General features: G+C 47.0%; 81 protein-coding genes and 1 rRNA gene (1 of these 82 only partly in view). 80 read left to right on the top strand and 2 right to left on the bottom strand.

Annotated features, from left to right (window positions below; genetic code table 11):
* Nucleotides 1-76 (top strand): 5S ribosomal RNA (rrf, locus tag G9G53_RS26945); the annotation flags it as partial.
* A 321-nt stretch (nt 77-397) separates the two neighbouring features.
* On the opposite strand, the gene G9G53_RS22480 is transcribed toward rrf, so the two are convergent.
* Both G9G53_RS22480 and G9G53_RS22485 read right to left on the bottom strand, forming a co-directional pair.
* Nucleotides 398-1,654, bottom strand: coding sequence for a tyrosine-type recombinase/integrase (locus tag G9G53_RS22480; RefSeq protein ID WP_165150359.1), 1,257 nt, complete (start codon nt 1,652-1,654; stop codon nt 398-400).
* A gap of 34 nt (nt 1,655-1,688) precedes the next feature.
* A complete protein-coding gene (locus G9G53_RS22485; RefSeq protein ID WP_165150361.1) occupies nt 1,689-2,033 on the bottom strand; it encodes a helix-turn-helix domain-containing protein in 345 nt (114 codons plus the stop codon).
* 158 nt (nt 2,034-2,191) lie between these two features.
* Between G9G53_RS22485 and G9G53_RS22490 the strand changes: the two genes are divergently transcribed.
* From G9G53_RS22490 to G9G53_RS22875, 79 genes are all read left to right on the top strand, one after another.
* The gene (locus tag G9G53_RS22490; RefSeq protein WP_165150363.1) at nt 2,192-2,410 is read left to right on the top strand and encodes a helix-turn-helix domain-containing protein; all 219 of its coding nucleotides are present in this window, start codon (nt 2,192-2,194) and stop codon (nt 2,408-2,410) included.
* 45 nt (nt 2,411-2,455) lie between these two features.
* Entirely contained in the window at nt 2,456-2,668 is a 213-nt protein-coding gene (locus G9G53_RS22495) for a helix-turn-helix domain-containing protein (RefSeq protein ID WP_165150365.1), read from the top strand.
* Nucleotides 2,669-2,771: 103 nt separating this feature from the next.
* Nucleotides 2,772-3,008 carry a hypothetical protein gene (locus G9G53_RS22500; RefSeq protein ID WP_165150367.1) on the top strand — a complete coding sequence of 79 codons (237 nt, stop codon included), beginning with the start codon at nt 2,772-2,774 and terminating at the stop codon, nt 3,006-3,008.
* Nucleotides 3,005-3,253 carry a hypothetical protein gene (locus tag G9G53_RS22505; RefSeq protein ID WP_165150369.1) on the top strand — a complete coding sequence of 83 codons (249 nt, stop codon included), beginning with the start codon at nt 3,005-3,007 and terminating at the stop codon, nt 3,251-3,253. The genes G9G53_RS22500 and G9G53_RS22505 overlap by 4 nt, the downstream gene beginning before the upstream one ends.
* 319 nt (nt 3,254-3,572) lie before the next feature.
* Nucleotides 3,573-3,797 (top strand): hypothetical protein, encoded by a 225-nt coding sequence (locus G9G53_RS22510; protein WP_165150371.1) that lies wholly within the window; start codon nt 3,573-3,575, stop codon nt 3,795-3,797.
* Entirely contained in the window at nt 3,788-4,027 is a 240-nt protein-coding gene (locus G9G53_RS22515) for a hypothetical protein (RefSeq protein ID WP_165150373.1), read from the top strand. Before G9G53_RS22510 ends, G9G53_RS22515 begins: the two co-directional genes overlap by 10 nt.
* Nucleotides 4,028-4,120: 93 nt before the next feature.
* A complete protein-coding gene (locus tag G9G53_RS22520) occupies nt 4,121-4,327 on the top strand; it encodes a hypothetical protein (protein ID WP_165150375.1) in 207 nt (68 codons plus the stop codon).
* Nucleotides 4,324-6,402: an AAA family ATPase gene (locus G9G53_RS22525; protein ID WP_165150377.1), complete on the top strand. Its 2,079-nt coding sequence runs from the start codon at nt 4,324-4,326 to the stop codon at nt 6,400-6,402. The genes G9G53_RS22520 and G9G53_RS22525 overlap by 4 nt, the downstream gene beginning before the upstream one ends.
* On the top strand, nt 6,403-7,461 hold the full coding sequence (locus G9G53_RS22530; protein ID WP_165150379.1) for a recombinational DNA repair protein (RecE pathway): 1,059 nt from the start codon (nt 6,403-6,405) through the stop codon (nt 7,459-7,461).
* Entirely contained in the window at nt 7,458-8,165 is a 708-nt protein-coding gene (locus tag G9G53_RS22535) for an MBL fold metallo-hydrolase (protein WP_165150381.1), read from the top strand. The genes G9G53_RS22530 and G9G53_RS22535 overlap by 4 nt, the downstream gene beginning before the upstream one ends.
* A 4-nt stretch (nt 8,166-8,169) precedes the next feature.
* Nucleotides 8,170-8,364, top strand: a complete 195-nt coding sequence (locus G9G53_RS22540) for a hypothetical protein (RefSeq protein ID WP_165150383.1) — start codon at nt 8,170-8,172, stop codon at nt 8,362-8,364.
* 14 nt (nt 8,365-8,378) lie between these two features.
* Nucleotides 8,379-8,579 carry a hypothetical protein gene (locus G9G53_RS22545; RefSeq protein WP_165150385.1) on the top strand — a complete coding sequence of 67 codons (201 nt, stop codon included), beginning with the start codon at nt 8,379-8,381 and terminating at the stop codon, nt 8,577-8,579.
* Nucleotides 8,576-8,767, top strand: a complete 192-nt coding sequence (locus tag G9G53_RS22550) for a hypothetical protein (RefSeq protein WP_165150387.1) — start codon at nt 8,576-8,578, stop codon at nt 8,765-8,767. The genes G9G53_RS22545 and G9G53_RS22550 overlap by 4 nt, the downstream gene beginning before the upstream one ends.
* Entirely contained in the window at nt 8,764-9,045 is a 282-nt protein-coding gene (locus tag G9G53_RS22555; RefSeq protein ID WP_165150389.1) for a hypothetical protein, read from the top strand. The genes G9G53_RS22550 and G9G53_RS22555 overlap by 4 nt, the downstream gene beginning before the upstream one ends.
* A gap of 32 nt (nt 9,046-9,077) precedes the next feature.
* Entirely contained in the window at nt 9,078-9,965 is an 888-nt protein-coding gene (locus G9G53_RS22560; protein WP_165150391.1) for a DnaD domain protein, read from the top strand.
* On the top strand, nt 9,925-10,260 hold the full coding sequence (locus G9G53_RS22565; RefSeq protein WP_165150393.1) for a hypothetical protein: 336 nt from the start codon (nt 9,925-9,927) through the stop codon (nt 10,258-10,260). Before G9G53_RS22560 ends, G9G53_RS22565 begins: the two co-directional genes overlap by 41 nt.
* Nucleotides 10,238-11,638, top strand: coding sequence for a replicative DNA helicase (gene dnaB / locus G9G53_RS22570; protein ID WP_238796284.1), 1,401 nt, complete (start codon nt 10,238-10,240; stop codon nt 11,636-11,638). Before G9G53_RS22565 ends, dnaB begins: the two co-directional genes overlap by 23 nt.
* Before the next feature lie 13 nt (nt 11,639-11,651).
* The gene (locus G9G53_RS22575; RefSeq protein ID WP_165150395.1) at nt 11,652-11,927 is read left to right on the top strand and encodes a hypothetical protein; all 276 of its coding nucleotides are present in this window, start codon (nt 11,652-11,654) and stop codon (nt 11,925-11,927) included.
* The gene (locus G9G53_RS22580) at nt 11,890-12,057 is read left to right on the top strand and encodes a DUF6906 family protein (RefSeq protein ID WP_165150397.1); all 168 of its coding nucleotides are present in this window, start codon (nt 11,890-11,892) and stop codon (nt 12,055-12,057) included. The genes G9G53_RS22575 and G9G53_RS22580 overlap by 38 nt, the downstream gene beginning before the upstream one ends.
* The gene (locus G9G53_RS22585) at nt 12,057-12,260 is read left to right on the top strand and encodes a hypothetical protein (protein WP_165150355.1); all 204 of its coding nucleotides are present in this window, start codon (nt 12,057-12,059) and stop codon (nt 12,258-12,260) included. Before G9G53_RS22580 ends, G9G53_RS22585 begins: the two co-directional genes overlap by 1 nt.
* Nucleotides 12,242-12,406, top strand: a complete 165-nt coding sequence (locus G9G53_RS22590; RefSeq protein WP_165150399.1) for a hypothetical protein — start codon at nt 12,242-12,244, stop codon at nt 12,404-12,406. Before G9G53_RS22585 ends, G9G53_RS22590 begins: the two co-directional genes overlap by 19 nt.
* Nucleotides 12,406-12,825: a RusA family crossover junction endodeoxyribonuclease gene (locus tag G9G53_RS22595; RefSeq protein ID WP_165150562.1), complete on the top strand. Its 420-nt coding sequence runs from the start codon at nt 12,406-12,408 to the stop codon at nt 12,823-12,825. The genes G9G53_RS22590 and G9G53_RS22595 overlap by 1 nt, the downstream gene beginning before the upstream one ends.
* Nucleotides 12,826-12,849: 24 nt before the next feature.
* Nucleotides 12,850-13,707 (top strand): hypothetical protein, encoded by an 858-nt coding sequence (locus G9G53_RS22600; RefSeq protein WP_165150401.1) that lies wholly within the window; start codon nt 12,850-12,852, stop codon nt 13,705-13,707.
* A gap of 28 nt (nt 13,708-13,735) precedes the next feature.
* Nucleotides 13,736-14,749: a sigma-70 family RNA polymerase sigma factor gene (locus G9G53_RS22605; RefSeq protein ID WP_165150402.1), complete on the top strand. Its 1,014-nt coding sequence runs from the start codon at nt 13,736-13,738 to the stop codon at nt 14,747-14,749.
* A 55-nt stretch (nt 14,750-14,804) separates the two neighbouring features.
* The gene (locus tag G9G53_RS22610) at nt 14,805-15,035 is read left to right on the top strand and encodes a hypothetical protein (RefSeq protein WP_165150404.1); all 231 of its coding nucleotides are present in this window, start codon (nt 14,805-14,807) and stop codon (nt 15,033-15,035) included.
* A gap of 3 nt (nt 15,036-15,038) precedes the next feature.
* On the top strand, nt 15,039-15,632 hold the full coding sequence (locus tag G9G53_RS22615; protein WP_165150406.1) for an HNH endonuclease signature motif containing protein: 594 nt from the start codon (nt 15,039-15,041) through the stop codon (nt 15,630-15,632).
* 25 nt (nt 15,633-15,657) lie between these two features.
* Nucleotides 15,658-15,858: a zinc-finger domain-containing protein gene (locus tag G9G53_RS26950; RefSeq protein WP_165150409.1), complete on the top strand. Its 201-nt coding sequence runs from the start codon at nt 15,658-15,660 to the stop codon at nt 15,856-15,858.
* A 36-nt stretch (nt 15,859-15,894) separates the two neighbouring features.
* Complete coding sequence (locus G9G53_RS22625; protein WP_165150411.1) at nt 15,895-16,131, top strand: hypothetical protein; 237 nt, start codon at nt 15,895-15,897, stop codon at nt 16,129-16,131.
* A gap of 35 nt (nt 16,132-16,166) precedes the next feature.
* Entirely contained in the window at nt 16,167-16,457 is a 291-nt protein-coding gene (locus tag G9G53_RS22630; protein ID WP_165150413.1) for a hypothetical protein, read from the top strand.
* 6 nt (nt 16,458-16,463) lie between these two features.
* Nucleotides 16,464-16,769, top strand: coding sequence for a hypothetical protein (locus tag G9G53_RS22635; protein WP_165150415.1), 306 nt, complete (start codon nt 16,464-16,466; stop codon nt 16,767-16,769).
* Nucleotides 16,762-17,109 carry a hypothetical protein gene (locus tag G9G53_RS22640; RefSeq protein WP_165150357.1) on the top strand — a complete coding sequence of 116 codons (348 nt, stop codon included), beginning with the start codon at nt 16,762-16,764 and terminating at the stop codon, nt 17,107-17,109. The genes G9G53_RS22635 and G9G53_RS22640 overlap by 8 nt, the downstream gene beginning before the upstream one ends.
* 42 nt (nt 17,110-17,151) lie before the next feature.
* Nucleotides 17,152-17,538 carry a hypothetical protein gene (locus tag G9G53_RS22645; RefSeq protein ID WP_238796286.1) on the top strand — a complete coding sequence of 129 codons (387 nt, stop codon included), beginning with the start codon at nt 17,152-17,154 and terminating at the stop codon, nt 17,536-17,538.
* Between the two features lie 25 nt (nt 17,539-17,563).
* Complete coding sequence (locus G9G53_RS22650) at nt 17,564-17,863, top strand: hypothetical protein (RefSeq protein WP_165150417.1); 300 nt, start codon at nt 17,564-17,566, stop codon at nt 17,861-17,863.
* Nucleotides 17,860-17,985: a hypothetical protein gene (locus tag G9G53_RS26765; protein WP_269451078.1), complete on the top strand. Its 126-nt coding sequence runs from the start codon at nt 17,860-17,862 to the stop codon at nt 17,983-17,985. The genes G9G53_RS22650 and G9G53_RS26765 overlap by 4 nt, the downstream gene beginning before the upstream one ends.
* A gap of 92 nt (nt 17,986-18,077) precedes the next feature.
* Complete coding sequence (locus tag G9G53_RS22655; protein WP_165150419.1) at nt 18,078-18,563, top strand: ArpU family phage packaging/lysis transcriptional regulator; 486 nt, start codon at nt 18,078-18,080, stop codon at nt 18,561-18,563.
* A 186-nt stretch (nt 18,564-18,749) separates the two neighbouring features.
* On the top strand, nt 18,750-19,007 hold the full coding sequence (locus G9G53_RS22660) for a hypothetical protein (RefSeq protein WP_043921413.1): 258 nt from the start codon (nt 18,750-18,752) through the stop codon (nt 19,005-19,007).
* A 406-nt stretch (nt 19,008-19,413) separates the two neighbouring features.
* Nucleotides 19,414-19,596, top strand: coding sequence for a hypothetical protein (locus tag G9G53_RS22665; protein WP_165150421.1), 183 nt, complete (start codon nt 19,414-19,416; stop codon nt 19,594-19,596).
* A 502-nt stretch (nt 19,597-20,098) separates the two neighbouring features.
* Nucleotides 20,099-20,461 carry a protein kinase gene (locus G9G53_RS22670; protein ID WP_165150423.1) on the top strand — a complete coding sequence of 121 codons (363 nt, stop codon included), beginning with the start codon at nt 20,099-20,101 and terminating at the stop codon, nt 20,459-20,461.
* A 250-nt stretch (nt 20,462-20,711) separates the two neighbouring features.
* Nucleotides 20,712-21,335, top strand: coding sequence for a LysE family translocator (locus tag G9G53_RS22675; protein ID WP_165150425.1), 624 nt, complete (start codon nt 20,712-20,714; stop codon nt 21,333-21,335).
* Between the two features lie 85 nt (nt 21,336-21,420).
* A complete protein-coding gene (locus G9G53_RS22680; protein WP_165150427.1) occupies nt 21,421-22,725 on the top strand; it encodes a site-specific DNA-methyltransferase in 1,305 nt (434 codons plus the stop codon).
* 139 nt (nt 22,726-22,864) lie between these two features.
* Complete coding sequence (locus G9G53_RS22685) at nt 22,865-23,083, top strand: hypothetical protein (RefSeq protein ID WP_165150429.1); 219 nt, start codon at nt 22,865-22,867, stop codon at nt 23,081-23,083.
* 145 nt (nt 23,084-23,228) lie between these two features.
* A complete protein-coding gene (locus tag G9G53_RS22690; protein WP_165150431.1) occupies nt 23,229-23,738 on the top strand; it encodes a hypothetical protein in 510 nt (169 codons plus the stop codon).
* Between the two features lie 93 nt (nt 23,739-23,831).
* Complete coding sequence (locus G9G53_RS22695) at nt 23,832-24,230, top strand: hypothetical protein (RefSeq protein WP_165150433.1); 399 nt, start codon at nt 23,832-23,834, stop codon at nt 24,228-24,230.
* Nucleotides 24,231-24,321: 91 nt separating this feature from the next.
* On the top strand, nt 24,322-24,543 hold the full coding sequence (locus G9G53_RS22700) for a hypothetical protein (RefSeq protein ID WP_165150435.1): 222 nt from the start codon (nt 24,322-24,324) through the stop codon (nt 24,541-24,543).
* Between the two features lie 37 nt (nt 24,544-24,580).
* On the top strand, nt 24,581-24,835 hold the full coding sequence (locus tag G9G53_RS22705) for a DUF2829 domain-containing protein (RefSeq protein ID WP_165150566.1): 255 nt from the start codon (nt 24,581-24,583) through the stop codon (nt 24,833-24,835).
* Nucleotides 24,835-25,425 carry a BC1881 family protein gene (locus tag G9G53_RS22710; RefSeq protein ID WP_165150447.1) on the top strand — a complete coding sequence of 197 codons (591 nt, stop codon included), beginning with the start codon at nt 24,835-24,837 and terminating at the stop codon, nt 25,423-25,425. The genes G9G53_RS22705 and G9G53_RS22710 overlap by 1 nt, the downstream gene beginning before the upstream one ends.
* Nucleotides 25,426-25,453: 28 nt before the next feature.
* A complete protein-coding gene (locus tag G9G53_RS22715) occupies nt 25,454-25,693 on the top strand; it encodes a hypothetical protein (RefSeq protein ID WP_165150449.1) in 240 nt (79 codons plus the stop codon).
* Nucleotides 25,694-25,731: 38 nt separating this feature from the next.
* Nucleotides 25,732-26,628, top strand: a complete 897-nt coding sequence (locus G9G53_RS22720; protein WP_165150451.1) for a phage terminase small subunit-related protein — start codon at nt 25,732-25,734, stop codon at nt 26,626-26,628.
* On the top strand, nt 26,615-27,895 hold the full coding sequence (locus G9G53_RS22725) for a PBSX family phage terminase large subunit (protein ID WP_165150453.1): 1,281 nt from the start codon (nt 26,615-26,617) through the stop codon (nt 27,893-27,895). Before G9G53_RS22720 ends, G9G53_RS22725 begins: the two co-directional genes overlap by 14 nt.
* Before the next feature lie 15 nt (nt 27,896-27,910).
* A complete protein-coding gene (locus tag G9G53_RS22730) occupies nt 27,911-29,425 on the top strand; it encodes a phage portal protein (protein WP_165150455.1) in 1,515 nt (504 codons plus the stop codon).
* A complete protein-coding gene (locus tag G9G53_RS22735) occupies nt 29,425-30,543 on the top strand; it encodes a hypothetical protein (RefSeq protein ID WP_165150457.1) in 1,119 nt (372 codons plus the stop codon). Before G9G53_RS22730 ends, G9G53_RS22735 begins: the two co-directional genes overlap by 1 nt.
* Nucleotides 30,540-30,740 carry a hypothetical protein gene (locus tag G9G53_RS22740; protein ID WP_165150459.1) on the top strand — a complete coding sequence of 67 codons (201 nt, stop codon included), beginning with the start codon at nt 30,540-30,542 and terminating at the stop codon, nt 30,738-30,740. The genes G9G53_RS22735 and G9G53_RS22740 overlap by 4 nt, the downstream gene beginning before the upstream one ends.
* Before the next feature lie 17 nt (nt 30,741-30,757).
* On the top strand, nt 30,758-31,699 hold the full coding sequence (locus G9G53_RS22745; RefSeq protein WP_165150461.1) for a hypothetical protein: 942 nt from the start codon (nt 30,758-30,760) through the stop codon (nt 31,697-31,699).
* Nucleotides 31,700-31,715: 16 nt separating this feature from the next.
* Nucleotides 31,716-33,191: a hypothetical protein gene (locus G9G53_RS22750; protein WP_165150463.1), complete on the top strand. Its 1,476-nt coding sequence runs from the start codon at nt 31,716-31,718 to the stop codon at nt 33,189-33,191.
* 55 nt (nt 33,192-33,246) lie between these two features.
* A complete protein-coding gene (locus tag G9G53_RS22755) occupies nt 33,247-33,522 on the top strand; it encodes a hypothetical protein (protein ID WP_165150465.1) in 276 nt (91 codons plus the stop codon).
* Nucleotides 33,523-33,524: 2 nt separating this feature from the next.
* Entirely contained in the window at nt 33,525-34,418 is an 894-nt protein-coding gene (locus tag G9G53_RS22760; protein ID WP_165150467.1) for a hypothetical protein, read from the top strand.
* The gene (locus tag G9G53_RS22765) at nt 34,419-35,165 is read left to right on the top strand and encodes a hypothetical protein (protein ID WP_165150469.1); all 747 of its coding nucleotides are present in this window, start codon (nt 34,419-34,421) and stop codon (nt 35,163-35,165) included.
* Nucleotides 35,146-35,964: a hypothetical protein gene (locus G9G53_RS22770; RefSeq protein WP_165150471.1), complete on the top strand. Its 819-nt coding sequence runs from the start codon at nt 35,146-35,148 to the stop codon at nt 35,962-35,964. Before G9G53_RS22765 ends, G9G53_RS22770 begins: the two co-directional genes overlap by 20 nt.
* Nucleotides 35,965-36,504, top strand: a complete 540-nt coding sequence (locus G9G53_RS22775) for a hypothetical protein (RefSeq protein ID WP_165150473.1) — start codon at nt 35,965-35,967, stop codon at nt 36,502-36,504. It abuts the gene before it with no gap.
* On the top strand, nt 36,494-36,763 hold the full coding sequence (locus G9G53_RS22780; RefSeq protein WP_165150475.1) for a hypothetical protein: 270 nt from the start codon (nt 36,494-36,496) through the stop codon (nt 36,761-36,763). Before G9G53_RS22775 ends, G9G53_RS22780 begins: the two co-directional genes overlap by 11 nt.
* A 10-nt stretch (nt 36,764-36,773) precedes the next feature.
* Nucleotides 36,774-37,877, top strand: a complete 1,104-nt coding sequence (locus tag G9G53_RS22785) for a hypothetical protein (protein ID WP_165150477.1) — start codon at nt 36,774-36,776, stop codon at nt 37,875-37,877.
* Nucleotides 37,878-37,894: 17 nt separating this feature from the next.
* On the top strand, nt 37,895-38,329 hold the full coding sequence (locus tag G9G53_RS22790; RefSeq protein WP_165150479.1) for a hypothetical protein: 435 nt from the start codon (nt 37,895-37,897) through the stop codon (nt 38,327-38,329).
* 66 nt (nt 38,330-38,395) lie between these two features.
* A complete protein-coding gene (locus G9G53_RS22795; RefSeq protein ID WP_165150481.1) occupies nt 38,396-38,863 on the top strand; it encodes a hypothetical protein in 468 nt (155 codons plus the stop codon).
* Nucleotides 38,829-39,113 (top strand): hypothetical protein, encoded by a 285-nt coding sequence (locus G9G53_RS22800; protein WP_165150483.1) that lies wholly within the window; start codon nt 38,829-38,831, stop codon nt 39,111-39,113. The genes G9G53_RS22795 and G9G53_RS22800 overlap by 35 nt, the downstream gene beginning before the upstream one ends.
* Before the next feature lie 15 nt (nt 39,114-39,128).
* On the top strand, nt 39,129-42,665 hold the full coding sequence (locus G9G53_RS22805; protein ID WP_165150485.1) for a peptidoglycan DD-metalloendopeptidase family protein: 3,537 nt from the start codon (nt 39,129-39,131) through the stop codon (nt 42,663-42,665).
* Entirely contained in the window at nt 42,665-44,416 is a 1,752-nt protein-coding gene (locus G9G53_RS22810; RefSeq protein WP_165150487.1) for a LysM peptidoglycan-binding domain-containing protein, read from the top strand. The genes G9G53_RS22805 and G9G53_RS22810 overlap by 1 nt, the downstream gene beginning before the upstream one ends.
* Nucleotide 44,417: 1 nt before the next feature.
* Nucleotides 44,418-45,059: a hypothetical protein gene (locus tag G9G53_RS22815; RefSeq protein ID WP_165150489.1), complete on the top strand. Its 642-nt coding sequence runs from the start codon at nt 44,418-44,420 to the stop codon at nt 45,057-45,059.
* Between the two features lie 5 nt (nt 45,060-45,064).
* Nucleotides 45,065-45,682 carry a hypothetical protein gene (locus tag G9G53_RS22820; protein ID WP_165150491.1) on the top strand — a complete coding sequence of 206 codons (618 nt, stop codon included), beginning with the start codon at nt 45,065-45,067 and terminating at the stop codon, nt 45,680-45,682.
* Between the two features lie 3 nt (nt 45,683-45,685).
* Nucleotides 45,686-46,054, top strand: coding sequence for a hypothetical protein (locus G9G53_RS22825; protein ID WP_165150493.1), 369 nt, complete (start codon nt 45,686-45,688; stop codon nt 46,052-46,054).
* Nucleotides 46,051-46,962 (top strand): hypothetical protein, encoded by a 912-nt coding sequence (locus G9G53_RS22830; RefSeq protein WP_165150495.1) that lies wholly within the window; start codon nt 46,051-46,053, stop codon nt 46,960-46,962. The genes G9G53_RS22825 and G9G53_RS22830 overlap by 4 nt, the downstream gene beginning before the upstream one ends.
* 15 nt (nt 46,963-46,977) lie before the next feature.
* Nucleotides 46,978-48,132 carry a baseplate J/gp47 family protein gene (locus tag G9G53_RS22835; protein ID WP_165150497.1) on the top strand — a complete coding sequence of 385 codons (1,155 nt, stop codon included), beginning with the start codon at nt 46,978-46,980 and terminating at the stop codon, nt 48,130-48,132.
* On the top strand, nt 48,129-49,193 hold the full coding sequence (locus G9G53_RS22840) for a hypothetical protein (protein ID WP_165150499.1): 1,065 nt from the start codon (nt 48,129-48,131) through the stop codon (nt 49,191-49,193). Before G9G53_RS22835 ends, G9G53_RS22840 begins: the two co-directional genes overlap by 4 nt.
* 14 nt (nt 49,194-49,207) lie before the next feature.
* Complete coding sequence (locus G9G53_RS22845; RefSeq protein WP_165150500.1) at nt 49,208-49,597, top strand: phage tail-collar fiber domain-containing protein; 390 nt, start codon at nt 49,208-49,210, stop codon at nt 49,595-49,597.
* 17 nt (nt 49,598-49,614) lie between these two features.
* On the top strand, nt 49,615-50,541 hold the full coding sequence (locus G9G53_RS22850; RefSeq protein WP_165150502.1) for a phage tail protein: 927 nt from the start codon (nt 49,615-49,617) through the stop codon (nt 50,539-50,541).
* Between the two features lie 17 nt (nt 50,542-50,558).
* On the top strand, nt 50,559-50,939 hold the full coding sequence (locus tag G9G53_RS22855; protein ID WP_165150504.1) for a hypothetical protein: 381 nt from the start codon (nt 50,559-50,561) through the stop codon (nt 50,937-50,939).
* Between the two features lie 226 nt (nt 50,940-51,165).
* Entirely contained in the window at nt 51,166-51,636 is a 471-nt protein-coding gene (locus G9G53_RS22860; protein WP_165150506.1) for a phage holin family protein, read from the top strand.
* Complete coding sequence (locus G9G53_RS22865; protein WP_165150508.1) at nt 51,620-52,609, top strand: GH25 family lysozyme; 990 nt, start codon at nt 51,620-51,622, stop codon at nt 52,607-52,609. The genes G9G53_RS22860 and G9G53_RS22865 overlap by 17 nt, the downstream gene beginning before the upstream one ends.
* 2 nt (nt 52,610-52,611) lie before the next feature.
* Nucleotides 52,612-53,121: a hypothetical protein gene (locus tag G9G53_RS22870; RefSeq protein WP_165150510.1), complete on the top strand. Its 510-nt coding sequence runs from the start codon at nt 52,612-52,614 to the stop codon at nt 53,119-53,121.
* Between the two features lie 202 nt (nt 53,122-53,323).
* Nucleotides 53,324-54,351, top strand: the 5' portion of a protein-coding gene (locus tag G9G53_RS22875; protein WP_165150512.1) for a helix-turn-helix transcriptional regulator. 388 nt of this gene lie beyond the right edge of the window; 1,028 of the gene's 1,416 nt are visible here — the first part of the coding sequence; the start codon lies at nt 53,324-53,326; its stop codon lies off the right edge, out of view.

Here is a 54,351-nt window from a genome sequence, read left to right on the forward strand (position 1 = left end):
GAACACGACCGTTAAGCCCTCCAGCGCCGATGGTACTTGGACCGCAGGGTCCTGGGAGAGTAGGACGTCGCCAAGCAACAAGTAAAGAGGACCATGATCTCAATGAGATCATGGTCCTCTTTGGTATATTAGGGTACAAACCACTTGTATAATTGCTTCTATGCTGCGCATTCAAAGAAGAGATACGCTCTTGTGAATAGCTATTACTCTTAAAAACGCTTATTTTTAAAGGTTGTCCTCCGTAGGAGTACAGTTGTTTGTACAGGGAAATACTAAAGGTTAGGGCTATTGTTGAAGGCTTGACACCCCTATACCGCTTTGCTAAGATTGCAATAATATCCATAAACGCTTATATATCAAGGCTTTAAAGGCATACTCCCCACAAGTTCCCCACAAGTTAGTTTATAGAGCTCAGCAGCCTATCCAGCTTCTCCATATTTGTTATTCTGCGCCCCTTAGTTACATGCTCATAGATTTTAGTAGTGATTTTGTCATTCGTATGTCCAAGTTGATGCTGTATGGAAGACAAATCAATACCAGCTTCAGCGCTTAAACTTGTATAGGTGTGGCGTAAATTATGTGGTGATAAATCAGAGGGAAGATCATGATCCTCTAGGCTCTTTAAAACTTCTGTCATGTATCTTGCTATTTCAAGAGGCGACAAGGGATACCCAGGTTTCCTTTTTGCATTTGCAAAGATGAAGTGTCTGCCTTTATAGTATGTCTCCGACATCAGCATTAGTTTTTTCTTTTCGACTGCCTGTTCTTTCAGTAGATCGGTAACTATATCTGTAACACCGACTGTTCTAGCACGTCCGTTTTTAGGTGTGTTCAGTGCATAATTTTCGATTCCCTCTTGAACATAGAGTGTTTTAGTTATTCGGATACTTTTATTGATTTCATCGATGCTCCCTATGTCTAAAGCACATAGTTCCCCTATTCTTAATCCTGAATAGGCTAAAACATGTAAGGCCCGAGCACATTGTCTTGCAATCAGCACTTCTTTTTCCGTCTCTCTGTTATCTGCAATTTCATAGGCACGGTTTATAAAGAGATTAAGCTGTTCTTTTTCAAGATACTCTTCCTGCTCGTCCATTTTTTCCAACTCTTCAAAAGTAGGTGCAAAGGATGGGAGTTCTATATTTTTAGTTATATCAATTTTTATAAATTCAAACGGGGGGTTAGCTGCTTTCTTAAAAACCATCCCCATTGTGCTGTGTCTGCCTAGAATAGTATTTTTACTTTTTCCATCTTTTTTAAGCTGGTACAAGTATTTTTGATATTGTAGAGCAGTTATATCTTTTAACCGGAAGCCACCAAAAAAACTTTTTAGCTGTTTAATTCGATTTTTGTGAGTAGCAATACTATTCTTTTTGTCGCATCGTTCCTCATACATTTCCATCCACTGGTCTGCCCAATCACTAAATGTCATGTTTTTTTCATCAATAAAAGTACCTTGAATTTGCTGGGCTTTTATAAGAATCCCTGCTTCTTCTGCTTCTCTAGGTGTTCTATAAGAGGGTGTTTCTTTTTGTCTTCTTTTTGATTTACCGTTTACAACTACATAAACATCATATCTATAGGTGTATCTCCCGTCCTGCTCTCTCACGTTTTTAGGAAGTTTTCGTTTTCTCGGTTCTTTACGTCTGACCATAGGTTACCCCTCCTTATCTAAAGATAGTATGTAGTTAGTTTTTTCGAGCCATGAGTTTTAGAAACAGTTCCACTTCTTCTTCATCCATACCTATTATCTGTTCTATAGCTTTTCGTTTGTTTTCCGATAGATCACTAAAGAAACCCTTGATACTTTCTTCTATGCTTTTCGGTGGTGATTGGAATAGCAATTCATCAACATTTATATCCAAAACTTCAGAAATCATTTGTATTTTACCCATACGAGGTTCATTCTTTCCGCTTTCCCAAAAGCTCACCATAGTATCGGAAACGCCCAGTCTCTCCGCTAATTCTCCTTTTGTCATGCCCTTTGCTTCTCTAAACCTCGTCAAATTTTCCTTGAAATAGATCTCCTTCAACTTAGACCGCCCCTTCACTCGTTATCAGTTAAAGAATATCACGGTTAATTCATTTTTGCTATAAAAACATTCAAATATACTTTGTTTCTGTCAAAAATGAGTTGACAATCAAAGTTAAACTTTGGTAATCTTTAATCAAGCGAGGGGAGGGGTAATGCATGAACCCTAATGCAGAAAGCACAGTACAGATGAAAACACTTCGTGAATGGCGTGCTTACAAGAAACTCAGCAAGCGAAAAGTTGCGGAAGTGTTGGGGGTGTCTGAATCCACTTACGTTAGGATGGAAGAAACACCTTATAAGTTATCTATAAAAACCGCAATGGCTTTGTCAGAGTTTTACCAATGCGATTTACGGGAGATAAATTTTTTTGAGTAAAATCCGAAGTTTAACTTTGATTCGAGGAAGGGGGTGAAGTTTTGTATGGGGTCTTTATTGGGTTTGACTTTAGAACAATTGCCACCCGTGTTGTCTCTGAGACAAGCAGCGCAGTATCTAGGACTAGCTGAAATTACGCTAAAAAGACGTATTTATGACAAGAAAATTAGAGCTTATAAAGATGGTTGGCGCTGGAAAATAAGACGTGAATGGATTTTGGAGTATGAAACAAATCTACTTTCTGAATGCATGGCCTAATGATATTCATCCAACATGTCTGGATGTGAGAAGCAAACGTGTTGGACGAATATCGAAAACATGACGAACTGAAGACCAAAAATATAAGAAATGAGGGAATGGAATGAACCTCGCACAGCAACGTATTGATGAACTCACAGCTATGCATAATCGGTTAACAGTGATTCAACCAGAGGACGGAACGTGGGATTGGTTTTTAAAAAAAGAAATTACGGACATGCAACAAAATAGAAATGCCCGCCGGCCAGGGCGGACACTCACTTTGAGAACTCGCTTAAAGTCTCTTGTGCTGCATATTTTATCTACTTCTATGGCAGAAAGCAAGGGTGAACGCGTATGACACAGCAATTTAAGGAGCGTATCATTCAAAACTTTTTGGACACAAAGGTCGCGACCAAAACGAACACGGATGCGATTAAAGCTTTTCTGCAAGCGGGCGGTTCAGTAGAATCACCTGAATTTCAGGAGCTACAACGGGAACGGGAAGAAGCCTACTTTCAATGGAATAACGCTCTATTGAGCCTCAGGGTTCTGCCAGAGGATGAACGGCTTCAAGTCTTCGGAAAGATGCCTCCAGTAATTTAAGACAGGTGGAAATTGACAGGCCATGTCGGCCTTGTCTTCCGGCGTCGGACGGTAACATAACCTACTCCCGTTCGGCATCGGAAGATGCGGCTGACGCATCCAAGGTGGTGGCAGAAAAGGGAACGCAACGCCTGTGAGTCTAGAAGTAGGGTGTAAATCCCGGCGTTTAAGTTGCCGGCATTAGTCGGTTATAAAATCCAATGCGGCTTTGCGGTGAAGTCTGGTCTGAGACTGGCGATCAACGAAAAACTAAGTGCAAACCGTAGCGAGGTGCAAATCCTTGCCCGCCTTGCAATACATACGGAAGGAGGCACGAACCTTGGAAATTAGTGAAAGGCTTAATGATGTACTGTCCAATCTTGATGATCTTCGGGATGGAATTGACGACAGTCTCACGACTACAACTAATATTCTGAACAATTTAAAAGAATTTTCTGAGACTGGATTGAATGCACTCATTGAGAACATCGAAAAAATCCGTGACGACGTTCATGATCTGGAAATTGAAAATTTGAAATTGAAGGATGATGCCTTGTGCAAGTGATTCAATCCATAACCATTGCCACAATTCCAACTTTTGTTTTCGCGGTTGGCGGTGAACACAATGACCGCGAGATCATTGAAATCAAACAAGTGGGCGCTGTATATGAGGACCATGTTCATTCAGAGTTCTTTGTTCTGGATGGAGAGGGTGAGCTGATTGTCAGCATCGAGAATGCACCTGTAATCGTCGAATATCGGCAGATCGTGGAGCATGATGAAAATGAAAAATGACCCGTCGCACCGGGTCACCTTTGAACATTGAAAACTAAATATTTGCTTGCCCTCATCTTAGCATGGTGAGGGCTTCCAAACAAGGAGGATGTTATGGGAAAACCATCTACTGCTATTTCGGTTGATCTTACTGACGAATCTGTTGAAGCTTCTGTCCGTCCTGCTCTGCATTACACACCTGCCGTTCTATCCGTTTCTGGGAAATTCGGCAGTGTGGAGTTATTAGCGGATGATGAGCAGCTCGCACTTATTGGCGATGCCATTAACCAACATTTAAGAGCAAAGGAGCAAAGCGCATGAAACAGATTATCCTTCATTCTCTAATCCTCAGGAACTTTAAAGGGGTACGGGACTTTGTGCTGGAGGCGGCTGGCGATAGCGTGTCCGTGTATGGCGATAACGCCACGGGTAAGACAACGCTGTTTGATGCTTTTGTCTGGCTGTTGTTCGATAAGGACAGCAACAACCGGAAGGGATTTGAGATCAAGGAGTTGGACGAAGCTGGTCAAGTGGTGCAACACGGACTGGATCATACGGTCGAGGCGGTAATGGTTGTAGACGGTCGCCGTCGGACGTTCAAGAAGGTTTATGCCGAGAAGTGGACCAAGAAGCGAGGCTCTGCCACGGCTGAATTCACAGGTCATAACACGAGCTATTTTGTTGATGACGTGCCGAAGAAGCTAAACGAGTACAAGGCTGAGGTAGACGGACTGATCACCGAGGACATTTTCAAGCTGTTGACCAACCCTTCATATTTCAATGAGCAATTGAAGACTGATGCCCGCCGCAAAGTGCTGCTGGATGTATGCGGCAACCTTACGGACGCGGAGGTCATTGCCACCAATAAGGAGCTGGCCCCGTTGGCTGACATCTTGGGTGATCGTTCAATAGCTGACCATAAAAAGGTTGTTGAAGCACAGCGGCGCGAGATAAACAAGGAACTGGAGAAAATTCCGGTCCGGATTGATGAAGCACGTCGCAGTATGCCGGATGTGTCCGACCTGGACGTCGAACTGCTTACCGAGGACATCGACACCTTGCGTAACAGAGTGGACACCAAGACAGCCGAGCTCAACCGGATTCAGTCCGGTGGTGAGGTGTCCGTCAAGGAGATCCGCTTGCGCGAGATTAATGCCGAGCTGTTGGATATTAAGCACCGAATCCAATCGGATGGTTTGCAAGCGGTAAACGATCAGCGTGAACAGGTCATGAAACTTCGTGGCGAAGCGTCCAACCTACAGGCCCGGTTATCTGCTGGCCAGCGTGAGGTTGAGCAGTACAAGCAGCAGATTACACGGGCCGAAAGCCAGACGGAACGCTTAAAGGAAGAATGGAACGCTGCAAACGGACTGGAGTTCCCTGTCCACGAGCATCAGCACGACAAGGACTGTCCAACATGTGGACAAGCCCTTCCGGCTGATCAGGTTCAGGCTGTTCAAGACAAGGCGTTGGCTGATTTTAATCTTTCCAAGTCCCAGCGACTTGAGCGGATTTCCGAAGAAGGCAAGGCTGCCGCAGCAGAAGTCAGAAACCTCAAGCATTCGATGTTTGATCTGGAAACAAGTTTAGCTGGTCTGGAGAAACAGTTGAATGCGAAACGAACTGAAGTTGCCCTTGCTGAAACCTCATTGAACAACTTGCAGGCGGGGGTCGCTGATCCAGCCGACGATGCCGAATACCAAGCCAAGCAACAAGAAGCGGCGAACATTCGGTCTGAGATCGAGAAGCTTCGTTCTTCCAGTGAGGACGCTGTTACCTCTGTACAGTCTGAAATCCGTGTCCTTCGGGCTCAAATTGCTGACCTGGAAGCCGACAAGGCCAAGATCGACCAAGCCAAAGCCACAGAGCAACGCATAGTCGAACTGAAAGCGCAGGAGCGGAAGTTGGCTGTCGAATATGAGCGCTTGGAGCATGAGTTGTTCCTGACCGAGGAATTTACACGGTCTAAGGTGTCCCTTTTGGAATCAAAGATCAACAGCAAATTCAAATATGCACGGTTCCGATTGTTTAAACAGCAACTTAACGGAGGGCTGGAAGATGTATGCGACACGCTATACGACGGTGTGCCATATGATGGAGGCCTTAACAATGCAGCCCAGTTCAATGTGGGCTTGGACATCATTAATACGCTTGGTGAGCACTACGGATTCAGCGCCCCGATCTTCGTGGATAACGCAGAAGCTGTTACGCAACTAATCGATACTGACGCCCAATTGATTCGTTTGGTTGTTCCGCCAGCATTCAGCAGTTTGCCAGAAGAGGCGCAAGAAGAACTTATCAAACAACACGGCAGTTACGAAGAAGCACAAGCTAGTTGGAGAGACAGAAACAAGCGGCTCCGTTTGGAGCGTAACAACATGCAGGAGGCGATTTAATTGACAACACAGAATCAACAAGCTCCCCAAACAGGGGAGCAAGCTGTTGCTAAACAAGAAGCATCACAATCACAACGCTTCATGGAAAAGGTTGTTTCCGAATTTGGTTCCAGCGTGGGTGAAGTAGCCTTAACAAATTTCCAAAAGCGGCTTGCGCAGAATTACTTTATCGCTTTGGATGCTGTACTCAAGACAACCGAGGAAAAACGTCTCAAAAAAACTGAGAAGTATCGTGATGCTCTTGCTGTAACGTGGAGCAATGTGAATCTGGACAAGCTTGCCCGGGATGTTGTTGCTTATGCGCGAATCGGCTTTGACCCGGCGCAGCCCAACCATATCAACTTAATACCGTTCAAAAACAACAACACAAATAAATACGATATTGGATTCATTGAGGGATACCGTGGTCTCGAACTCAAGTCAGTGAAGTACGGTTTGGATGTTCCTGATCATGTGACGGTCGAACTGGTTTACTCCAATGATTTCTTCATGCCTATAAAGAAAGATGCCAATCACCCGCATGAAAGCTATGAGTTCGAAATCAAAAATCCATTTGATCGTGGAAATATTCTAGGGGGATTTTACTTTCATTCGTACACAAAGACTCCTGAAAAAAACAAACTTGTCATGATGACAATCAAGGACATAGAGAAGCGGAAGCCAGAAAAGGCTTCTCCTGAGTTTTGGGGTGGTGAAAAGGACAAATGGGAGAACAACCAGAAGGTCGGGAAGGAAAAAGTTGATGGTTGGTATGAAAAGATGTGCTGGAAAACCGTCTATCGCGCTGCACACAGTGATATTACTATCGACAGCCAGAAGATCGACGATGATTACTTGCGTCTTAAGCAACTGGAGAGTGACTTTGCTGAAGCTGAGGTATCCGAGGAGATTAGAGCTAATGCCAATCGTGACATCATTGACGTAACCCCTACATCAGCCAGCTACGTCAATGAGGAGCCGCCAAAGCAAGGTGATCCAGCACCTGAGTCAACTCAACAACAGCGTTCGATGGACTTCGGTGATGGAGGTACGGGCGGCGATGGCCCTGAGTCCTGGTGATTGAGATTACTTCTTTTGGCTCCAGCAGTGCAGGCAATGCCTACCGGATAACGGACGGTCATACGCCTCTGCTGCTGGAGGCGGGCCTTAAATATAAGGAACTTCAACGCGCATTGTCGTTTCGTGTGTCGGAGCTGGCTGGTTGCCTTATCTCACATGAACATGGCGACCACAGCATGGCGGCAAAGGATTTAGTCCGTGCAGGGGTGGATATTTACACCAGCCAAGGCACAGCGGACGCACTCAAGCTCACAGGCCATCATATCCGGCCTGTTTCAGCGTTACAGCAGTTCACAGTTGGCACGTGGACGATTCTACCGTTTGACGTACAGCACGATGCTGCGGAGCCATTGGGATTCCTTCTTGCTAATACAGCAGGGGACAAGCTTTTGTTTGCCACAGACACCTATTACATCAAGCATCGTTTCGTTGGTCTGACTCACATCATGATCGAGTGCAATTATTCTATTAAAACCCTTAATCAAAATATTGCCGCAGGCCATGTGCCGGAGGTTCTCAAAAGCCGCTTGTTGCGGTCGCACTTTAGCCTGGAGAATGTGAAGGATTTTCTTCGGGCGAACGATATGCGGCGTGTACAGGAAATTCATTTGCTGCATCTGTCAGACAACAACTCAGACGAAGCGTTATTTAAACGCGAGATCATGGCACTGACAGGCAAACAGGTTTTCGTTGCAGGAAGGTGATCGTATGGACGATCTTACAGGCAAACCGTTGTTACGCAGCATGGTAGGCCCTCGCATTTGGAAGTTGTTTGACACTGATCCGCAGGCTTTTAAACGGGAAGTCGTTGCTTACTTTGCACGAGGGTATCCCGGCTGGACGGTGGTCAAGGTCGTGGAGCCTATCATCTATCTGCGTGACGATAGGAACCCTAAAAAATAGTAGGAGGACGCTGTATGGCACAGCTTAAAGAGATTTCTGTTGGTTTTACATTTACAAAAAACCTTGGCAATTACCAGTCGTTACGGGTTGATGCAGGTTTAGTCGTGTCTTTGGCTCCAGGAGACAATCCGCAAACTGTTTATGCAGAAGCTTGGCAGACAGCCAAACAGCAGGTCAAGCAAGGGATTGATGCTGTAAAGGGTGAGGTATTTTGAACAATCCGATTCAGCTTGATCTATTCGCTACGGACGATCCAGAACCTCTAAACGGCATGTACTACGAGAAGAAAACAAATAAGTTTGTCTCTTACGTTAAAGGGCGGCGGCATTTTGAAGTTACTCCGGGTCGCTGCTTGGGCGATGAAGCCTGGAAAGAAAAAACGATGAAGGAGCGCGCTATATGAGTACCGTTGAATTTGATGTGAAGGCCAAAAAGAAGGAACTGTTGGATGTGTTTTGTCGTGAGTTCGATAAAGCGCAGAACGAAGGTCGTGAGTCAATGGGAACATTCATTGAAAGCATGGCTTACTTACTCGGGAGTCATATCCCTGTGGCAGCAAATGAAGTCGACTGCGGCCTCATGCTTATGGGAGTAGTCAACTCAGTGACGGACGGAATGCAGGATAGTATGCAGGCTTTGGGTTCCAGAGGGACTCTAACTAAAATCATAAAAACGCACTAATGGCTGATACGGCTGCGGGAGGGGGAGACGCAATGACCGAGACAGCCAGACCAACCCTTTCCGGGCTTGTGGAGCAATTCGTAACCATTGGTGGCCCGGAGGAGTTTGGCCCAGTATGCTTTACAATCATGGTCGCACTGTGGCGCAAAAGCGAGAAATTAAGCTGGCGGAGATCGTTCAAGATGACTAACACCGAGCTGATGCTTCACACCGGAATAAAGAGTCGAGATACGCTAAATACGCACAGAGACAAGTTAGTCGAAGCAGGAATGATTGGGTACATTCAACCGCCCCGAGGAAGTTCAAAAGGAGACTATTCAGTCCCTTTCGATTTGTTGGCTGTCGGTGAAGCTGTCGAAAATTCAGACCACTTTACCGACAATGACGACGGAGTAGCCTCCAAAGTTGTCGAAAATTTCGACTACTCAGGCAAAGCTGTCGGAAAATTCGACTACTTTTCCGACACTGTATTAAAAGATCTTTCTTCTTCTGCTTCTTCTACTTCTGCTGCTGAATCGACATACGAATCGTTTTACGCTGCTCACGAAAGAGTTTTTGGCTTTTCATGCAATCCACACCAAAGCGATGTGCTGAGCAAATACATCGACGAGGATGGCATGGAGGAAGCTGTTGTTATACGAGCACTTGAACGTGCAGCTCTTGTTGCGACGGGACCTAGCTTCCCGCTTATAACCCGGATTTTGAACGACTATCTTGCTGGGAGGGCACTTACACTGGACGCAGCAAAAGCCTTTGACGCCGCCTTTGATGCCAGAAAATCAGGTCAAACAGCTACCGGGCCGCCAGTACGACCACAGCAGACAAGGCAGCGACAGAAGACTAATGACTTGCAACAACGGCTGAAGGAGGAGGAGGCACGTGAACAGAGCGGACGTAATGCGTCTGTTTATCGTCATTAGCGAAAGCTATCCTGCTTTTGACATTAGCCCCGAAAATGAGGAGCGCCACTTAAAATATTTGCGCGATATACCGTTCGAGGTGGCTATTCAAAACGTCGAACAGCACATCATGACCAACAAATTTTACCCGACCATTGCGGAAATCCGCGGTCGGTTGGGCGAACAGATAGAGCGTGATCGGTTGCGAGCTGAAACGGCGGGATACTTCGCTGAGCGAGAAGCTGCACGAGAAAGGGCATGCCCTCCACCGCCGGGCTGGAAGGAGGCTATTCTTGAACGTCTTAGAAAATCTTGAATTGCCGTACAACTTGGAGACCGAACAGGCAGTGCTTGGGGCCATGCTGATTGATGCTGATTCGGTCGAGATCGCAACCAGCAAGCTTAAATCTGATGCCTTTTTTGATGCAGGAAATCGACTAATTTACCAAACGCTTGCGGATTTGCATGAGGCACAGGAGCCGATAGACCTTGTAACTGTGACAACCCAGTTGCAAAACAATGGGCAACTTACAGACGTGGGTGGCGTGAGCTACCTTTCACAACTAGCACATGGTGTCCCTACCACAGCAAACACCGGGCACTACGTCGCCCAATTGGAAGATGCGGCTATTCGACGGGAATTTATCCGGACAAGCATGTTACAGATTCAGCAGGCAGCGGCTGGCAAAGAGGTTCCGCAGCTCCTTGCGAGTATGCAAAATACAGCGAACAAATTGTCTGATCGTGCAGCACCTGAACAGGACTTCAAACGGGTTAGAGACGTGCTGGTTGAGGTGGTAGAGTCTTCGGAAATACGATTCGACAATTTCAAGAATGGAACCGTAACCGGTTTGCAAACAGGCTTTACGGATTTGGATAGCATTACAGCGGGTCTGCAAAACAGTGATCTAATCATAGTCGCAGCTCGTCCATCCGTCGGTAAAACGGCGTTTGCTCTTAACGTTGCACAAAATGTAGCTGTCAGAACACCTGACCCAGTTGCAGTGTTCAGTTTGGAAATGTCGGCAGCTCAGCTCGTTCAACGGATGGTCTGCGCAGAGGGAAATCTTGACGCAAGTAAGATGCGTATGGGCGACTTTGCCGAGGAAGACTGGGGCAAGATTGCTGCTGCTACTGGTGTACTTGGTGCGACCAACATCATGATTGACGACACGCCAGGCATAACGGTACATGAGATTCGAGCCAAGTGTCGCCGTTTGAAAAAGCAGGAGGGGCTTGGATTGGTTGTGATTGACTACCTTCAGCTCATTCAGGGTCGTGGGAAGTCTAGCGAGAATCGGCAACAGGAGGTATCTGAAATATCACGGACCTTGAAGCAGTTAGCTCGCGAGTTGGATGTTCCTGTTATTGCCCTGTCCCAGCTCAGCCGGGCGGTGGAGCAGCGGCAGGACAAGCGTCCGATGATGAGTGACCTGCGGGAATCTGGCTCCATTGAGCAAGATGCGGATATCGTTGCGTTTCTGTACCGGGATGATTACTACAACCAGGACACCGAGAAGAAGAACATCATCGAAATCATCATCGGTAAACAGCGGAACGGTCCGGTCGGAACGGTTGAATTGGTGTTCTTGAAGCAATACAACAAATTTGCCAATTACGAGCGAACACATTCGGAATATCAACCGGCTGCACAGCCGCCTAAAAATACAGACAAGCGCCGCTGGGCGCATTGAGGGAGGAACGGACATGGGTAACGAGCGGTTCTTCGGGTATTGCTTTCCGATAGCTGGTGAATGGCACACGCCGCCAGTAACGCTATCTTCAGCAGAAGAAGTATACCGTTATACGCAGCTACACGGGAAAACTGGGATGTTTCAGGAAGTGCGGGTTACAGACTCAGGCGATCATGTTGTTGTCCAAATGATAGACGGTAAATATGTATGGCCAGAAGAGTGGAAGCAGCTCAACAAGGAGGATTCAGAGCATGGGGAAACCAACACGGCCAGCGCGACCAACGCGTAAGCAGAAAGAAGAAATGCAAGCATGGAAGCTCAAGCCTAGTTCGTGGCTTGTGGTGCTTGATACGGATTTGGAAATGGTGCTAATCAGTAAGTCCGGTCTTAAAAAGCGGGTCATCCGGCGGGGTGCTTGATGGGGAGTCCATGGAGCCGTTGGAGTGTTTTTGAGTACATGAAGCACCGCTATTTACGGACTGGACAAGTTCCAGATGAATCTGAGTTACTCGAGGAGTTCCCGGAAATAGGACGGATGGAACTGGACGAGGGCGTGGCTGAATTTGATTCCATTGTCCCTGATTGGCGAGGTGGTGACGCTGTATGCAGCAGCGGAAAATAATCGACCCGTTCTTTCAAGACCGGATGAAATTTCCCATTATGGGGCGGGGCGGTCAGAAGCTTGCAGAGGTGTTTGTACTGGACACGAGCATGTTTCCGGTTAAGGAGTCTCGCAGGGTGAAGAAGAGGGGAAGGAAACAACGATGATTATCAAATTCACGGTGTATGGTGAGCCTGTTGCACAAGGGCGGCCTAAGGCATCAACACAGGGCGGATTTGTAAGGATGTACGATCCAAAGAAATCCCGAGATTTCAAAGACTATGTAAGATTGGTGGCGAGTGAGCATGCTCCTTCTTCTCTCTTGCTTGGGGAAGTGGGTATGCTGATTAATATTTTCCGCCCCATACCTAAAAATTTCAGTAAGAAAAAAGCAGCACTTGCAGAAGCGGGAAAGATACGGCCGACAACCAAACCTGACACTGACAATTACACCAAAGGCGTCAAAGACGCACTCAAAAGTGTTATCTGGAAAGATGACAGTCAAGTCGTTGACGAGTTTGCCCGCAAATGGTACAGCTTTAGGCCACGCATTGAAGTGAAGATTATGGATTTATCACAATCATAAAAACTGAGGGGAACGTGATTCGATATGGGGAAAGATTACGCAAAGTTCATGGCTACAACAGCTAACAAAATTGTATTTGGTGACAAAGACGTGGAGCTCAAGCTGACAATTCCACACAAGGTTGCTCAGCAAAACCTTGAGTTCTTGACCAGCAGCTTAAACAAAGAAATTCAGGTGCTTCTGGGCGATCCGCAGGCCAGTTTCGATTTTGAGGACCAAGGCGATGATATGTACCGTAAATGGACAGGCCGCCGTGTAACTGCGGACGCATCTGGAGTTGTTATTTCTGCCCAAAAGCCGGAACCAGAACGCGATGAGAACCAAGCTGAAATGTTCGGGCCTCAGGAATCGGGCGACACCCCACCTGCAGGTGACGACCAATCGGAACAAGAAGGCCAGAACGAGCAAGAACAGGCCGACCAAGACACTCAGGAAGGTCAGACTGATCAGCAACTCGACAATCAGGAGGGAGAAGGAGCCTTTGATGGTATCCCCGAATGGATGCGCGAAGTTGGTGGCGATCCTGAAGCTTCTGGCGAGGAAGATGGGCAGCCAAACGATGATTCTGCCCCTCGTGAAATGAACTTTGGTGAGGACGAGTCCGGCGGAGCTGTTGAAGGATCTGATCAGGAGTCTGGCGCTTCCGAAACCGTTGCTGAAATCGGGAAAGATGAACTGGAGAATTACATTTTGGAGAAGCGCCCAGTGTTCGAAGATCTGACCCTTGATTTCCCTGCTCTATATGAACAGAAGCGCAAAGAAGGAGTTACGTGGCGCGACATTGCGGCGGGTGTTGGCATGACAACAGGTCAGCTTAACACTCAACTGACCAAGTACAAAGGTCGCGTTAAAGAACAAATGATGGCAGGGGGAGTGGCGTAAGCCACTCTTTCTTCCAGAGTGACCACCAATGAGCTCATTAAAAATTCGTGACTTTAATCCGCATCTTGGGGCAAAAGAAGACTTTATAAGGGATGGCTTGCGGCAGGTAAAGAAAATCGCGCAGAGATACAAACCACTCTGTATTGCTAAGGGAATCGATTTAGAAGACCTCATAAGCGAAGGGACTATTGGCTTAATGTTGGCTTTTGATAGATTTGATCCGGGCGATAGAGAAGTCAAATTCGAAGCTTACGCCTTCCCATATATAAAAGGTCACATGCTTCAATTCGTACAGAAGTCGGGCATAATCCGTCTTCCTAATAAGCCAGGGCGGTTAGTTTACCAGCTTTTTGATAAAGGTTTAGAAAGTGCAGATTCATCGGCAGTTGCCGAGGCGCTTCACATTAGCCAGTCAACGGCTCATAACGTTTTGCAATATTCGAAGTTCAGCCGAGTCCATTCATTAAGTCAGCCTGTAGGGTTAGAAGAAGACACTGAACTCATTAATTTTATACCGACGCATGACGATGATACTGTCCTTCAGATCGAAGAATTTATAACTTTGTTAGACTCCACAGAAAAAAGGGTCATTGAACTGTTGATTGGTGGCTTCAAGATATACGAAATTTCCAGACGTTTGTCGATTTCGCAGGAAAAGCTTTTTGAAAAGATTGATATATTGCAAGACAAGGCAAGGAGGTATTTTGGAGGTGGGCTAGCGGTGCAAAATGACAGATTCAACGTAACCAAACAGCAATACATGAACCTGAGAAGTAAGGGACTTACGGATGCCAGCATAGCTGAAAGGTTTGGCATGGGTCATACCGCTTTGTACAGACGAAAAGCAAGATGGGGCCTGGTTGAGAGCAGGTCCGGAAAAACATCAAGCCCTAACAGTATATCCAACCCGGACAACATTGTTCAAGAGGACAATTCTAATAAAGACGATCAGATTCATTTTTTAAATGGCCGCATATCCAAGCTTGAAGCAGAAAACAAGCTGCTTTGGGAAATGGTCAATTTGTATAGGGAGCCGGTTTAATGGCAGTAAAGAAACGGTACGGAAGGTACAAAGATTAATTCTGAGGGGGATGAACATGCGAAACACTTTAGGGGATCTGAACAATCATTTATTCGCTCAATTGGAGCGGCTGAATGACGAAGAATTGAACGGTGACAAATTGGCCGAGGAAATCACAAGAGCCAAAGCCGTGACGAGTGTGGCTTCACAAATCATCGCTAACGGATCATTGGTTTTGGAAGCTGCCAAGCTTGCAGACGACAAACTTAATGCTGACTCTGTTGTTCCAAAAATGTTGGAGGGCTGACGTATGGTTCATCGTTACACTCCCGAGCAGCGGGAGTTCATAAAAAACAACGCTACAGGTATAGGGAATGCAGAACTGACGGATCTATTCAACACACATTTTGGTTTGAATTTACCTGTAGAGAAAATCAAACGATTCAAGGCAAATCACGGGATCAGTAGTGGGCTGACTGGAAGATTCGAGACAGGACATGTTCCAGCTAATAAAGGTAAAAAGGGTCTTTGTCAAGGCGGCGTAGAGACCCAATTCAAGAAGGGGCATAAACCCCATAACTATGTCCCTGTTGGCTCAGAAAGAGTAAATGGTGACGACTATGTTGATATCAAAATTGCCGATCCGAATAAGTGGCGCGGAAAACATCTTATCGTATGGGAACAGCATCATGGTCAATCTGTTCCAAATGGACATGCTGTTATTTTTGGTGATGGAAATCGTCGCAATTTTGATCTGGATAATTTGATCTTGGTATCTCGTGGCCAACTCGCAATCATGAACAAGAACGGACTGATTCAAAGCAACGCCGAACTTACGAGGACCGGCATTATAATGGCCGATATTTTCAAAAAAATCGGTGAAAGGAAGCGCAGAAAGCGCTAGTACATCTAAAGAGGGGAGTAATTGCATGAATCGACTCAATGCGGTTGTAGCAATAGGCAGCCTCTTGGATAACCACTGCTCTAAATGTACAGTGCGCGATGAATTTAACCGAAAGTACGGCAGCGTTACTTCTAAGCTGGACAAGCATTGTAAGGGCCAATGCCCTATCGGAAAGAAGCTCCAAGAATACGGGAAGTACCTTGGGAAGGCGACGACTACTGTTTGAAATTCAGGGGCTTATGCCCCTTTGGAGGTGTGAACCTTGGCAAATGTTAACGCGGCGATAGAACGGCTGAAGGATATACGTGTGGAGCTGGACGAATCCCTTCGGTTGCTTGGGCATGATCCTGAAGCAGCGGAGCGCCAGCAGGCTGGGATGGCGCAGCGCATGTTCCTTCATTTACAAGACATTCAAGCAGTTCTTTATCAAGAGCCACCGAATGTGGACTATGCACAGCGGTTAGTTTCGGAGGCTATAAAATTCTGTAAGACATGCTAAAACATTCGGGCATAGCCCTAAAGGAGAGATTACAAATGGAATTAGCAGTACAGTCGTGGGCGTTTAACCCCAATTTGCGTTGGAAGCTGGCACGTATTTCCGGGAACGACGAGGGCAGCGATGAAATAGATGTAATCGGGACTATAACTGACATTAGAGGAGATTATTTAGAATTCGAGTTTATACGGGAAGGTCAAATAATACGAACTCATTTTTATCTGGAATATTTCCGCAAAGGATTAACCCTGGCTGTATATGATCGACCGCCTGTAAGGGTTGAGCTTCCGGATTCCTATCAGATTGATTCTACTGCCCAAGGAGAGTGAATAGGTATGTTACCTAAACAAGAAACGCCAGGAAGATTCGTTATTCAGGACATAAAGACGGGAACTTATCTCAGACACGATGGGACAGACTTGGATCATCCGTATGACGATGTTGATGCTGTAGACGAGGCAACAGTATGGCGGACACTTGAACACGTCTCCTATGTCCTGTGGTGGTACGTAGACATGTATAGATCGTACCGGATTATTAATTTAGACACAGCAGAGCATTTTGTAAAAGATAAAAATCGCGGCATCCCTCATATCATGGCGGAGCTACTACAGCCCCAAGGAGGCGGTAAAGGTGAGTGAACGGACATATAAGCTACCTTCAGGCAATGAGTTGACTGTAGCAAAAAACAAAACTGTTTGGTATGGACTTCCGGGTACTAAGTCAATTCTATCGGATTTCTACTCCATTTTAGATCTACTTGCCCTAGTAGACTCACTCCAGCAGCAGGTAGCCCAGCTACAAGAAATGAGTAAACTCCATACTTCAGGGGCAAAACAGCTTGTCCAGGACTTGCATACATTAAGAATGGACAGAGATGAACTGCGTAAGGCGCTGGAAGAAATAGCATCCGAAGAAATGATGATTGGCAGCACACCAGTAAAGATGCGCCATATTGCCCGTCAGGCATTAGGAGAGTAACCGCCAATACAATACGCTCTGAGCGTTGGAAGGATGATAGATATGTTGGATATGACAGACCAGCAGCTTAACCAGGCGATTGGTGAGTTGATGGGATACACGGTAGAAAAAGAAGCGACAGGCGGCTACACCCTTAAATATAACGGGGAGGATCAAGGAAAACGCTGGATGAGAGCAGTGTTTGCTTGGGAACAGGTGCCGGATTATTGCGCCGATCCTGCTGCCTCTCTGGAGGTACAGACAGCCGCTATCAAAGCAAATGACCGACAGTATGCCATTAACTTAGCGAAGCGCCTTGAATGGGATGGGGACGATCTGGAATATAGCGATAACGATGTGTTTTCCTACACCGGAGTAACAGTCTTTATGCTCGCCAGCCCCAGAGAGAGGGCAGAGGCTGCCTATTTAACATTATCAAATAGGAATTGATTATCAAATCGGGGAGGTAAACGGAATGATCAAACATCAATACCGCCCTGGCGGTTCCATAAAAGAAGCGAAGCAGCCCAGCCCTAAGAATGAAGTGAAAAAAGGGCCTGATACATTAATTGAACGATTATACAAACCGTTGCCGGACGAGATACGCCAGACAATCATTAATCTGGATAACCAAGGCGTTTCACGGTCGCAGATTGCCCGACAGGTTGGCATCCCGAAAACGCGAGTGGTTCATGAGCTGATGAGTTTGGACATTAAGGACACGCAATCCAGCAAGTATGCACCAAAGAGCTACGAAAGGAGCAGCACCTTATGAGTAAGGATTATCGTCAATTATTAAAAGATTACGGATACCCTGCCGATCTTGTGGCAGGCTGGAGCTTGGAGGATTGCGAGGCAGAATGGCAAGAGTTCTGTTCGGACATCATCCCGGAGTAATACAAACAACCCCCGCATTCCTTGGCCGGGCTCGCGGGGGTCAATAGTTACAAACCTTCACCAAATTATAACACGGTGAGGGGAAAGCGATAATGGGGAAGAGAAGAAAAAACAACTTACAGCTAACGTTCAATATTCTGCCGGTCGACGAGAAAGCCACCCGCCTTGCGGTGGAGGAATATTTGGAGACGATTCGGCAGTATCGGCAGATTGGTTTTGTTAGGCGCGAGGCTGCTATAACGCAGTCCTATACTTATAGAGAACATCAATCCACCAATGCGATCAGCAAGCAGACGGAAGACATCGCCACTTATAACGTTGATAAAGAGGCTGAGTTTCAAGCAAAGGATAAGCTGCTGGAACTGGCGATGAGCAAGCTGTCCAGCATTCAGCGAGAAGTTATTCAACGGAGCTACCTGGACGATGATGGTGAGTTTGATTATATCATTGCCGGGGAACTGCATATGAGTGATCGCAGGTTAAGAGAGATTAAGCAGGCAGCTCTGGACACACTCGCCGGGATGCTTCATTTAACAATTTTTATTAAGAACTCGATCCCAACCAGCTCAGTGGTATAAAAGGGTTCCGCTTTGTTGCCGGATTTTTTCCGCTTTGTTGCCGCTCATTGGACTTTTACTGTGGTAAATTTGTATCATGGAAAATCAAATAAGGAACGAACCGCAGCTTTCAAGCCTCGGTGATCAGGTCGGCCAATGTGCCGGCCTTTTTGGTTTTTCAATAAAACCTATTAGGAGGACATGATCATGTCTACAAAACCACGTTTCGCATTTTTGAGTGAGGACGGAATCCTACGCTTACACGATGAGGAACACGCTTCGCAACACGGCAAGCACGTACAAACAAGCCTGACTGACGACGAGAGTGGCTACCCAGTCGTTGAGGGTCAGGGCGTTGTGTACTATGCCTTTGAGGACAAGGCTTACGTCAAAGGCAACAAGAAAGATGGCCAGCTTATCCCAACACCGTTGGTGCTCAAGCAACTCGCAGCAGAGCTTCTGTAGTTTTTTTGAATGTGGTGGCGGAAGAGAGACGCTACAACGTAGGATGACGCCTGCAGATGACAGTTGATAGCCTCAGTGACTCCTGCAAGGGGATAGAGGGACATACTGCTCAGCGGCATAGACCAGTGCGCGCAAGGGAAGGCCCGATTATGTGGCCGCGAACAAGGGTAGATCCTTGCTTCACTTAGGGGCACCCGTAACGCACAGCGGTAGATCGGCATAGTTTGCAGATTGCGGTTAAACGGTAAGTCATTCCATGCGGGGGAGAGTGGCCCCCGCCCACATTATTCATGGCACGTGCTGGCAGCAAGGAACCAGTTAACCAGCGGAAACAATAACAGCCTGGTCAGAACCCTTGCGCGGTTCAATTCCGCAACGTGTCTTTTTAATTTAAGGAGGGAACGCCTTGTTCTGTGATGTGGAGACAGGAAAAACAAAACGCTTTGTAAAAGGTAAATGTTTGATCTGCAATGATCCCAATCCAGAATTTCACACCACATTAGGCGCTTCATTTTGTGGTGTGTGCTGGGAAATCATGAAGTCTGGTGATGATGATCAACTGGGCGAAAGAATCGTTTGGGACGATTAGTATTGAGAAAGTGAGCAAAAGCCAGCTTATAATGGTTTAATTACCTATTTTCCGGTATTGTCCGGTTTTTGCTCTTTGACGGCCATTTTTAGCAATTTGTAAAATGGTCTTATCTCTCCTCTCTAGTTACTAAGTACAAATGCTTTTATGCAACAGCGTAGCGTTTTGCATCCCGCATGCGGGAATAGAACCTGTCGCTGTTTCTTTTTTCGGGTTTTAAATAAGCGCCTGTGTTGCTTTGGTGCTGTAAATACATAGGCAGATACAAGTCACTCATTTGGGTGGCTTTTTTTATTGCCTTGAAAGGATTTTTGGTTTGAAGAAGAAGCAGAAGAAAGGAATTTTGCTATACATGAAAGGCCCACCAAAACAGCCGAAAAAATGCAAAGGTTGTGTATGGGGTAGGTGGGACGGAGTTAAACAGTTTTGTTCTCGACCAGTTTGTCCTAAAGAGGAAAAACTTTCCTAATGTCGAAGTGTGTAAGACGAAAGGAGAGATATAATGATTAATCCATATTTTACAAAAGAAGAAGTTGCAGACGTACTGCGAAAAGGAAATGATGATAGACATAATTCTTTGATTATTGATTTTGACGGTACCCCAAAACTCATACCATTCACTAATGATGGCAGCAAATATGCTGTAAGGTATGAAACATTTAATGCTGGGAATGGTTATGTTGGTGAGAAGAGTCAATTAAATCATTTAAACGGAACATACCAAGCATTGCTTGAAGCTTGGGTTGAGTATTTGGGTTATGGAAGAAGACTAGGCTCTGGAGTTTATCGAGACTACGCCGAGTACAGTGAATCCATTGAGGAATTACAAGCAAAAGCAATAAAGTTAGTGAATAGTATGAAATAATACTAAGCACCCATCGTGGTGCTTTTTCTTTTGCCCTCATTCGATAGAATGTGAGCTATTCTGAGCGTTCTTTATGTTACATGGACAAATGCCAGAAGGAGTGCAAAAGAGAGCAGAGAGAGGGCATACACACGCTCTGACAGCCTATTAGCTACCCACCCGAATAGCGGAAACCAACTCAACTCAATTGTCATACCCCTTATTATGTTTTAGTATATATTCAAATAACCAATACAAAGGGGGAAGTTTTGTGGAGCTTCAAACTATATTAGCATTTCTAGGAGCAGCTATTGTTCTCACTATCATGCCGGGTCCCGACAACGTATTCACACTAACACAGAGCATAGCAAAAGGTAGGAATGCAGGGATATTTACTACTTTAGGCCTTTGCACGGGATTGTTGGTTCATATTTCTGCAGCAACCTTCGGCCTCGCGGCAATAATTTATCAATCTGCCTTGGCGTTTGCAGTAATCAAATACGCTGGAGCAGCTTATCTATTATTTTTGGCGTATAAGTCATTTAGGGCAAAAGATACGAGTTTTAAACTCAAGAGTGGAGATACCTTAAATTACAAGTCATTATATAAAAAAGGTGTTATCATGAATGTGTTGAATCCAAAAATATCACTTTTTTTCTTGGCTTTTCTTCCTCAATTCGTAAACCAGGAAAGCGGTAATGTTTCTATTCAAATGTTAGTTCTCGGAGTGATATTTTTAATGCAAACTTTGGTGCTTTTTATTTTGATAAGTATTTTTGCTGGAAAAGTAGGCTCCTTTCTACGGAGAAACCCATCCTTTTCTAAAAAACTCAACTATATTCAAGGCTCTTTATTTACACTCATCGGATTAAAAATTGCATTTACCCAAAAATAATAGAAGTAGCACTTTTCACATCAATCATTAAGGACTAGCTGTTGAGCTAGTCCTTTTTCGTTGGCAAAAAACGGAGGTATATCAAATGAACATCATAATCGTGCCTATCGAACAAATCAACGCAGCAGCATATAACCCACGGGATGACCTTCAGCCTGGTGATCCAGAATACGAGAAGCTGAAAGCCAGCATCGAATCCTTTGGTTATGTCGAGCCCATCGTCTGGAATGAACGCACTGGGAACATGGTTGGTGGCCATCAACGCTATAAGATCATGGTTAACGAGCTGGGTCATACGGAGCTGACTGTAAGTGTTGTTGACCTGGACGATCAGCAGGAAAAGCTTCTCAACCTAGCGCTTAATAAGGTCGGCGGGAACTGGGATGATAAAGCCCTTTATCGATTGCTTGATGATCTGCAGATGAGTGGAGCGGATCTGGCCCTGTCCGGTTTCGATTTGGAAGAGTTCGAGGATCTGGCGGCAGAGTTTGCTGTACCACAGGATGAAGCCTTGGACCTTCCGGTTACCGATGATGACTTTGACGTCCAGCGTGCTCTAGATGAAATCAATGAACCGGAGACGAGGCGAGGGGATGTATGGCAGCTTGGTCGGCATCGATTAGTGTGTGGAGATGCGACCAATCTTGATGATGTGGCGCTTTTGATGGACGGAGCGAAGGCGGCGCTAGTGGTAACTGACCCGCCGTACAATGTGGCCGTTGAGAGTGACTCAGCACGCCTGGCCGCTGATGGCCGTAGCAGCATAATGAACGACAACATGCCCGCTGAGGACTTCGCGGGCTTTTTGTATGCCGTTTTTTCAAACTATGCAGTGGTGATGCAACCTACAGCAGCCATTTATGTGTTTCATCCTTCCTCCTATCAAATTGACTTTGAAGAAGCGATGAAGGCTGCTGGAATAGTCGTCCGATCACAATGTATTTGGGTGAAGAATGCGGCTTCCTTCGGCTGGGCACAGTACCGCTTCAAACATGAGCCGGTCTTTTATGCTCACATGAAGGGGAAAGCTCCTGCCTGGTACGGTGATCGGACACAGACAACGGTATGGAAGGCTGGTCTGCCTGTTGAGGACCCGCTGCCTGAGACAGTATGGGAGGTTTCGAGGGGTGATGTGAACAAGTACGTTCATCCCACCCAAAAGCCTCTTGATCTGTTGGCCATTCCAATTAAGAATAGCAGCCAGCGTGGTGACGAGGTTGTCGATTTCTTTGGTGGCAGCGGCTCCACGCTTATGACATGTGAGCAGATGGACCGGACATGCCGGACGTTGGAACTGGACCCGATCTTCTGCGATGTTATTAAGAAACGATTCTTGGAGAGCACTGGCATTGAGCCAGTCTTGTTGCATCGGGCTGAACCCGTAGCATAGGAAAAAGGAGGACGCGCTAACGTCCTCCCCCCCAATCCAGGGTATCCCCCCGGCTGAGATAGCGGCCCGCCACGCGTGGCATTTTGCAGACATCCGCTATCTCGCATTCCAGTATATAGGAAAGCCGAGGGATACGACAATGGGAACAGACAACGAACAACAAGATGCATTACTACAACGTGAAATAGAAATCATCGAGGGTATCCTCGAATCCAAGGCGCAGTACCGGAAGATTGTTAAGGCAGGAATCGCACAGTGGGTTAAAGACCTGCAGGCTGGAAATATAAAAATGCAGACGGTCCAGGACTTGGATCGTCTGATTGAGTTGGATATTAAGCTTCAAAAGGATGATCTGTAAATCCGTATTATAATCTTGCTAGTTAATGCGTAAATATGGATTTATTAAACAACAATATGATCTTATTGTAAGAAAAATTAAAAACATGGAATCTTTTAGTAGACTGAGGTGGTAGTTAAATATACAAATATAGGAGGAATAAGCTTTGAAGAAAAAACATTTTATTGCACCAGCCTTGGCACTAGGTCTAATAGGGGGAGCTATTGCTGTACCCAGTGCGATTTTTGCAGATTCCGATGCTGCTGTAACTGATTCTGCAACATCGTCTGCGGTGACTCAAGATGCTGGTACAACAACTACGGGTGACCATGTAGTAACGCCTCAAAGAGCAAGAGATGTTTTTGATGACACGTTCGAAAGAGAGAAGAACCCAGTATCACGCTTTGTTTTAGATCCTGGATACGGGCATCTTAAAATTTTGGTGAAAAACACAGGTGATTCAACGATGACTTTTAGCCTGGTGCATACAGACAGTAATAAACAATATATTGTTAAGACTGTTGGCGCTCATAGTAGTTTGACCTGGGATAGCACACAATCTTTTTCACAAGGGCTGCGCTCAGGAAATTATGAAATTCAATGGAGAGCTGGCGGCGACATTGTGCATGGCTCAGCATCTGGTGTGTCAGGTCAATACCCAAGCGATATTGATTAAGCGACAAGCGAAACAAAGAAAAGCTTCAGGCCTTCATATGGTCTGGGGCTTTTCTTCTTTGTTTCTCAAGATCACGTCGCAGGAGGTGCAGACTTGAAGCCGGAAATAATTAAAATACAGGAATACGCTGGTTGGTGCAAAGAGTCTCATAGATTCGAAAGTATTAAAATCAATGGTTTTGGGCTTCCTGTAGTGTTGGGGATGGCTCGTGAGTATGGTTTGGACGAATTGAGGACACTTGAGATTGAACTATCGGGCGTGAAATCGCCTACTGCTCTGTTATCTATGGAAGGTCCTTGGCGCTTTGAAATTGAAGTGTCTACACTAGAAGCCAGAATCTTATATACAGGTTTTATGGAAAGCATGGATCGTTACTCTGCTCCCCTGTCGTCACATGAGACGTATACGTTTGGCTGTAGATCAGTCAATAAAACGAAATGTCCAGTACAACCGATTGAGTTTGTCACAATAACCTGTAAATTAAATGTATGATGTTTTACTGTGAAGCTGCCGAATGCGGCTTTTTTATTGCTACACGGGAATATTCATTAATGGTAATATATGTGGCGAGGAGATGATTAACATGGATTTAATCGTTGATATTCATAACGCCATTGCAAAAGAGCTGCGTGATAATAACACAGGAACCGAAAAAATAGTGTTGAGTTATGATGCCTATATGAAACTTCGTAGGGAACCCGGGCAAGTCATATTACATGCAACGGGCAAAGAAGAATTTCATGGAATTACCATTGAATGTGATCCGAAACAAACAGAAGACTTTGAACTAATCAGTCGCCAATAGGCGGCTTTTTTTATTCCGCTGAAAGGGTGTGACGATGTTGAATTTTGGACAGGCACTAGAAGATTTAAAGGCCGAGAAGAAGGTAGCCCGTGCAGGTTGGAACGGCAAGGGAATGTGGCTACAACTTTACACCCCGCACGAGCAAGAAGGTATTGTCACTATGATCGAAGGCGAATGGCGTTGGCTGCCACTATCACCACACATCCTTATGAAGACTGCCGACAACAAATTAGTGCCGTGGCTGGCATCACAAACCGATGCATTGGCTGAAGATTGGCAGGTGGTTGAGTGATGGCACTGTCTCAAAAGGGACCGGGATTGTTCGTAAAGCTACACATACCCAATCGGGACATTCCCAATGCAATTCATGAGGAGGGACAGGTAATGCCAAACGCAAACATTGTTGATCACATTGGCAGTAAGGTAACGGTCTGGACAAAAGACGGTAACGCCGCAGAGAAGCGGACGCTGCACACGGTTGACGAGTTCGGCGTCGTGATATCCAATCAGTACGGCCAACAGACTTTTATACCGTGGATTCAGGTTAAATATATTGATTACCCAAACACTTCTCCTGAATCGGTAGCTAAGGTAGGAAACTGCATTCGGAAGCTGAGTAATGAGGAATTTGAAGAATTTAAACGTATGTGGAAAACATCGGGCGAGCTAACAGCAGCACTTGACCTTCAAACGGGCAGACGAAAGATTCTTAAAGATATTTCCACAAAAGAATTGTCCGACGAGCTACGTTCTCGCGCTGGAGTGCAAGTGTTGGAGATATCACCGGAAGACACCCTTAACGCGATGACGTTACGCAGTGGAAGATATCAATCAGTGACAGATTTCTCCGGCCCGGCAGTTGTGCTTATTAATCAGGACTAATCAATTATTTAGAAGGGAATGGGTTAGGATGATCGTTTCAGCCGAGTTATACCGGGAAGGGTTGGAAGATGGTTTCGAGTTCTATGCTTTATCAGGTCAATTTATTCGATACATCCCTAAAGAAGAAATGACAAAGGGCTATCCTAAGGCGAAGCGTGTTCCTATTATTCAAACCCCAGAAGGACGCAAGCCAGTAAACAAAGGGGATTGTATTATCACGGATGGGCAAGGACATCGGTATGTACGCAAGCTAGACGGTAACTGCTGACGTGAATTTGAGTATTATCCGGGGGTGGTGATCATGTAATGGCGAGGACGCGAGATCCAAACCGCGACCGTGCATTTGAGATATGGCGGGAGCATGACGGGAAAATAACCAATCGGCAGATTGCCGAACTGCTTGGCGTAGATGAAAAGAAGATATCTGTCTGGAAGCAGCGGGACCGATGGAATGTTGTACAACATTCACAAAATGATGTTGTACAACAAACTGACAGCAATGTTGTACAACAAAACAAGCGGTCCCGTGGAGCTCAGCCGGGGAACAAAAACGCTGTGGGAAATAGTAGTGGTGCTCCTCCAGGCAACAAACGGGCTGTTGGAAATAAGGGTGGCCCTGGTGGTCCAGTTCGTAATACCAAGGCTGTGAAGACTGGTGAATATCAGACTCTTTGGATGGATGCTCTTACAGCAGAGGAACAAGAAGAATTGGACCGAGTAGAACTTGATCCAATTAAAGCAGCAGACGACTCAATCATCTTATATTCTTGGCGTGAAAAGGAAATGATGCTCCGCATTCAATCCTTAAAAAATGGGCTTGGTGAAAAGGAACGTCGCGTCCTGAGTGAATTGAAGGCTATAAAGGATGCCATGACCATCCATGACGAAAAGACGGGCATAACCAAGACTATACCGATTGTTCGGACAGAAATGGTTGAATCCTCAATCGAGGAAAAGGAATATCGGAAAATTGATGATATTTTGGCCCTAGAAGAAGCCCTTACCCGTGTGCAGGACAAGAAGCTCAAAGCCATTGAGCTCAAAGGCAAGCTGACTGATGGTCTAAAAAAGCTACAGATTGAACGTCTTGAGCATGAGCTGTTAATGCTACGCGGCGGTGGCAAGGAAGAAGTCCAAGACGACGGCTTTATTGCTGCTTTGCGTGGACGTGCTGCGGAGGTATGGTCAGATGGCAAGGCTTAAACTCAAGCCGCCACCGTTCAAATGGGCACCCTTCTCGGACAAGCAGATCAAGGTCCTGACATGGTGGATGGAGGAATCCCCTCACCACGATAAGGACGCAATCATTTGTGACGGATCTGTCCGGGCAGGGAAAACGGTCGCCATGTCCTTCTCGTTTGTGACATGGGCAACGGAAACGTTCTCAGGTGAACAATTCGGCATGGCAGGCAAGACGATTGGAGCACTGCGCCGTAACGTTATTGGTCCGCTTAAACGTATGCTATCTTCCCGAGGTTACTACGTCCACGATAACCAGACCGACAATGTGCTGACCATCAGCCGGGGCTTGGTAGCCAATCATTTTTTCTTGTTCGGTGGGAAAGATGAACGTTCACAGGATTTGATTCAAGGTATTACGTTGGCCGGAATGTTTTTTGATGAGGTTGCCCTAATGCCTAAATCTTTCGTGGATCAGGCTACCGCCCGCTGCTCCATTGATGGAGCAAAACTGTGGTTTAACTGTAACCCTGCGGGTCCTTATCACTGGTTTAAGGTGGAATGGTTGGACAACTTGGAGAAGAAGTATGCCCTGCATCTGCACTTTACAATGGAAGATAACCTTTCCTTATCTGAGCGGGTGCGTGAGCGGTATCGGCGGATGTACGCTGGTATATTCTATAAGCGCTATATTCTTGGCTTATGGGTCATGGCCGAGGGTGTCATATATGATGTCTTCGACGAGGACAAGCACAAGCTGGAGCCGCAGGACATGCCGACAGAGTACAGCAAGTATTACGTGGGCGTCGATTACGGCCACACTAATGCTACTGTGTTCCTCCTATTAGGGGAACTTGATAAGAAGCTCTATCTTATTAAGGAATACTATCATTCAGATCCCGAACAGCCACGTGCGCCTTCAGACTATGCGCGTGATTTTGTTGATTTTATAGATGGTGTAGACGTGAAGAAAATCTTCATCGACCCATCGGCAAAAGGTTTCATTACTGAGCTTAAAAAGATTGGCGTGCGCCGGATCGAGGAAGCGGACAATAGCGTGTTACCTGGCATTGAATCTGTAGCTGTAACTCTTAAAGAGTTACAGCTTTTTGTTTGCTCAAAATGTAAACAGACGCTTCAAGAGTTTTTCTCTTACGTGTGGGATGAAAAGGCATCCCAAGATCGTGGTGAGGACAAGCCAGTTAAAAAATATGATCATGCGATGGATGCTTTGCGGTATGTGATATATGCCATTCTTGGCAAGCCAAGACGTTCCAAACTTATTACGTAGAGGGGGTGAAAATCTTTGGCAAATACAGAAATGGTTCAGGCTCAGCAACCACAAGGAAAGGCAAAGTCGGCTGTTATCTTGCCCTATCAATCAATGGGGATGGGTGGAACACGTACAAAGTCATCACTTCTGCCGTTTTCCGTGCTGCGTAATATGGCTAAAGTGCCAGCCATAGCCGCAATTATTAATACGCGGTTGAATCAGGTGGCCAGATTCGCCCGGCGCCCCCGCTTTGATGGAGATTTAGGATTCCGTATTGGCTTGAAAAACCCGCAGCAAACCATGAGTAAGGCGGCACAGGCGCGAGCTTTCGAGTTGGAGGAGTTCTTCCTTCGAACTGGCAATTGGGATAATCCAGAGCGCCAGGACAACTTTAATAGGTTTCTGCGTAAGATCACGCGGGACAGTCTGACGCTTGATGCAGTCGCTTGGGAAAATGTATTTAACCGCGTTGGCAATATTACAGACTTGTTTGCGTTGGATGCCGCTACAATTGAGCTGCTTCCCACCGCTCCAATGAGTGAGCTATATACGCCGATGCCGTATCAGTCTGTCACAAACATTGGGGCCGCTGGTCCGGTCGCTTACGTGCAGCGTGTAGATGGACGCATTAATGCCGAATTCACACGCAAGGAGCTTGCCTATTGTATACGCAATCCGCGCACAGACGTAGCCTATGCCGACTTTGGATTTAGCGAGCTGGAGACGCTTGTCGAGATCGTTACAGGTATCGTTAATGGTGTCCGGTACAATACTTCTTATTTTTCTTATAATTCACTGCCTCAGGGCGTACTTGAGGTGATTGGTAAGTACGAAGATGACGATATTGAGGCGTTTACTCGCCATTGGAAGACTCTGACCGATGGAGCACATGGTAAGTGGACGGTACCGATCATGGCTATGGAGGAAGGGAACGGCTTCAAGTTCACCCCTTTCAAGTCTTCTAACCAGGACATGCAGTTTAACGAATTTTTGGAGTTCTTATTCAATATGGCCGCTGCTGTGTATCAAATTGACCCGAACGAGGTTGGATTTAAGAGCTGGACTAGCGGTAAAAGCATGAGTCAGTCGGACAACACGGCTGAAAAAATGGATGCCAGTAAGGATAAGGGGTTCATCCCGCTTATGTACTTTCTGTCCGATTCTCTAAACTCCAATGTGCTAGATATTATCGCCCCTGAGTTTGCACTGTACTGGGCTGGACTAGATGATGAGTCGGAGGACCGGAAGGCCGCGCGGTTGAAAAATGACATCGATTCCGGCCTGTTGACCATCGCGGAGGTACGTAAGCAGCGTGGGCAGGAAGTGCCGCCAGATGCCGAATGGATGAATGCTCCTGCTAACCCCGTACTTATTCAGGCGTACATGGCACAACAGCAGCGGCTTGCTGCCGAAACTGTGGACGACGATCCGCCGGACAGCCCCAACAAGGATGATCCTGACGATGAGGATAAATCAAAAAGCGATGATGCAGATGATGAAACGTTGGAAAAATCGTTGGAGCTGGATATTACGTGGGAGGACTACTGATGCCTAAGCTTAAAATAAAATTGCCTGCTGAAGTACGCACTCTACCACTGCAAGACAAACAGCAGATCGTAAAATCACTTTCCCAAACGCTTGGCATTCCTGAACCTCCTGCAGTAAAGCCGCAGGGTGGACGCAGTATGTGGGATCCGTCAGACGACCCACTCATTGCCAAACTGGAAGATGATTTTTACACGGAACTTGACGCGGTGGCACAGGAGGTTATTGCGAATACGATCGTACTGTTGGGATTACCCATTGACGATATCCAGAAGTCTGTCAATGGAAAGAATGCCATTGTTGAGTGGGTGAAGAAGCTTCGTGATAAGAGAGGGCTGTTCAAGAAGGTTATCGATCGTCGAAAGGACTCCTTTGCAGTTATCCGGAAGACAGACGATGTTATCCGTTCCAAATATAAAACATTGGATAAGCTGGCTGAAAAGTACACTGTGCGATCCGCCCTACTTGGTCGTCTTCGTATAGAAGCAGAGAATACTTTTCTAGTTCTTATAGCTTCTATCATTAGTAAGCTGCCTGACACCATTAAGGCTGCTGAAAAAGATCCATTCCCGTTTGAAATATGGGATGGTGAGGGAGAGGGACAGGAAGAATTTATTTCTTTGTCCCCGCTGGAGATCAGCAGCATGGAACATTCTGTGTTGCAAGCAGCGGAGAAGCTTAAACAAATATCGGATAATCACCGAGCTGGAATCAAGCAATTGATTATTCAATCGCAAAAAGAGCGCTGGGGAGCGAACAAGCTGTCTCAAGCGCTCTTTGACGTATACGGGGATCAAAACCGGGATTGGCGGCGCGTTGCTATAACGGAGCTTGCCATGAGCACAAATGACGCTTTCTTAGCTGGATGTGAGGAAGGTGACATTGTTCAGGTCGCTACTGTGCCGGGTGCATGCAAACACTGCCAGCGGCTGCTTGAAGGTAGGACCTTCATTGTCTCCAAGGAGCCAACCAATGGTGACACACATGTCTGGCCGGGAAAGAGCAATATTGGTCGTTTAGTAGCCGATTGGTGGGCTTGTTGCCCATTACATCCCCATTGTCGACATAGATGGTTCAGAGTGCCGGGAAGTCGAATCAGGAAGGAGGTGAGGGAGCCATGAAACCAACAGTAGTGCGCAATGTGCATTACAAAGACGAGGAAGGCAAAACGCTTGCAGCGATAGTTGTCCACGTTAACCCGGACACGGAGGGTATGGTCAATCTGTCCGTATGGAATGAATTCGGTGCACCATTCAGAGTTTTGAACGTTCGTCAAGGTGATGGACCAGGACAATGGAACTGGCCGCCGCGAGTTTGAGGAAGGGGTGAACAATTATGGAAGCCATTCAGGATACATTTCGCCTATTTGTCCCGCTGGAAAAGTCTGTAGAGATGGATGCCAATGGTGATTATATCGTCCAAGGCATAATCTCATCCGACGACACGGACGAACAGGCCGACAGCATATCGCCGGACGGTATGGACACGTCTTATTTTCTCGAAAAAGGCTGGATCAAATGGGAACACGGTAATAATCCTGATCAGTTTATTGGGGAGCCGCAAGATGTCCGGGTAGGACGGTTCAAGCACCCTACTTTAAACAAGTCGATCAATGGCGTTTTTATCAAGGGGCGCTTGTTCGCAAATCGCGAAATGTCTCTGAAAGCTGTTGTTGCTATTGAGGATTTACAGAAGTCCCACAGCACACGGCGCGTCGGCTGGTCTATTGAAGGTGGCGTGGTAGAACGTGACCGCCAAACAGGAAAGATCATTAAATCTGTTCTGCGTAATGTAGTCCTGACCATGAATCCGGTCAATACCATGACCTACGCAGAGCTGGTCAAATCATTTACAAAGGGAGATGAATTTTCAATGACAGATAATCAACAACCGGAAACAAACGTAGCAGAAATTGGCGTACAGCTTGGTGGACTTGAAAAATCAATTATGCATCTGATCAAGAAACAGGGCGAGAGTAATGAGCTTATTAAGTCGCTGGAAACCAAGGTAGATAACCTCAGTTCTGAGAATGAAGAGCTTCGTAAGTCTCTGAACCAGCCGCAACCACGCAAAGGAGCTACAGGGCAACGCGATTATACAACCATTACCCGGCCGAATGGCGGCGGGGAGATGACGAAACAAGATGTGCTCGGTATTTTAGAAAAATCGTTTGAAGCGGGAGAAATGTCCATGAGTGATGTGATCCGGTATGAGATGAATGGCTCTCTGGAACAGATTGCGTTACCAGCCAGTGTAAAAGAAAAATTAGGGGTTTAAGAAAGGGGATTGACGTATGGATTTCACGAATTTGCAAGATGGTTTTGGTCAGATGACCCAAGCAGATCTTGAAGCCCTAGTAAAAGCAATGGGTACAGGGACTCCAGGAGCTGCATACGGCGAGGGGATTTATGGTGATATGTCTGCTATTCGTCCCCAGTCGCTTGAAACGACTCTCCGGATGGTAACTGCTAAGGAAGAACATTTAAGTATTTGGAGAAACATCGCTAAGAAGGATGCTTCGAGTACAGTTGAAGAATTTAATGTACTTGATTCCTATGGCGAAGATGGTGATCCGTTCATGATGGACGGGGGGCGCCCACAAGAGCGTAATAGTCATTACATCCGTCAAACCGGGTTGATTAAATTTGCTGGCGTAACAAGAGGTACAAGTCTAGGGGCGCAGCTTGTCAAAACTGTTGGCGTAGGTAATGCGGTCGAAGCAGAAGTAAGAAACGGAACAATGTGGCTTCTCCAACAAATCAACAAGAATATTTACATGGGGGATAGCGCTAAAAATCCGTTTGCATTCGATGGTATTCTGGCACAGGTGCTGCGACACGTAAAAGGCAAACCATTCGCGTCGCAACATATCATTGATATGCGAGGAAAAACAATTTCAGAGGCGATCCTTGAGGATGGAGCAACAATTATCGCAGATAATTGGGGTGGAACATTGCTGCAAATGTATATGACCAATCAGGTTCATAAGGATTTTTCAAAATTGTTCATTGGACCGGCTGGTCGTCAACGGATTGTAGACATTGGAAGTAATGTTCGCATGGGTCAACCTGTACGAGGTTATGCAGCCAACTCCGCCAACATTGATTTTATGTCAGACCGATTCCTTAAACCAGAAGGACCACCGAAGGCAGTTGGACAACCTGAATCCCCGGCTGCTCCTGGCACAGCAACAGCAGCCGTTAAAGAAGATCCCGCGTCTCGTTTAGAAGCAGGTACGTACTTCTATTTTGTGAGTTCTAAAGGGACTGCTGGTGAATCCGCGCCTGTTGCAACTGGCTCTGTAGCGGTAACTGCTGGACAAAAAGTAGAAATCACTATTCCACGTGTTGTGCATGGTGATCCGAAGTTGGCTGCCAAAACTTATAAGGTATATCGGGGATATTACTCCGATCCAGAACGTGCCTTGTTTATGACGGAATTTGTGGACGCTGGTACAGGAACCACCCAAGTGCTTGTTGACAATGGTGATGATATTCCTGGATGTGAATATGCATTCCTAATTGATAATGATGCGGATGATGTTTTGGCGTTCAAAAAGTTGGCTGATTTAATGCGTATTCCACTTGGTCTTGTGGACACTACATCTAAATTTATGATTGTTCTCGCTGGCATGGTGCAAGTTTACAACCCACGTCGGATTGTCGTGTTTAAAAATGTCGGCAAACTGGGTGAAAACAGCAACCGTGATCTGTACGGCCCAAGCTACGGCGCAGAAAGCTACGGTACATTTAAACCAGTACACGCCTAAAGAGAGGGTAACTCAACCTCTCTTTTTGTTTTTATCCTGAAAGGAGCTGAATGTTTTGAAAATCCGTAAAACGCGGGGAGAATACCCGATTGATACTGTTGTGCTGGAAGACACAGTGCATTTTGATGAGAATGGCGTGGCTGAAGTGGAAGACATCACTGGGGAAATGCTGCTGGAGATTCCAGGCTATGAGGAATACAAAGAGAAGCCCAAACGGGGAGCCACCCAACCGCCCGATGATTCTAAAGGCAAGAAAGATGACAGCAAGGGAAAACAGGACCCGCAAGCACCTGATCCGGGCGTGACCCCTCCAACTGAAACTAAGGAATAACCATGACGATCATTCCCTATTACGAAACGCATGAAACCCCGGATGCTGAAAACCCAGGAACTATAAAGATAACCTATAGCTCTCCTGTAGGGTTGCCCACTCCAGAAGAAGTGCGGAAACGATGGTGTTATGGCCTTACGCTTGCTGATCAGTATGGTCAGACTATAGATGATCGGGATATTCTTGGATTTCTGATGGCAAGCGTGAAGGAAACGGAACGGCAAATGGGCGTATTCCTCAAGCCCACCGTTATTCGATGTAATGCGGAGGCGCGTGGGCTTGAGGTAGGGATTGATTATGAGATCGAGGAGCCGCCGTATGATTATGACGCGCAACGTTGGCAGAACTTTGGATTTCTCCAGCTACGTCAACGGTACGCTAATGAGCTTGAGGCTTTTAAGTTAGTCACATATGGCGGGCAGATAAATATCGACTTCATGCAATATCCCGATTGGATAAAGCTTTATAAAAAGTCTAGCCAACTGCATGTAGTTACCAAAGGAGGGGGCGTGCCTATGCTCGGTGGATATCCAACCGGGTACAGCGCAGCCCCGTTTGTTGTTGGTATGTTGTCCCGCACGCCGCAGGTGTTCCATGTTGACTATACGGCGGGGCTGACCAAAGAACAGATTACGGAGGATATCCGGGCGGTGGTTGGCAAACAGGCGGCGGTGGCTGTTCTGGGCGTGGCTAGTGATGCGGTAATGGCTGGTGTATCGGGGTACTCGCTTACATTGGATGGCGTGGCAGAGTCCTTTACATCAACGGCATCTACCATTTATGGCAAGTACGCAGCGCACATTACTCAGCTTCAGCAGGAGGTTAACGACTTTTTCAGCCCGAAAGGCGGCGGCGCACGTACCAAAATGCGTGGCTTTACGATGGGAGGGATCTGATTGGCTAATATGCCTAATATCCAGTTAAACGGTCAGGGCTTCGAAGACCTTATTGCTCGGCATGGCCGGGACGTAATGTGGCAGGAGTCCTTTCGGTGTTCCTGCTGCAATTTGGACAGTGGACAGCCAATGTATGGTTGCCCCGTCTGTGGAGGCACAGGGTTTGTGTACGAGCCTGCAATTAAATGCAGAGCGTTGATCCAGAGTGTTACCACAACCAAGGATTATTTGGCCTATGCCGGGATGTTTGAAGTGGGTGACGCTATTATGAGTGTTTCCGCCAATATGTTAAAGCGTACTGAGTCAGGCGGGTTTGATCTTTCAGGGCGTGAGCTTGTGCCTATGTTTAACATTGGGTCTGGAGATATCGTGTCATTGACTGACGACGAGGTAAAAACGTCTGATATTTTGGCACGAGGTACAGATGTACGTCAACGCCCGCCGGATACGTTGCTAAATCCCAAGGTAACAAAGGTAATATCAATCCGCCGACACAATCCAGACACAGGCACGGTAACGCAGTACGTTGCTGGAGAGGATTACGAGGTTCAGGGGGCAACAATCCACTGGATAGGCAATCAGCCGCCAGAGGGGGCACAGTACAGTGTAATGTACATGCATCGTCCGGTGTACACAGTGTATGCGGTGCTTCCACGGCCCCGGCATCAAAACGGGCAGGACCTACCGCGTGCGGTTGTACTCCGGTACTATCCGGGGGGTGTCCTCCGTGAACATGCTGTCGATTGAGGCAGAGTTGCCCGCGCTTGATGATATCATTGCCCGATTGTCTAATGGGCAGCAGTTGCCCTTTACACGGGCTGCTGTTCAGGCTGCTACCACGGAGCTCATACAGGCCACATGGATTCAATATGCATCCGGGGCGCAAGTAAGCTTCAGCGGCGGGAATTTCCGTGTTGGAGTACAAACAGGGGATTATGTCCGCAGTATCCAAGACGGTCTACGTTTTCCCGACGATCTGACCGGGGAAGTATTCACCACGTCTGCTCACGGTGCAGCAATCGAGTCTGGCCAAGATGCCCGAGACATGAAACCGTCTCTGTTGGCATCACCCAAGGCCAAGACGGGGGCGAATGGAAAAAAGTACATTACTGTTCCGTTTCGCCACGGTACGCCGGGAGCTGCGACAATGCCCGCCATGCCTAAAGCTATATATGCCCAAGCCCGGAATCTCAGCTTTAGCCGGGTTCTTTCGCCTTTGCCGACACGTTCATACAGTTGGGGCGGGCGGATCAAAGAGGACGATACAGGCAAGCGCAGCCACACAGGGGCGCATCCAGGTGCAGGATATACGTGGAAGGCTGGTAAGTATCAAGGACTTGTCAAGATGGGTCAGCCTGGACATACGCAGTACCTTACGTTTCGGCGGCTGTCGGAAAACTCCAGCAAAAAGAGCTGGATGCGTCCGGCAATCAAGCCTAAACCGATCCGGCAGGCGGTAATAGAAAATACACGGGAACAGGTACAAGACATGATTGTACAGGGCTTTCAACAAGATCTGGCCGCTATGGGCTTGGGAGGCGATTAGTTGGAATTTAATAGCGTAGACGTTAAAGAGGAATTACTCCAATTCCTTAAAATGGGTTTCAAAGATGCCAAGGTCAGAATGAATGTATTCAAAGCCGATCCGCAGACCGAAGCAGAATTGCCCTGTGTGGGCATTAACCGTGTAAGCGACAGCGAGGCAGCTCATATATTGGGTGACTTCGGTGGCGAGGACTTCGACAGGGAGAGTTTGGAATTTTCGGAGATCTACAGCACGCATTTTCAGGAATCAATGGAAGTGCGTATTTGGCATACCAACGCAGACGAACGGGAGAGAGCCTACAGGATATTAAAGGCGCTGCTTATGCTCTTCCGTCCGGTGTCTGTGCAAAAGGGTTTATTGAGTTTTAGCATGGAGGCGGGCAAAGATGAAAGCGACTTTACCGGGCAAGTAGCCCCGTTCCCTGTTTATTGGGCCAGCATCGTTATTACGTATCTTAATCCACTTGACGTACAGACCACAGAGCATGTGGATGCTATCAGCGGATTTACTTCGATGGGAGGTGTAAGCATTGGCGGATGAAGAGAAGAAAGACGAACAAAGTGTACCTGGTCCTACTCCGACTCCAGCTCCAGCTCCCAAAACTGAGCCAGTCAAAAAGCCGGAGTCTGCCCCCACGTTGGCAACGTTGGATGACTATTTATCTCGCGTAAAGGTGCATATGGGGCTGGTAGCGAGCTTTCGTTATGAGGCCCGCAGCAAGCCGGAATTGCTGCAAGATAAGACGGACGAGCAATGGGCGAGAGCCTTTAACCAGCAGTCCGAAACGCAATATGATTAGGAGGTAAACCATGAGCATTAATATTTCTTTTGGTGGTGCAACCATCAAGCGGACCGGTGCTAACTCCGTGGTAGATTCTGCTGGAATGACCCCTGTGACACTGGGGAGTAACAAAGTGCTGGCAGTGATCGGCGTCCTGCCAGCGGGAAGTAAACTGCCAGAGGATAGGGTGTCATACTTCAACGATCCTAAAATTGCCGCCGCTACTATTGGCGAGGGTGAATTGTTGGAGGTTATGAAGGTGTCTTGGCGAAAAGGTGCGGACCTTATTGGTGTTGCTCCTGCCAAAATAACGGCCCCCGCTACGGCACCAACAGATGCCGAATGGCAGACAGCTATTGATCTGTTACAGACGGAAGATGTAGCGGGAATTATTCCGCTCTCGACACAACCAGCAATTTGGGCCAAAGTGGATACTCACGTTGAATTTATGTCCAGCGTTAAGAATCGGAGGCGCCGTCGCGCGTTTTATGGACACAAACCAGGGGCTACAATTACGGAAATTAAAGACTTGGCAGCAGCACTTACAACTGAACGAGGTTTGTTAGTTTCTCCTTGCCCTCTTGTCGCTGATAGTGATGGCAACAAAGTAGTTAAACCCGGGTACTATATGGCCGCCGCTGTTGCTGGTGAATGGGCCGGACAACCATCCCAAGTGCCCGTTACGTATAAACTGGTCCAATTTGATGGCTTAGAAAAAATTTATATCGGTCTTGAAATCGAAGAACTACTGGAAGCCCACATTTGTCCTGTTGAGCAGGTTAAAAATGTGGGCTTCCGTATTGTTCAGGGTACAACGCTCTCGACAAGCGCAGATTTGACCAAGGCAGAGTTATCAGTTTCTACACTGGCAGATGATATGAGCGCAAATGTCGAGACGTATTTCGAGAACAAATACGTCGGACAAGCTGGGGTGAAGGGGATCGAGGTCACCATTTATAACGATTTGATGTCGTTACTCCAAGAGTTTGTTAAAAACAATTGGCTAACTGGCTTTGTACCAGAGTCCACGAAAGTAACCAGAAACGGCACAGCATTTTGGTTGGATTGGGAAGGCATACCAACGCTACCGATTAACAATTTCCTTATTACATCACACTTCAACTTGAAATAACAAAGGGGGAATAAGCTTTGAGTATTGTAAAAGACCAGCCAGCTCACGCCGGGCATACGATACGCCTTAAAATCGGCGGTATTGAAGTCGGCCGGGGGCAACGGCTCAGCGGTAACCGTTCTTTCGGAACAGAAAACCAATATGAAATCGGTAATATCATGCCGCAGGAATCCGTTCCACTGAAAGTGGATGGTACTATCAGCTTGGAGAAATATCGCATTCGCAAAAAGTCTTTGGCTGAACTTGGGCTGTCCTCATACGGCGCGGGCATTTTGAATATGAACGTAATTGATATTGAGGTAACAGACAAGTACACAGGCGATATTGTTATCGTTTATCGAAGCTGTACATTGTCTGAATCCTCTGAAGACTTCAGCGCAAATGCAATGTCTGGTGAAAATGCTACATGGAAGTATCTTTCTGCCGATTATGGCACGCCGGAAACTGAATAATTCTTAATCAGGCCCTTTCATTTGAGAGGGCTTTTTATATTCCAAATTTAAAGGAGACGATCATTAATGGCTGAATTTACCGAAGAACAAAAAGCTGCTGCTCAGGCAGCTATTGAAACAGCGCAGAAGGTCCGTGCAGGTGGAGAGTTGAAGGAAGGCGAGCTTTTGGATTTTACATCTTCTGAGGGCAATCATTATACGGGCGTATTAGTGTTTAAGAAGCTCACAATGTCTGACTTGATGAAGAGTGGTGCTATCAAGTCAGAAATCTTACGTGAGGCGGGCGTAAAGGATGTTCAACTTGTCGATAACGATGTTTTGTTCATGGCTCATGTTATCTCCTTTCTCGAAGTTGCTCTGTACAAACGCCCAGAATGTCTCCTAAAACTTAAAGAGATTACAGAACCAGACCTGTTATTCCATGTGTACGGTAAGTACCAGGTATGGGAGGCATCGTTTCGTAAGGACTTTCGAAACGCATCTGATGACAATAGCGAAGATGCCAAGCGAGAGGAAGCTTTGGTTACTCCGTAAGTACGCCTATGGAGGTGTACCACCTACCGATCCACGTATTTTGGCTATGACCGACGAGCAAATTGAACTGGAGTTTGCACATTTGGATCTTGACCGCAAAGCGCGTGACGGCAAGGGTGAGGACTATGACGATCCAGAGTTCGATGAATGGGAGAATGAAACCGAGGAAGCTGATAGCAAGCTATCTTATGACTATACAGCTCCTAAAACTCCTGCTGAAGAACTGGACGATTGGGAAGACGTCGAATAGAAAGGGGGGAATATTTTGGCAGCAGAACAAACCATACGGGTATCAGCTAAGGGAGAGTTTGGACAACTACAGCGCGGGTTGAAGCAGCTCCAGCAGGATCTTAAAGGCGTTGCTGGTGTAGTAGATAAGGGAGCTGGAAAAGGCGGCTTCTTCGATGAAAAACAGCTCCGTGCTTTGGATATTTACAAAAGCCGATTCCTTGGAACCATGCGTGAGCTGGATGCAGAGTTTCGTAAGCAGAACGGTGTGGTGGACTCTCTTTATTCCAAACTCCAAACCGCACAACGCGGAGAACGTGAAGAAATAAAAAAGACTATTCAGCAACGCGAACGGCAGTTGGATGTGATTCGTAAGGAGTTACTGGCAACTGAACGACTTTACAACCAGCGTTACAGAGAATCCGGTGGTTATCGTTCATCTTCCTCTTCTTCCGGTGGATCTGGTCGGTCTGGTGGTTCAGGAGACAATGACAATACAGGTGGGGGTGCTAGTCGTCTTGCTGGCGGCGCACTATCTAGTGTGTTGGGAGCTGGTAAATTCGCCTTAGGACTGGTTGGCCTAAGCAGCATTGCAGGACTGGCAACACAAGCCTATAGCTCCGCATATGCCCGATCAGTAAATTCGTTAGATTTGGCACAACGTATGCGGGGACAAGCCGGATGGAGTGGCCAGGCAACCGATATGTGGGACCATGCTTCCTCGGTCGGTCGTTCTGATCGGATGGGTTACAGCGCAGCAGAATCTTGGGGATTCTTAGATCAATACAGTCGCACCGCTGGTAGTATAAGTGCCGATCAGCAACAGGGGCTTCTAAAATTCGGCCGAAGTTACGGGCTGGATACATCCGAAGTGGCAAGCGCGGCTGGGAGCAATCGAGCCGCAGGCGGTATGCAGACTCCAAAAGGGTTTGCAGATGCCATTGCGGGTAGTGTGGCAAAGTCGGGCATGACTCCACGTATTGTTGAAGTCATGGAAACTAACAATGCCCTGCTCCAGCAGATGAACACCACGCTAAAAGACGGTAGCTCCAAACAGATTTTAGCCTATCAAACCACGCTGGACCGTATCGGTACCGAACAAGGCATGATGCAATTAACGGGTGCTCAAGGCGGCAACCTTATAGGTGGCTTGGGAGGTATCTTTCAGCCGGGTAACGACAATTGGAAGTGGATGGGCGTTCAGGCACTCCGACAATACAATCCTAAAAAGTATGGCGGCATGGACTTGTTCGGGCTGGAAGAATCTTTTGAAGACGGCCTTATGAACAGCGATAACGTCCCTGCTATGGCTAAGTATGTTAAGTCCCAAACAGGCGGTAATGAAAAACTTACAAAGCGCATTATGCAGCGTTGGCTTACAGACGGTGGTTTTGCTGCAACCAAGCGTGAGGCGTCAGAGTTTTATGATGCCACAAATGGACTTTCGGTGTTTAACCCGGATCAGATGAAGGCACTTGAAAATGGCAGCATTGATTCCGGCGCGAAATATGATGCCGAGCGTCAAGGAGCCAAAGGACAAGGTTACATGGACACAGATGCCCGTTTTGAACATGCTTTGGAGCAAGCCGGAGGTAAACTGGTTGAAATCGTTATGGGCGTTAAAGAGGGAGCTACCACCGTTATGGAGGCTATCCAAAACGGTGCAGGAACCGGAAACGGCATACTTGATTCCATACTGAAATTCATGAACGATAACCTCAAAGGGCTGGCGACCACAGATGCATTAGGTAATTTGGGATCGGCGCTGTCAGAGGTATTAAGTGGCAAAAAGGATCTTTTCGAAAGTCTATTTGGCGGTAAAAAGACCGTGGCAGCCAACGCAACAGATAGCATCTCTTTTGCCACCCCCGAACAACGGACGCAGTATCTTCGTGAGCTACAACGTGAACAAAGTAATAAAACGAATAGCATTGAATCCGAAGGCGCAGCTTTGTATGAACGAGCAAAAAGCGGTGAAAAACTCAGTGATGAACAAATGCAGAAAGTGTACTTATACAACGCGAAAAGCTTCAGCAACGGTAAACAAGCTGGGACAATTCCTAAGTCTAGTGTTGATTCTGGCGCTGATGCAGCAGCGGGTTTTTTTCAACAAGTCGCCCAAATTTTCACCAATGAGTTTTTTGGCGGGGCCGGAGATTCCGACATTGGCCGTATGCCTGGTCAAGTTTCTCGCAATGTCGAGGATATGTCCACAATCGGACAAAATAAGTTTAGACAGATGGATCGAACGACCAGTGATATGGCGGCTGATGCCGCATCCAAGTACGCCAATATGGAACGTAACAGTAGCAGTCTCCTAGATAAAACGGTGTGGATTTTCAAGAGTATGCTGTATACCGTACAAAACGGTACCGCTGATATGTTGGCTGAGTTTCAGAGTTTGCGAAGTTCGTTGGCGGCATCTAATGGTGGCGGATTAACGGCCATGGGAACAGGCTTCAGTATTTCCTCCAAGATAACGGCCATGAGCGGGATCAACGCCGAACAGCTTAATAAAAAGTTGGGCGGTGTGCTCGCAGGCAAGGGTGCTCAATTTGTACAGGCTGGCTTGCAATTCGGAATTGATCCGGCTGCATTGGCGGCTATTAGTATGCATGAAACCGGAAACGGTACATCACCAGCATCCCGAAATCGTCATAATGTGGGCGGTATGATGGGTGCTAACGGGCTAATGAATTTTGCTTCCATAGATGACGGAATAACCGCTATGGCACGTAATCTCAAGGTCAATTATGCGGATAAAGGCATTGACACCATAGAAGGAGTTCAACGCAAATACGCTCCAGTAGGAGCGCGGAACGACCCTGATAATCTCAATAACAACTGGTCCAAGGGCGTCGTGAAATTCATGAATGACCTTACTGGTGGCGTGTCTACCGGATCAGGCAGCGGATTCTTTAATAACTGGCAAGACCGTATTACCAGTAAATTCGGTCAGCAAGAAGGCTTCCGCAAGAAAGCTCACGGTGGCTTGGACATAAAGGGTGCTCAAGGTGATCAACTTCAAGCACTTGCTGGCGGGACAGTTTCATTTGTAAAGATGGATGATGGTGGTCCGTTAGATTCGGACGGAAAGAAGAACACCCGAGGCGGCGGAACAGAAGTAGGCATAAAGCTACCTGACGGAAATACTTACTTTTACAGTCATCTGTCCGCTGTTAACCCTGGCTTGAAGGTTGGGCAGACGGTAAACACAGGAGATTTTATTGGGAATGTTGGTGGCACACCTGGAGTGGCAGGTAGCGGGAGCAGCACAACGGGCAGCCATCTACACTTAGGCTACATGAATAGTTCAGGCAAGCTAATGAACCCAGTAGACTTATTGAATTCTTTAGGGGCTGGAGACAGCGATATTGGCTTTATGTCTGCTGCATCAAGTCCAAGGGAGGTCCGGCACAAGTCTGAAATCACCGTCAATCTGAATGTAAGTGGCGAAGGAGCCAAGGTGCTGAATGCTTCTACTCAAAGCCAGCTTGAAAAGCTTGTAAAACGAATCATGGGAGAGCAGGAACGGCAACGGCTGCGTATGTCTCCAGTAAAGGCGGGCTACTAATGACAGAACGTTATAATTGGGCGCCAGTCGGCGGTGTGGAGGGCAGTAGGTATGTTCCTATTATCCGCGTCAGCTTCCATACGAGCACAGCGTGCTACCAGCTTAAAGGTAGCTTAACGGAGGATACAGGCCAGGACCCCACAAGTCAGGTGCTTTCGGTAACTACGCAAAAAACTTTGGATGCTCCGGCAGGGACGATGAATATTGTCCTAGCTGGTGACAAGTGGTTTCGTTCTCAGCTCATAATGGCGAATGATCTTGTGGTCGTGCAGATGGGATATAAGACCATCAAGGGCGAAGAATTATCTACGGTCATGGTTGGCCTAGTGGATCGAGTGCGGCGGACCCGTAGCGTGGACAACGGCATGACTACATCCGTTCAAGCGCGTGACTTTGGGAAGGTGCTCATTAAGTCCAATATAAAATTTTATCCCGAGATATCTGGTGGTACCGATAAGTTCTTTTTGACCGAAAATGGTTGGCTGGCGATGGCTAAGTATTTCCAGTCAGAGAGCATTGCCAAAGGTAGCCCTGCTGTGATTTTGGACGTTATAATGCGTTTCATCCTGCCAAAGCTTAATAGCGTAAAATGGAGCGTTTGGGATGAAAAGAAGGTGGAGCCAGTGGCGAAGAAGGTTAATGTTACCAATATACTCCGGTACAACTTTGCAGCCGTTCCGGTATTTCTTCCGCAATTTTTTACGTTGGACCGTTACGAAGGCTCTTTGTGGAACTTGATGGAACGTGCATCCACTAAACCATTTACAGAGTTGTTCGTAGATGTGCGAGAGCCATTGGAAGCGTGGAATCCAGGCGGAAAGCCGAGGGTTGTAAACGAAACTATTGAGCAGTCCAGCGATCAGACAAAGGCCAAGTTTCCGAAAGGAGAGGGCTATTACCCGTTTCCACGTTTCCCCTTTGGTAAGGATAACAGTGTGGTTTCGGTCTTCTTACGGAATACACCTTTTTCAAAGGATGCCTGGGACAAGCTGCTGGTGCATGTGGTAACTGCTGCAGACGTGATTGATGAAGACCTATCCTATTCCGACGACGAGCACTATAACCTATTTTGGGCAGGAACTACCATTAATCCTTTCGGAATTGATCTGAAGAGAGTAGCCCCCCCGATAATTAATAAATCTGCTGTCGAACGCTATGGTCTTTCACCGCTGGAGGTTGAGATAGAGGGGCTGGCTATAGACCCAAGCAAGCCAGAGGACACAACCAAGCTGGAGCAAATGAGCAGGGCATATACGCTCAAGCTGAAGGAGTGGTTTGAAAACAACCATAAATTTTTGAATGGCTCCATGACGGTTCGTGGCAAAGGCAGCTATAAAATAGGTCAGCGATTGCAAGCGCCTGGGATTATGAAAGAATTTTATATCGAAACTGTCACGCAGACGTTCAACGTGTTTGACGGATGGACTACAACATTGCAGCTCACTCGTGGCCGTGATTACAAGCCCGCAGTTAAGGCTTCCAAAGTGGCAGCGGCGCAGGTGAGCAAAGCCACTGATAAAAAACCAGCTTCAGCCAAGACAGCAGCCGAGGTCAAAGCCGATTTTTATACCGTAAAGCGGGGAGATAGTCTATGGAGCATTGCCGCCAAGCTTTATGGTAAGGGAGATGAATGGACTAAGCTGTGGGAAGCCAATAAGGACATGCTTATTAAGCGGGATGAACGTAATGCGTCTCAGCATGGCAAGTACATTTATGTTGGTCAGATTCTTAAATTGCCGGGAGGGAAATGACATGAAGGATCAGAGCGCCTTGGGGGATAAGTCAGTTAATCGACTTCCAGAGTTTAATTCCACCCGGCTTGCCCGTGTAACCAGTATCAAGGACTATGAGAAGTATGCCCGTATTGAAGTCGTTTTTTTGGACTATAGCCAGCCCGTTCCTGTGTGGGTTATGAGCGATCTGGACAGGGAGCCAGTCGAGGGAGATACCGTAATTGTCGGGTATTTGGACAACCGCAAAGACGCCCCTTATTTGGCCGGATTTTTGCGAAATAGAAGCTACGGCACCAACTTTATTACCGTTAAGAGGGATATGGTAAAGCTTCAGCTACCCGTGTATGAAATAGGTGTAAAAGACGGCATAGCCGATAAGGATGTTCAGAGACATTTGCTGGACACGAGCAAGCAGCAGCAGCGGGCCTATGTGGAGTTGACCCCAGAGCACGCCTTGTTGAGCTATCCCACCGATAAAGAGGGAAAGAACCCGCCTGTTACCGTGAAGGTCGCGCCGGGAAACGTAGAAATATCTTGTCCAGTTCCAGACGAAGCACCAGCATATATACGTTTAACTTCGGGGGGATTCGAATTTTTTCATCCCACAGGTAAGGCGATGTTCAAGTTACCTAAAGGAGATGTGGTCGTAGAGAAAGGATGATAGCAATGGCGCTGGTTAAGAACTCAACCCGCGATCAGAAAAAGTTTTATCGAATGACCTTCGAGCTGCGCAAGACGCTGCCAAGCGGTGATTCTGGTTCCATCACTTTGCATACTCTCCTGGTTAACCCTTCCGATTTTACGCAGGATGAGCCAGGGCGTGGCAACATTGTACAGACGCTTGGTGGGGCATATGTGGCTGACTTCGGCGCAGGGTTGCCTACGGTTACACTATCCGGGACAACGGGTTACAGCAAGCGTACGTCCGCAGAGAATCGCGTTTTGGATGGTTACGAGGAATTTATAAGCTTTAGAGCCGATATACACCGAAAATTCTTGCAGGCCAACGATCCGCAACATTCTTTGTTCTGGTACAACTGGGAGGATAACGAGTATTACGAGATCCACCCACAAAACTTTCGGCTTCAGCGTAGCAAGTCGGAGCCGTTGTTGTACCGCTATGAGTTTCGTTTTACATGCTTGCGGAGGCTGACCAAGACACGCAGGGAAGCGGCTAAGGATTACTTGAAGCGGAACCCTTCCACAAAAGATATGGCCGGGAGACTTTCGTCCAGTGTGTCTAATATAGGGGAGCTCCTAAACAAGCTCACGAAAGGGGGATGATTGATGCTGGAGTCGATCTATTTGCCCGAGGAAGAATTGACTTATGTAAATTTCCCGGTGCTCAGAGAAGAACGTCAGAGCGTTGAAGATATTACAGCCTATGCTCTGCGAGCGTATACGGCGCTATCGGATTATAACGAAGCATTGTATGACCGGGTTGATATAAATACGGCTGAATTGGAACAGTATATTACGCTGTGTCGAGACACTTGCAGCCGCTTGGCTTCTGCTGATAGCATCCCCTTTGACTTATTGTTGGAGCTGAGGTCAATCCTGACAATGTTGTACAAGCTGCGTACATTGGCCGCCGATAGTAGCGCGAACGTAATCGGAGAGCCGGCAGCAATAAGCACGGAGGATGATGGTCTATGATCGAGCATGTACTTAATGATGCCGATACGATACAAGGTTTATCAGTGCTGTACAATGTGCCTTGGCAGGACATTGCAGATTATAACGGCCTTGAGTATCCGTACACCATGACGAGCCGGGAAGCCTATTATACGTTATATGCAAGCGGGTATTTGCTGGTAAGGCGACAGGCGACAGGGTTGCCACTTACGCTGTATGCTGGTTCGCTGTTTATGACAGATATAGATTCACAGGGCATTCAAAAAATCTATGAGTTGGTGGAAGACACAACCCTTGCTGCTGGTGTAGCAGAGGGTTATTTTTATGTCCGCAGTCAGCTACCGGGAAGCTTCGGTAATACCATAGCAGGCAGCATTGTTTTGTCCAACTCTGTTCGGTCCAGTGCGGAGCCTGGTTCCTTATCGGTTACGAACCCAGAACCTTTTACTAATGGGAAAGATGCGAAGGTACGTCTTACTGGACAGATTGTTTATATAAACAACGGTATCGAACTGGCGACCACGCCCAGCGCGGAACCATTTGGTGGTACCGATCTTAAAATGACTCCAGACGGTGACTTGTCCGATGACGGAGCCGGAGACTGGGAGGTTGTAACGGGGATAGACAATATCAAGCAGGCAGTAAGCCACAGGCTGGTTACCCGGCGTGGAAGTCTCACGCAGCACCCTACCTATGGCAGTCGCCTTCATGAGTTTATTGGACTGGCTCAGGCCCCGTATATACGCCAACTGGTTGAACTGGATATACACGAGACACTTGCCTATGAGGACCGCATAGATGGCGCGACAGTGGATAGCGTGATTGTGCAACTGACGTTCATGTATATTTCACTGACCATAAGTGTTGCGGGCAGCAAGGAAAGTATAGGGCTACAAGTGGACCAATCCGGCGTAGCCATTGCTGTATAGGAAGGAGGGAGTATTGTGGCTTTTGAACGCAAAAGCATGGAGAGTATTGTACAGGACATGGTGGACTGGTCAAGGGGCGTGTCCTCTAAAATAACTGATTTTGTGGTCGGTTCCCGCGCCAGAACGATGCTGGAAGCTGTGGGCAAGGAGTTGGAGGAATATTACGATAAAACTTGGCGGGCCATGCGTAATGCGATAGGACAAGGGATATATTCAGCCTTTGGATTTTCGAAACTCCCAGCCCTCTATGCGACTGGAACGGTTACGTTTAGCCGTGTCACTCCAGCCGACACCAATTACCTTGTCCCAGTTGGAACCTTGCTCAAAACGCAGGCTACGGCTTCCAAAGCCCCGATCAGTTACCGAACCACCTCAGATGCGGTAATTGCGGTTGGAACAACGAGAGTTGACGTACCTGTAATCTGCCTGACACCTGGCTTGGACGGTAACACAGAAGCCCAAACCATTACCGATTTTGTATCCAAGCCAACGGGAATTGACACGGTATTTAATAGTGCTGCCTTTTCCAACGGGAAGGAGGAAGAGACACAGGACGAGCAAAAAAATCGTTTCAGGAAATTCATTGCCTCTTTATCGCGGGGAACATTGCAGAGCATCGAATATGGAGCGACAACCGTTCAGCTCACAGATACGACAGGGTTTGCGACTGAGCGCGTGGTAGATTGCCAAGCGTTTGAGGATTTGCCCGCACGCAAAGGGGAAGTCGATTGCTATATTTGGAATGGGGTTGGCACGGCCTCTCCTGAACTGTTCGCAGCCATTCAGCGGACACTTACCGGATATTACGAAAACGGAAAGCCCGTGTATGGTTATAAGTCTGCTGGAATACAGCTTAATTTGTTTTCCGTCACAACCAAGCCTGTCAGTATCCGCCTGACGATAACGTTCAATAAGGGCGTTACACTTGAATCGTTACAGAGTGACATTGAGAGGGAAATTAGGGACTATTTCAGCGGGGTTAAACAAGGTGAAATTTTGATCCAGACTGAGCTGGAAACCCGCATAAAGCTGTTGACTGGCATATATGATGTGAAATTGGATTTATCCGTAGACGGTGGCACAACATGGTCCGATGCTAACCCAACCGCAGGAAAAACAGAGAAGCTTGTAACACAATTTCCGATAGTCTACCGGGAGGCGGGCGCATGAGGATTCTGAGAAAGCTGCTGGACAATCTTGGCGACAAGTGGAATAAGCTGCCGAAAGAGGTCCAGTTTTTAACGCTTGGGCGTGGATCTGGCCTGCATAGTATGGTGACGGTGGATGAGGGGGTCATTTATTTCCACAGTGCGCCGTATCGCATGGAGTTGCCTGACAAGCAATTTGTTAATCTCCAAGGGCTAGACGCTGCTGGATTGATCGGCGCTATACATGACTTGGGATACATTGCAGATTTAACACCTGGAACGATTAGACAGGATGCCGTGCCGCTGGCACTGATAGAGGTAACGAATATCCCACTTGATTCGACATTGAATGCCTTCACAAGCAACGTCTGGCGGCGTATATATCCGGTATATCGTGCATTGCGTAAAGCTGAGGCAGACACGGATCTGGCACTGTTACAATTGGACCGAAATATGGCAACTGGACGTTGGCTCGATTACTGGGGCAGCTTCTTTGGCTTGCAACGCCGTCCGGCTGAGCTGTCCGAATCTTTTCGCCGCCGCTTTACAATGTGGGTGCTGAATCCCAAAACGAACAATGTAGCCTTGCAGGAGTTACTTGCCTACCAGTTGGGTGAGTCCGGTGGGGTGGAGGTATACGACAAGGCTCCTGCGGTTTTGGGTGTTCGACTGGATGCCAAGTATACGGAAAGCGGGGAGGTTCTGTCTGCATTCAGGAGTATTTTGCTGGAGAACAGAGGGGGCGGTATTGCCTTTACTACTTCTGTCCATGTATATACCCCTATTCAGCACACACATTCCTATCGCAGTCGGTTACGGTTACGATCAGGAGTGCACTTTTTTGGTGGCCGTCCTTGGTATCTGGATGGTCTGGAAGTTCTGAACGGGTCCGCTACTTTGTCCGGTTGGACTGGCGGGCGTAGGCGATATGTTAACAGGATGGAATTTAAGAACAAGCATCGTATTGAGAATGAGCAAACTGGAGTAGTGAAGGCCCGTAAAAATTACTGGCTGCTGGATGGGAGCGTTATGCTGGACGGTAGTCGGACATTAAGCTCAACGGAAATTATTACTGAAGTTTAGAAAGGATGGCATTCATGGCAGAACAAATATTGACGGTAACAACCGCCTATGCGAGAGAGCAGATGGCCCGAGCACGGGCAGAGGGTGGCGCACTTACAAAGGTGGTCAAAATGGCATTCGGCAGCGGTGGGGTGGATGCAGAGGGACAACCATTGCCGCTGGATGGAACAGAACAGGTGTTGAAAAAGGAACTGGTTCAAAAGGATATTACCAGCTATGAATTTATTGCCCCGGCAACAATCCGGTATATCTGCTCACTTGCTGAAACTGAGCTGGCCGGGAAAACCATTAACGAACTGGCGTTGGTAGATTCAGCGGGAAAGCTGACGGCTATCCGGACAATGACCAATAAGATTAAGGATAGCGATATGGAGTTTATCTTCGAGATAGACGACATCTACTGATGAGGGGGAAATAGACGATGGCAATTAAAGAGCCGAGAAAGTTTGTTACCACAGACCAAGGACATGCAGACGTTCTGAATGTACCGATTGATACGCTTTATGAAAACGACCAGGTGTTGGCTGCACAGATTGAAAACATTAAAAACGATCCGGCCGGAAATGACATTGCATCCAAGGCTGCACTGGACAATCACATTTCTGATACCAACTTGCATGTAACTGCCGCCAAGCAAGCGACGTGGAATGCGGCAGAGGGAAATGCCAAGAAGTATACAGAGCAGTATGCAGCACCCAAGGCTCATACGCATCCTGCATCGGATTTACCTTCTGCGTCAACACAGGCGCGCGGAATTGTTCAGATTAATACATCGGTAAGCAGCACAGCAACAGACCAGGCAGCCGCGCCGATTGCCGTTAAAACGGCTAATGACCGAGCCAACGAGGCATACAATTTGGCGCAACAGTCTTTAACGCAAGCCGTTGATCTTAAAAATAAAATCGTAGGCGCGATCAACGGCAAATTTGGAGGCGCCAGTTCTGATATGAGTAGCGATCAGATAGCAGCAGCAATCACAAATGCACCTGTAAAACGATTCGCGAGCGGTACGTTCAATGGGCAGAGCGCTACATCCATCGGTATTAGTAGTGGTGCAGATTTATCCCTGGCGGCATCAGGTTTAGGTTTTTCTCCTAACGGGATATTTTTTAGAGTGGAATTGCGTGATACATCCAACAGGATTTATTTAAGCGGAACAGTATACGATGTAAGATCGTTTGGAAGACAAGCTCTGGAAGACGGAAGTTTCAACAATCGGATTAATTCTCCTTACCTAACTCCACAAAACGGTGGTTTCGTCGTGAATGTATCAAGTGGATCACTGCGAACTGGTGGCGGCGGTTCGCAGGCTGTTTTAAAAGCTTTTGAATGGTGGGCATTTGAATAATAGAAAGGGTGGTTTATATGAAAATTGGGCCAAAGGTTTACTGGAGAAAATCAAGCGGTGAGGTTATTTTTATGACTTCCCAAGTCGAATCAGAGTCAGCACGTGAGACCACTAAAGAGGATGATATGGGCTTTTATCCTCAGTTAAAAGGATACGATCCTGAACAGGTAGACGTCCTCAAACTTGAGTTTGATAAGTATACTGAAGACTTCTACCACGCGACCAGTTACAGAGTGAATCCAGATACTAAGACAATGGAATTCACATACCCGTCCAACAGTGGTAGTGACTCGCCCCCTACGAAACCTCTTACGGATCAGGTGGCAGAGCTCAAGACGCGCCAAGATAGCACGGAGGCCGCTATGCTTGCTCTTATGGATGTTACAACCAAATCTTAACGGGGGAGGTGAAATAGATGTATTCATTTTTACTTAACATGTGGACCATGAAAAAAGTTGATGAGCAACGGCTAATTTTGTACACTCCAAAATTTATTAGTGAAGAAGAACAAAAGGCAATATTAGCAACACCACAGAATGTTTAGCCAGCGTATCCAATCGGATGCGCTATTTTTATGCCCTCGGAGTGGTCGGGGGCTTTAATTTTTCTAAGGGGGAAAAGGTAGTGAGCCAAATTAAAATGTTTGGCAGCACCGTATGGGCCGCAATGGTCGGCGCATCAGGAAAGGAAGCAGCGGCAGGGGGCTGGTCTGCGCTTGTCGGACTGATGATTACGTTTCTGGGTGGGTGGGATAAACCGCTGAAGGTGCTGCTTATATTGATGTTGTTGGATTATATTTTTGGAGTTGCCGCAGCTATTAAAAACAAAAAAGTGGACAGTGATGTGATGTTTTGGGGCGGCATCCGCAAGGCTACGGTTCTGACGGTGGTGGGATTGTCTGCACAATTGGACGATTGGTTACAACCAGGTGCACCGATCTTCCGGACGGCGGCTATTTACTTCTACGCTGGCCGTGAGGGACTTTCCTTGGCCGAGAACCTCGGGGCTTTGGGAATCCCTTTACCGTTTAAACTTAAAAGTTTCCTGCAGCAGTTAAAAGACAAGGGAGATGGAAAAGATGCAACAACGAAATAGCCGTAACGCACAAGGCATTGACGTGTCCCATCATCAGGGGAATATTGATTTTAAAAAGGTAGCTGCAGACGGGCTCAGCTTTGTTTTTATTAAGGCTACACAGGGACGGTCGTTTCGTTCCAAAACTTTTTTGGAATTTGTGAAGGATGCGAAGGCATCTGGCTTGATGATCGGGGCGTACCACTATGTCGATGATTCGGCAACCACTCCAGAGATGGCCCGAAAAGAGGCAACTAACTTTGTTTCTGCTATAAAGGACGCTGGAGGCGTGTCCACGTTCGATTTGCCGCCTGTTATGGATTATGAGTCCAATAAGTCTAACCTTAGCAGAAAGGCGATTACAGCCGTTGCCAAGGCGTTTTTGGAGGAAGTGGAGCGCCTTACCGGAGTGCAGCCGATTGTTTATACCTATCCATCGTTTATCAGCAATTTTTCCGGTCTGTCCGGTTACCCATTATGGATTGCGCGGTACCATGCCACAAAGGCTCCATCTGATGCGTCTGGCTGGTCACGTTGGGACTTTTGGCAATATAGCGATGGTCAGTATGGTGGAACTTTGCCAAGCGGCACACGCAAGGTATCAGGCATCGCTGGTCCAGTCGATTTAAATGAGTATAACGGCACAGTGAGCGAGTTGCGAGCACGTTTCACTAATCGTCCTGCTGCGCCAGATAAAGCGGGAACAGTTGGGTCAGGCGCGTTTGTTGCTAACGGTAGGGAAGTAGGAAAGGTGCTGCTGTTTGGCGGCAAGAGCTACGTTCCACTGCGCGAACTGGCTAATGCCCTGGGTTTGGCATTCCACTGGGACAATGCACACAAGGAAGCCTATTTAAACGGCTCCAAGTTGCAATCTGTCCAACTGGTTGAAGGTGTGGCGTATGTGCAGCTCAGACCTATTGCGGAGGCATACGGTGCTGTAGTGTCCTGGGATCCAAAATCGAAAATAGCTGTTCTGAAAACGAAAGGGGAATAACCATGATTGAACAATACATTACAACCATTGCACTGTCCGCTATCGGCTTAGTTACAATCGGGGCTCTGACTCTTGGCACGGCAGTATACCGAAAGCTAAAGCCACTCTATGAGGCTCGTTTTACAGCAGTGCAGCGCAAACAAATTGAACAACTTGCTCACGATGCTTATGCTTATGCCGAAACCAAATTTGCAGGCCAAGGAGCTGCTAAATTCCACGGAGCAACTAAATACCTTGCAGATAAGTTGGGAGCGGTGGGAATAAAGGTAGGTTCAGATGAAATAGAATCGGCAGTGCAATTAGCCTGGGAGAAATTTAACCCTGGTAAAACCAAACGCGTTGATTCTGAATTACAGCCACCTGAAGATGTAGCAAAAGCGGCTGTTTCGGCTTTTGCAGCTAAAGTCAGCGAATTGGTTAACCAAGCTGTGGGAGATAATAAAGCACCTACAGCTTCTACGAAGGAGCAAGCAGTCGTCCTGGCTACTCAACCGCCTGTTACTGTCGAATAATCACAAACGCTTGGAAAATACGAAGCACCCTACTGGCTTAAAGCCGGTGGGGTGCTTTTTTTGTTTACAGGACTACGCTTATGACAAACGTCGCCTTTCTACATGATTCGCAAAAAAAGATATTGACAGATGGTTAATTGTTGGGCAAAAATAGTAAATGATTATAAAATACTGGAATTTTTATGCGAGGGGTGGCTATGGCATGGAACATACACCTACGATTCGAGCAGAATTAGACAGATTCCTACAACAAGAGGGTTTGAGCTTTTCGCAATTTGGTCATATTGCGGATATGAATAGGGGAGCAGTAAGTGCTATCGTGACAGGAAATAAGCCTTTGTCTGTTAACCAACTGGATCGAATTACTGAGGCTATGGGTTTGCCAGAAGGCTATTTTTACGACTTGTTCGTAGAAAACTACATCATCGACCACCCTCCAAATATGAGGCGAATTGAGCCATTTTTGTTTCGATGTGCGGAGTTGGACAAGTTAGATGCGATCCGTCGAGTGGTGGGAGCTATCATGGACAATCTACTCTATTCACCCAAGCTATTTGAAATTGCAGAGGAATTGCTGGAGCAGGGAAGACATGCGGCTGCATTGTTGCTCTATGAGGGGGTAGCTGAAGCGGAGAAGTATCAACATTCCGAACGTTTGGCAGTCTGTCAATATCGCATATTCACGATTCAGATTGGAGACGATCAAAGCCAGAATCTCAAGGCTGCAACACTATTTGAACCCTTCGTGGAACGCCTCGATGAAATAGACCAGCTTGACGCGTTGAAGGATTTAGCTAACGTGTACAGGTCTCTGCGTAAATGGGACAAGGTAGAGGAAGTAGCAGAATTAATGAGGGCTAAAGCGGAAATTCAATATAATTTGAAACACGAACACAAGAGTCGAGAATGTGAATCTACTAACAAGCTGACTCGTCCTTTGTTTGTATACATTTCCTATGCCGACCTGCTGTGTGCAGGTGTCTACGAAGCCCAAGGCGATTACCTCCAAGCTCTACAATATACATACGCCTATGCTAATTTAGATTGGGTTAGAGAGATGGACGAGGATACACTATATTGGATTAATTTATTCAAAGGTTGGGCGCAAGCTAACGCTGTCGCAAATAAGCTTTTATCTGGAGATATAAACGCCTTATATGATTATGTTGAATACATTGGTGCACCATCAGAAACATCTGAACAAGATAAAGTTGCCCAACTGTTGAACAT

Origin of the sequence: Paenibacillus sp. EKM206P, from assembly GCF_011066155.1 — a bacterium.
GTDB lineage: Bacteria > Bacillota > Bacilli > Paenibacillales > Paenibacillaceae > Paenibacillus > Paenibacillus polymyxa_D.

Coding starts and splice junctions, on each gene's coding strand:
- G9G53_RS22480 (WP_165150359.1), bottom strand. CDS start 1,654: ATGGTCAGACGTAAAGAACCGAGAAAACGAAAACTTCCTAAAAACGTG.
- G9G53_RS22490 (WP_165150363.1), top strand. CDS start 2,192: ATGAACCCTAATGCAGAAAGCACAGTACAGATGAAAACACTTCGTGAA.
- G9G53_RS22495 (WP_165150365.1), top strand. CDS start 2,456: ATGGGGTCTTTATTGGGTTTGACTTTAGAACAATTGCCACCCGTGTTG.
- G9G53_RS22500 (WP_165150367.1), top strand. CDS start 2,772: ATGAACCTCGCACAGCAACGTATTGATGAACTCACAGCTATGCATAAT.
- G9G53_RS22505 (WP_165150369.1), top strand. CDS start 3,005: ATGACACAGCAATTTAAGGAGCGTATCATTCAAAACTTTTTGGACACA.
- G9G53_RS22520 (WP_165150375.1), top strand. CDS start 4,121: ATGGGAAAACCATCTACTGCTATTTCGGTTGATCTTACTGACGAATCT.
- G9G53_RS22525 (WP_165150377.1), top strand. CDS start 4,324: ATGAAACAGATTATCCTTCATTCTCTAATCCTCAGGAACTTTAAAGGG.
- G9G53_RS22540 (WP_165150383.1), top strand. CDS start 8,170: ATGGACGATCTTACAGGCAAACCGTTGTTACGCAGCATGGTAGGCCCT.
- G9G53_RS22545 (WP_165150385.1), top strand. CDS start 8,379: ATGGCACAGCTTAAAGAGATTTCTGTTGGTTTTACATTTACAAAAAAC.
- G9G53_RS22555 (WP_165150389.1), top strand. CDS start 8,764: ATGAGTACCGTTGAATTTGATGTGAAGGCCAAAAAGAAGGAACTGTTG.
- G9G53_RS22560 (WP_165150391.1), top strand. CDS start 9,078: ATGACCGAGACAGCCAGACCAACCCTTTCCGGGCTTGTGGAGCAATTC.
- G9G53_RS22575 (WP_165150395.1), top strand. CDS start 11,652: ATGGGTAACGAGCGGTTCTTCGGGTATTGCTTTCCGATAGCTGGTGAA.
- G9G53_RS22580 (WP_165150397.1), top strand. CDS start 11,890: ATGGGGAAACCAACACGGCCAGCGCGACCAACGCGTAAGCAGAAAGAA.
- G9G53_RS22585 (WP_165150355.1), top strand. CDS start 12,057: ATGGGGAGTCCATGGAGCCGTTGGAGTGTTTTTGAGTACATGAAGCAC.
- G9G53_RS22590 (WP_165150399.1), top strand. CDS start 12,242: ATGCAGCAGCGGAAAATAATCGACCCGTTCTTTCAAGACCGGATGAAA.
- G9G53_RS22600 (WP_165150401.1), top strand. CDS start 12,850: ATGGGGAAAGATTACGCAAAGTTCATGGCTACAACAGCTAACAAAATT.
- G9G53_RS22605 (WP_165150402.1), top strand. CDS start 13,736: ATGAGCTCATTAAAAATTCGTGACTTTAATCCGCATCTTGGGGCAAAA.
- G9G53_RS22610 (WP_165150404.1), top strand. CDS start 14,805: ATGCGAAACACTTTAGGGGATCTGAACAATCATTTATTCGCTCAATTG.
- G9G53_RS22615 (WP_165150406.1), top strand. CDS start 15,039: ATGGTTCATCGTTACACTCCCGAGCAGCGGGAGTTCATAAAAAACAAC.
- G9G53_RS26950 (WP_165150409.1), top strand. CDS start 15,658: ATGAATCGACTCAATGCGGTTGTAGCAATAGGCAGCCTCTTGGATAAC.
- G9G53_RS22630 (WP_165150413.1), top strand. CDS start 16,167: ATGGAATTAGCAGTACAGTCGTGGGCGTTTAACCCCAATTTGCGTTGG.
- G9G53_RS22635 (WP_165150415.1), top strand. CDS start 16,464: ATGTTACCTAAACAAGAAACGCCAGGAAGATTCGTTATTCAGGACATA.
- G9G53_RS22645 (WP_238796286.1), top strand. CDS start 17,152: ATGTTGGATATGACAGACCAGCAGCTTAACCAGGCGATTGGTGAGTTG.
- G9G53_RS22650 (WP_165150417.1), top strand. CDS start 17,564: ATGATCAAACATCAATACCGCCCTGGCGGTTCCATAAAAGAAGCGAAG.
- G9G53_RS26765 (WP_269451078.1), top strand. CDS start 17,860: ATGAGTAAGGATTATCGTCAATTATTAAAAGATTACGGATACCCTGCC.
- G9G53_RS22655 (WP_165150419.1), top strand. CDS start 18,078: ATGGGGAAGAGAAGAAAAAACAACTTACAGCTAACGTTCAATATTCTG.
- G9G53_RS22660 (WP_043921413.1), top strand. CDS start 18,750: ATGTCTACAAAACCACGTTTCGCATTTTTGAGTGAGGACGGAATCCTA.
- G9G53_RS22670 (WP_165150423.1), top strand. CDS start 20,099: ATGATTAATCCATATTTTACAAAAGAAGAAGTTGCAGACGTACTGCGA.
- G9G53_RS22680 (WP_165150427.1), top strand. CDS start 21,421: ATGAACATCATAATCGTGCCTATCGAACAAATCAACGCAGCAGCATAT.
- G9G53_RS22685 (WP_165150429.1), top strand. CDS start 22,865: ATGGGAACAGACAACGAACAACAAGATGCATTACTACAACGTGAAATA.
- G9G53_RS22700 (WP_165150435.1), top strand. CDS start 24,322: ATGGATTTAATCGTTGATATTCATAACGCCATTGCAAAAGAGCTGCGT.
- G9G53_RS22710 (WP_165150447.1), top strand. CDS start 24,835: ATGGCACTGTCTCAAAAGGGACCGGGATTGTTCGTAAAGCTACACATA.
- G9G53_RS22715 (WP_165150449.1), top strand. CDS start 25,454: ATGATCGTTTCAGCCGAGTTATACCGGGAAGGGTTGGAAGATGGTTTC.
- G9G53_RS22720 (WP_165150451.1), top strand. CDS start 25,732: ATGGCGAGGACGCGAGATCCAAACCGCGACCGTGCATTTGAGATATGG.
- G9G53_RS22725 (WP_165150453.1), top strand. CDS start 26,615: ATGGCAAGGCTTAAACTCAAGCCGCCACCGTTCAAATGGGCACCCTTC.
- G9G53_RS22735 (WP_165150457.1), top strand. CDS start 29,425: ATGCCTAAGCTTAAAATAAAATTGCCTGCTGAAGTACGCACTCTACCA.
- G9G53_RS22740 (WP_165150459.1), top strand. CDS start 30,540: ATGAAACCAACAGTAGTGCGCAATGTGCATTACAAAGACGAGGAAGGC.
- G9G53_RS22745 (WP_165150461.1), top strand. CDS start 30,758: ATGGAAGCCATTCAGGATACATTTCGCCTATTTGTCCCGCTGGAAAAG.
- G9G53_RS22750 (WP_165150463.1), top strand. CDS start 31,716: ATGGATTTCACGAATTTGCAAGATGGTTTTGGTCAGATGACCCAAGCA.
- G9G53_RS22760 (WP_165150467.1), top strand. CDS start 33,525: ATGACGATCATTCCCTATTACGAAACGCATGAAACCCCGGATGCTGAA.
- G9G53_RS22785 (WP_165150477.1), top strand. CDS start 36,774: ATGAGCATTAATATTTCTTTTGGTGGTGCAACCATCAAGCGGACCGGT.
- G9G53_RS22795 (WP_165150481.1), top strand. CDS start 38,396: ATGGCTGAATTTACCGAAGAACAAAAAGCTGCTGCTCAGGCAGCTATT.
- G9G53_RS22800 (WP_165150483.1), top strand. CDS start 38,829: ATGCCAAGCGAGAGGAAGCTTTGGTTACTCCGTAAGTACGCCTATGGA.
- G9G53_RS22810 (WP_165150487.1), top strand. CDS start 42,665: ATGACAGAACGTTATAATTGGGCGCCAGTCGGCGGTGTGGAGGGCAGT.
- G9G53_RS22815 (WP_165150489.1), top strand. CDS start 44,418: ATGAAGGATCAGAGCGCCTTGGGGGATAAGTCAGTTAATCGACTTCCA.
- G9G53_RS22820 (WP_165150491.1), top strand. CDS start 45,065: ATGGCGCTGGTTAAGAACTCAACCCGCGATCAGAAAAAGTTTTATCGA.
- G9G53_RS22825 (WP_165150493.1), top strand. CDS start 45,686: ATGCTGGAGTCGATCTATTTGCCCGAGGAAGAATTGACTTATGTAAAT.
- G9G53_RS22830 (WP_165150495.1), top strand. CDS start 46,051: ATGATCGAGCATGTACTTAATGATGCCGATACGATACAAGGTTTATCA.
- G9G53_RS22840 (WP_165150499.1), top strand. CDS start 48,129: ATGAGGATTCTGAGAAAGCTGCTGGACAATCTTGGCGACAAGTGGAAT.
- G9G53_RS22845 (WP_165150500.1), top strand. CDS start 49,208: ATGGCAGAACAAATATTGACGGTAACAACCGCCTATGCGAGAGAGCAG.
- G9G53_RS22850 (WP_165150502.1), top strand. CDS start 49,615: ATGGCAATTAAAGAGCCGAGAAAGTTTGTTACCACAGACCAAGGACAT.
- G9G53_RS22855 (WP_165150504.1), top strand. CDS start 50,559: ATGAAAATTGGGCCAAAGGTTTACTGGAGAAAATCAAGCGGTGAGGTT.
- G9G53_RS22865 (WP_165150508.1), top strand. CDS start 51,620: ATGCAACAACGAAATAGCCGTAACGCACAAGGCATTGACGTGTCCCAT.
- G9G53_RS22870 (WP_165150510.1), top strand. CDS start 52,612: ATGATTGAACAATACATTACAACCATTGCACTGTCCGCTATCGGCTTA.